A 42,472-nucleotide genomic window follows, 5' to 3' on the forward strand; every position below is an offset into this window, starting at 1 on the left:
GGGCACCGGCACGCTCGGCATGATCCGCGCCGGCACCCCGTACACCGAAGTGGCCGTCTACATGGCCCTGCTGGGGCTCGGCATCGGCATGATGATGCAGAACCTCGTACTCGCCGTGCAGAACCAGGTCTCGGCGGCCGACCTCGGCGCCGCCAGCTCGCTGGTGACCTTCTTCCGCTCGCTCGGCGGTGCGGTCGGCGTCACGGCGCTCGGCGCGGTGCTCGGCAACCGGGTCACCCACTTCGTCACCCAGGGCCTGACCGCCCTCCACGTCAGCGGCGCGGCGGGCACGGGCGGCGGCATCCCGGACGTGGCGACGCTGCCCGCGCCGGTGCGGGGTGTCGTCGAGAACGCCTACGGGCACGGCGTCGGGGACGTGTTCCTCTACGCGGCACCGTTCGCGCTGATCTCCTTCCTGCTCGTCCTCTTCGTCAAGGAAGTTGCCTTGAACAACCGAAGCGGTTTGCAGCAGGTCTCCTCGGGTACAGGCCGGACGTCCGGTGACGTCGCGGGCGCGGCGGCCCGCGAGAGGTGAGAATTCCCGGCCGCCGGCCTGTTCCCGCAGCGGAGAGGTCCAGGCGGGCGGTACGGGAGAAGGGTCCTGGCGGCGGCCACGGCAGGGGACGGCCGGCGGCCGTCCGCCGGGACCTGTTTACGTTCGGCGTCCGCTCCCGGGACGTAGGGTGCGGACATGGCTTCCAACATCGCCACGAACACGACGGTCTCCCTCGACGATCTGCTGGACTTCGTCCGGCCCCGGCACCGGGCGATCCTGCTCACCACCCGGGCGGACGGCCGGCCCCAGGGCTCCCCGCTGACGTGCGGGGTCGACGACTCCGGGCGCATCGTCGTCTCGACGTACCCCGAACGGGCCAAGACGAGGAACGCGCGGCGGGACCCGCGGGTCAGCGTCATCGTCCTGTCGGACGAGTGGAACGGGCCCTGGGTCCAGGTGGACGGCACCGCTGAGGTCCTGGACGTCCCCGAGGCGGTGGAACCGCTCGTGGAGTACTTCCGCAACATCTCGGGGGAGCACCCGGACTGGGCGGAGTATCGCGAGGCGATGCTGCGGCAGGGTAAGTCGTTGATCAGGATCACCCCCGAGAGGTGGGGGCCGGTTGCCACCGGCGGCTTCCCCGCTCATCTCGCCTGACCTCCCCCTCCCCTTCGGGGCTTGTCCTGCCCCTTGCGGTCCTTTGCCGTCTGCCGGTCGACCTGTGGTTGCTCGTCCGGGAGGTGCCCCCAGCGCGAACAACCACGACGAGGCAGCAGTCGGCAACGCACCCCCGCGGGGCAGCCCCGAAGCCGAACAGGGCGCGGGTAGGAAGAACCCGCATCCCTGTTCGGCGAACCCCGAAGGGCGGTCAAGACTTGGGCGACGTCAAGTCGTACACCGTGGTGGACCCCACCGTCTTGGCCGAGTAATGACCCTGCACCCAGGACGAAATCTGGGACGCCGCCCCGGACCCCCCCATCGACCCCCCGAATCCACCGCCTCCGATGAAGTAGTGGATCCGCCCCTCGGCCACGTACTCCTGGAACTGGGCCAACGTGGGCGACGGGTCACTCCCGTTGAACCCGCCGATCGCCATCACCGGCTTCTGCGTGGCGAGCTGATAACTCGCCTGGTTCTGCGAGCCGATCGCCGCCGCGACCCACGTGTACCTGCCGGCGTCCGCCCGCAGCAGCTCCGTCATCTGCGAACTGACCTTCGCGCCGTCGAGCAGGCCGCCCATGCCGCCGCCTCCGCCCATGCCGCCGCGCATGCCGCCGGTCCGGCCCTGACCGGCACCTCCGGTGGCGCCGTTCCCGCCCCCGGTCGTCCCGGGAAACCCGTTCTGGCCGCCCTGCGGCGGCTGCCCCTGCGGGAACTGGCCGCCCTGGCCCGTCGTCCCCCCGGCCGTCCCGCCAGGGAACTGCGGCATCCCCTGGCCGCCGTTCCCGACGCCACCGTTGCCGAAGCCGCGTCCGCCGAAACCACCGCGCCCCCCGCCGGGGCCCCCGCCGCCGGGGAATCCGCCCATGCCGCCCTGGACGGCCGGGCCGGCCGTGACGATCGACCCGGTGTGTCCCGTGCCGATGGTGTCCAGCGTGTAGGCGACCGGCCCGCCCAGGGCCGCCGCCAGTCCGGCGACCGCCCCGACCGTTCCGATGCGGGCTGGCACCCGGCCGGGCCACGCGGCGGCGAGCAGCGCGGCCGCCGCGGCCACACCGGCCACGACCACCGCGGTCCGCAGCCACGGGTGCCAGTCGGTGGACCGGCCGAGCAGGTCCGCCGACCACAGGCTCGTCCCCACGACGGCCACCGCCATGGTGACGGCCGCCGCCGGGTGGGTGCGCCGCTGCCACAGCATGCTCGCGGCCATGCCGACGAGCGCCGCGATGTAGGGCGCGAGGGCGATGTTGTAGTACTGGTGGAAGATCCCGGACATGAAGCTGAACGTCGTGAACGTCATCATCAGGGCGCCGCCCCACAGCAGGAACGCGGCCCGTGCGGTGTCCGCTCGGCGGGCCCGCCGGGTGAGGACCAGGCCGACGACCAGGCACAGGAAGGCCGCGGGCAGCAGCCAGGCGATCTGGCCGCCCATCTCGGAGTTGAAGAGCCGGCCGATACCCGTCGCGCCCCACTGGCCGCCGCCGCCCGGGCCACCGCCGCCGCCGACGCTGCCGGTCTCGTTGCCGGTGATGCGGCCGAAGCCGTTGTAGCCGAAGGTCAGCGACAGGAAGCTGTTGTCCTGCGAACCGCCGATGTACGGGCGGGAGGACGCCGGCCACAGCTCGACGATCGCCACCCACCAGCCGCCGGCCGGCACCATCGCCAGCCCGGCGTACAGCAGTTGGAGCAGGCGCCGGGGCAGCCGGGCCGGGGCGCACACCGCGTAGACCACGGCCAGCGGCGGCACGATCAGCCACGCCTGCAGGGTCTTGGTGAGGAACGCCAGGCCGAACACCGCGCCCGCCAGCACCAGCCACCGGGTCCTGGCCCCCTCCAGCGCGCGCAGCACGCAGTACACGGCCAGCACCATCAGCAGGGCCAGCAGCGCGTCGGGGTTGTTGAACCGGAACATCAGCGCGGCCACCGGGGTCACCGCGAGCACCGCGCCGGCCAGCAGTCCGGCGCCGGCGCTGAACCGGCGGCGGACCGCCGCGTACAGCACGCCCACGGTCGCGACGCCCATCAGCGCCTCGGGCACCAGGATCTGCCAGGAGCCGAGCCCGAACAGCCGTACCGACAGGGCCATCGGCCACAGCGCGGCCGGCGGCTTGTCCACGGTGATGGCGTTCGCCGCGTCGGAGGAACCGAAGAAGAACGCCTTCCAGCTCTGGCTGCCGGCCTGGACGGCCGCGGAGTAGAAGGAGTTGGCGTAGCCGGACGCGCTCAGGTCCCACAGGTAGAGCACGAGCGTGCCCAGCAGCAGGGCCAGGAACGCCGGCCGGGCCCACGCCGGGTCCTCCGGCCGTCCGCGCCACAGGCGCCCGGCGCGGGAGGCCGGCCGCTCGGGGAGGCCGGCGCCGGGGACACCCCTCTCCTGGAGCCCGGTCGCGGGAACGCCGTGCGGCGCCGCGGGCACGACCGGGCCTGCGCCGTCCCGCCCGGCCGCGTCCTGTCCGGGCACGGGTGCGTCCGGGGGCGGGGCCTGGAAGGCCTGGGCCGGAAGGTGCCCGGGGGGCGGGGTGTTGCTCGGCGCGGTCATCGCGCACTCCTCAGATCGGGGGCGGGTTCGCCGGGGGCCGCGGGCGTCCGGTCCGGAAAGACCCAGGCGCGGAAGAGCAGGAACCGCAGGACCGTCGCCGCCAGGTTCGCGGCGATCAGCGCGGCCAGTTCGGTGCCGTGCCCGGGCCGGGCGCTGGCCGTGTGGAGGGCGGCCAGCGAGCCGCTGGTCAGAGCCAGGCCGATGCCGAACACCACCAGACCCTGGGCCTGGTGGCGCACCGCGCGGTCCCGGCCGCGCACGCCGAAGGTCAGGCGGCGGTTGGCCGCGGTGTTGCCCAGCGCCGACAGCAGCAGCGCGAGGGCGTTGGCGGGCTGGGCGCCCATCCCGAGCCGGAACAGCACGTACAGGCCCAGGTAGACCAGGGTGCTCAGCGCGCCCACCACGCAGAAGCCGACGAGCTGCCGGGCCAGCCCCGGCGGGACGTCGGACAGGTCGCGGTCGCGCGGGTCGTCGCCGAACGGGCGGCGCAGCCGGTCCAGGGCCAGCCGGCCGGTGGCCAGCGCGCGGCCGACCCGCCACACGCCGCGCAGGTCGTCGGTGGCGGTGCGGACCAGGTCGACGCTGCTGTCGGGGTCGTCGACCCAGTCGACCGGCACCTCGTGGATGCGCAGGCCCGCACGTTCGGCGAGCACCAGCATCTCGGTGTCGAAGAACCAGCCGGTGTCCTCGACCATCGGCAGCAGGTGCTGCGCGACGTCGGCCCTGATGGCCTTGAAGCCGCACTGCGCGTCGGAGAAGCGGGCGGCCAGCGAGCCGCGCAGGATCAGGTTGTAGGCGCGGGAGATGAACTCCCGCTTGGCGCCGCGCACCACGCGCGAGGAGCGCGACAGCCGGGAGCCGATGGCCAGGTCGGAGTGGCCGGAGATCAGCGGCGCGACCAGCGGCAGCAGGGCGTTGAGGTCGGTGGACAGGTCCACGTCCATGTACGCCAGGACCGGCGCGTCGGACGCCGTCCACACCGTGCGCAGGGCGCGTCCGCGGCCCTTCTGCTCCAGGCGGAAGGACTCGACCTCCGGCAGCTCCGCGGCCAGCGCCTTGGCGACCGCGGGTGTCAGGTCGGTGCTGGCGTTGTCGGCGACGGTGATCCGGAACGGGTAGGGAAAGGTGCCCGACAGGTGTGCGTGCAGCCGGCGGACACACGGCTCGAGATCGTCCTCCTCGTTGAACACGGGGATGACGACGTCGAGCACGGGTGCGCCCGCCGCGTGGTCAGGGTCTGCGGCCATGACCGGCAGGTGCTGCCGGGCGGGCAGGGTGCCGAGTGGGGTTCGCATGCCACGACCCTCGGCAACCGCCCTGTCATGACGATGTGGTGAGGCTGGGGACGGGCTGTGAGAGTGCGGGCGGAAGGGTGACGCTGAACACGGTGCGTCCGGGGGCGCTGTCCACGGTCACCCGGCCGCCGTGCGCGGCCACCACCGACTGCACGATCGCCAGGCCCAGACCGGTGCTGCCGGCCGCCCTCGACCGCGAGGTGTCGCCGCGCGCGAACCGCTCGAACACGCGCCGTTCGAGGTCCTCGGGGATGCCCGGACCGTCGTCCTCGACCTGGAGCAGCACCTCGCCGCGGCGGGGCGTGGCCACGCGCGCGGTGACGGTCGTGCCCGGCGGTGTGTGGGTGCGGGCGTTGGCCAGCAGGTTGGCGAGGACCTGCTGGAGGCGCTGGGCGTCGCCGTGCACGCAGACCGGCCGGTCGGGCAGGTCGAGCCGCCAGTGGTGGTCGCGACCCGCCGCGCGGGCGTCGCTGACCGCGTCGACCACGAGCGGCGACAGATCGGTCTCGTCGAAGCTGAGGGGGCGGCCGGCATCGAGCCGGGCGAGCAGCAGCAGGTCCTCCACCAGCGTCGTCATCCGGTCCGCCTCGGACTCGATGCGGCCCAGCGCGTGCCGGGTGTCGGGACCGGCCGGCTCCCGCCCGCGGCGCGTGAGTTCGGCGTAGCCGCGGATGGACGCGAGCGGCGTGCGCAGCTCGTGACTGGCGTCGGCGACGAACTGCCGCACCCGCGTCTCGCTCTCCTGGCGGGCGTGCAGGGCCGAACCGACGTGCCCGAGCATGCGGTTGAGGGCCGCGCCGACCTCGCCGACCTCGGTCCGCGGATCGGCGTCCGCGTCCGGGACGCGTTCGTGCAGCGCCACCTCACCGCGGTGCAGGGGCAGTTCGGACACCCGGGTCGCGGTCGCGGCGAGCCGGCGCAGCGGCTCCAGCGCGATCCGCATGAGCGCGGCGCCCGCCAGCCCGGCGGCGACGAGTCCGGCGGCCGTGACCGACACCTCGACCCACATCAGGGTGGACAGGGTGTCCTCGACGCCCGCGGTGCTCATGCCGACGATCACGGTCGTGCCGTCGGACCCCGGCATCGCCGACTCCACCCGGTAGGTGCCCAGGCCCGGTATGGCCAGCGTGTGCGGGCTGCCGTCGCGCGGCACGTCCGCGAACGCCGCGGCCTGGGCGGAGGTCAGGTCCTTCGCCTCGAGCTGGCCGTCGGTGGAGTCGGCCGCGCTGACCGCGGCCTGGGTGACGGTTCCGGTCGCGCTGACGAGAGCGCCGACCGTCTCGCCTTCCTGGCCGCCCCCGGCGAGGAAGGGGAACGGCGGAAGATCCCTGTCGTGCGGCAGCGGGCCCCGCTCGGGGCCGTGCGGCCCGGAGGCGCGCACCGCGACGTCCTGCACCTTGGCGTCGAGCTGCCCGTACAGGAAGTCGTGCAGCGCGAATATCGTCACCGCCCCGATCACCGAGCACACCACGGCGACCAGGACGACACAGGACGCGACCAGGCGCCGGCGCAGCGACCAGCGGCGCCGCGGCGCAGGCCGCGTCCGCGTCACGCCGGCTCCCCCGGCTTGATCAGATACCCCGCGCCGCGCCGGGTGTGGATCATCGGGGAGCGGCCGGCGTCGATCTTCCGCCGCAGGTAGGAGATGTAGAGCTCGACGACGTTGGCCTGGCCGCCGAAGTCGTAGGACCAGACGCGGTCCAGTATCTGCGCCTTGCTGAGCACGCGGCGCGGATTGCGCATCAGGTAGCGCAGCAGCTCGAACTCGGTCGCGGTCAGGTGGATGTTGTCGCCGCCGCGGCTGACCTCGTGGCTGTCCTCGTTGAGCACCAGGTCGCCGACGACCAGCAGCGACTCGTTGCGCACCGCCGCCGCGCCGGAGCGCCGCAGCAGGCCGCGCAGGCGCGCCACGACCTCCTCCAGGCTGAACGGCTTCGTCACGTAGTCGTCACCGCCCGCGGTCAGGCCGGCGATGCGGTCCTCGACGGCGTCCTTGGCCGTCAGGAAGAGGACCGGCACGTCCGGGGTCTCCCGGCGCAGCCGGGCCAGCACCTCCAGGCCGTCCATGTCCGGCAGCATCACGTCGAGCACGACCGCGTCCGGCCGCGACTCGCGCGCCGCGCGCAGGGCGCTGGTGCCGTCGGACTCGGTGAGGACCTGCCAGCCCTCGTAGCGCAGGGCCATCGAGAGGAGGTCGGCGAGGGGGGCTTCGTCGTCGACGACGAGGACGCGGACGGGGGAGCCGTCGGGCCGGGCGAGTTCCGCTGCCGCGGTGGTCTGGGGGACCTGGGCCTGGGCCGCCGTCGCCTGGGCCTGGACGGCCGCGGGGTCGGCGGGGGCCGAGGGGTGGGGCGTGGTCATCGGGGAGGTGGTTGCCATGCGGCAAGCCTGTGGGGTGGCTATGAAAGGAGCATGGGGCGTTTCTGTGAATCGTCTGAGAATCAGGTCGGCTCGGCGGGGGTTGGCGCGCCCGGGGGTGGGGTCCGGGGTGACCCGGGGCGCCGTTGCCGTGTGACGGGCGTGGTTGTTCGCGCTGGGGACACCTCCCGGGCGGAGCCTGGGGGACCCCGCGTCCTCGGCGGCGCTTGCTCGGTTTCTGGTGGCGCGGCCACTCCGCCAGTCGCTCGGAAGGGGGCGGAAAAGAGGTGCGGGGCGGACAGGGGTGATCGGGGGTGGGCAAGGGCGGGGGAGAAGTGGTCGGCGGGGCGTGGGGGGTGTCACCCGGGCGTACGGTCGTGGCCATGGCTGGACGGGCCGGCGGTGCGCGGACCCCCCGGGCGGTCGCCGTCGAGCGCCTCGCACCGGGCGATCACGCCTGCCTGCCGTACGACGCTCCCGGGCAGCCCTGGGCGGTGCGGGCCGCCTTCGCCGCCGGGGGGCTGGCCCGCGGCGAACGCGTTCTGCTGTTCACCGGCCCGGACACCGACGTCCCGAAGGCCCTGGACGCGCTGGAGGCGTACGACCTGCCCGCCCGGCAGGCGGCGGCCGAGGGCCGTCTCGCGGTGGTGCGCGACTCCCCCGGATACGACACGGCCCGCGGCTTCGACGCCGCGGCCCGTGCCGGTCATTGGGTGCGGGCCGCGGACGACGCGCGGTCCCGCGGTTTCACCGGCCTGCGCGCGGCCGGTGAGATGGCCTGGGCGGCCGGCCCCGGGGTCGATCCCGAGGAGCTGCGCACGTACGAGCTGGGCCTGACAACGCTGTTCGCGGAACTCGGCTGCACCGCGCTGTGCGAGTACGACCACCGGGCCTTCCCGGCCGAGCAGTTGGAGCCACTGCTCGGCGTCCACCCGCTGTCCGTGGTGCCCGCAACCCCCGGCACGCTGCACGCGGTACGGGAGGGCGGTGTTCTGCGCCTGGCCGGGGACGCCGACCTGGCCACCCGCGGTGCGTTCGAACTCGCCGTACGCGAAACGGATCGGGGCGTGATCGATCTGACGGGCCTGGCCATCCTCGACGCCCACTGCGCACGGGAGTTGGCGCGGCTGGGGGGTACGGGCGGCCTGCCGGTGGTACTGGAGTGCACGGACGCGCAGGCCCGGCTCCTGCGCATCTGCGGGCTGCGGAATCCGCCGGCGGGCGTGACCCTGAGTATCCGGGTGCCCGGACGGGACGCCGGCGGGTCCGCGGGCTGACGCCCGGCCGCCCGTCAGGCCTGTTCGCGCTGCTCCTCGGCGAGGAGCTGGAAGGCGACGGCGCCGTCGAGCGATTCACGGATGATGTCCGCGTGCCCGGCGTGCCGGGCCTGCTCCTCGACCAGGTGCATCAGGATCCAACGGGCGCTGCGCTGGGCGCCCTTGGGGAACCAGGGGGCCTCGGGCAGCGGGACGACCATGTCCAGGTCCGGCAGGGCGGCGACGGCCTCGGTGGTCTGCCGGGCGACCTCCTCGAACTCGGCGAGGACGCCCGCGAGCGTCTCGTCGGGGAGCAGCCGGAACTCGTCCTCCCAGCCGGCGCTGCGGGTCGCGAGGTCGTCGTCGCCGCCGGGCTGCGGAACGCGCTGCATCAGGACTTCCTGGATCCAGTGGTGCTCGACGTGCGCCGCGTGCTTCACCAGGCCGCCGAGGGTCATCGCGCTGACGCTGGGCCGCGCGGCCGCCTGCTCGTCGGTCAGGCCGCGCACGGCCCGCCGCAGGCCACCGCGCTGCGCCTCCAGGAACGCCAGCAGGGACTCCCGCTCACCGGCTGCCGCCTCGACCAGACTCGGCATCACGCCACCTCTTCCTTTGCTCAGCGGGATCTTTCGCCCGCGCCGACATCACCCAAGCTATGAGGTCTTGCGGTCAGCTTCCGTCCGCATCGCCGACCTGTCTTCTCGGCTGGGGCCCGGCCCCGTGGATCAGTTCCGAGCCGCGGAACGGAGGTCCTGAACCGTGGACAGGGTCGCGCCCCCTTCGGCCTCCGGGGTGCCCCCGGGCCCGGCTTCCGGGGTGCCCCCGGGCCCCGTCGCCGTCCACCGGTTCGCTGTGGCTGTTCGCGCAGTTCCCCGCGCCCCTGATCACGTGCCGTACGTCCGCACGTTGGGGGCAGTACGGCGGTACCCCGGCACACCCTCTGGGGCCACTTATCACTGCCAGGGGGTGGGGAGGAAGCGCTCCCCGCAGGAATGTGCATCCGCCCGGGTCAACGGGCGGAAGAACCCGCCATGCACAGTCCGAGGAGACGCTTCCGGACTGCCCCCAACAGACGGACAACGGCACGTGATCAGGGGCGCGGGGTCCCCCAGACTTCGTCCGGGAGGTGCCCCCAACGCGACAAGCCACCCACCGGGCGGAGGGCGGCCAACAAGACCTCGGGGCACCCCGGAAGCCGTTCAGCGCAGCCGCAGGCCGATGTACGGCACGGTGCCGCCGGGCAGCACATAGCGTTCGGTCTCCACGAAGCCCTGGGCCAGGGCGAACCGCAACCCCTCGGGGTTGGACCCCAGCACCACCGTCTCGACCACGCCCGCGCCCAGCGCTTCCGCCTGCTCCAGCCCCCGCGCGTACAACGCCCCTCCGTACCCGCGCCCCCGGAACTCCGGCAGCACCCGGGCGATGACCACGACCATCGCCTCCTCCCCCTCCGGCGCCCGCACGGTCATGCACCCCACCAGCCGCTCCCCGGCGTACGCCACGTCGAGCAGGTTGCGCCGGCTGCGTTCACGGACGTCGTCCAGCGACAGCGGATCCGGCGGGACGATCAGGTTGTGGACGTACTGCCAGTCGCGCAACTGGTCGTCGCCGTGGGCGCGTTCGATGCGGAGGTCGGGCATCACCCCATCGAAGCGTTCGCCGCGCCGGGCGGTCAACGGGATAAGCCCGGCCGGCCCGCCGCCCGCCCCCACCGGAGTAACCTGCGCAGGCCGATCGTCCAGCGGGTACGAAGGGGGACCGCCCGTGCTGCGCTCCCGCGCGCGTTCCAGGACGCCGCTCCGCAAGCCGCGGAAGCCCTCGTGGGCACCCAGGTCCCGCAGGGGAGCCCTGGCGGCCGTGGTCCTGGTCGCCGTCGTCCTGCTCGGCGGCGGCGTCGACGCCCTCGTCACCGGCGGCGTGAACATGGCGTACGCGGCCCGCTGGCAGGGCACCCCGGGCCGGCTGACCGTCCTGCTCTGCACGGAGGAGGGCTTCGGCAAGACCCGGCACACCCGCTGCGAGGGAACGTTCCGCTCCGACGACGGGAAGGTCGTCGACCGCGACGCCGGGATGTCGCAGTCCCTGTCGCCGGGCTCGACGCTGCCCGTGCAGCGCAAGGCGTCCGGCGGCTACGACCGGGTCGGCTTCGCCGCGTTCAGCGGCTGGCTGGCGGTGGCGTTCCTCGGTCTGGCGATGGCCGGCACGGCCGTCCTGGGCGTGAGTTCCGCGACCGCCCGCGCCGCCTTCCGGCCCGCCTGGCTCACCGTCGGCGGCCTGCTCGCCGCCGCCCTCCTGACCGCTCTGGTCAGTGCCGTCGGCGGCGCCTTTCCGTAGCGCCGGCGACGACGGACGCACAGCTCCCCGAACGCGCCCCTTTCGACCCTTATCGTGGCCTTCGGTGGCGTGTCTCCGCGGATGAGAGGGAGTCGGGGCCGTGGCGTTCGCGGAGTCGGCCGGCGGGGGCGCGTCGAGGATCCCGCCCCGGGAGGGCCGGGCGCCCGGGGGACGGTCGTGGGCGCCGCTGCTGGCGGTGTGCGCCGGGTACTTCATGGTGATCCTGGACGTGACGATCATCAACGTCGCCGTCCCCGTCATCGGCCGGGACCTGTCGGCCTCCCTGACCGGCATCCAGTGGATCACCGACGGATACACCCTGGTCTTCGCCGGGCTCCTGCTGACCGGCGGCGCGCTGGGTGACCGGCTGGGCAACCGCCGCGTCTTCTGCTCGGGCGTCGCGGTGTTCACCGCGTCGTCGGCGGCCTGCGCGCTCGCGCCGAACGCCCCCTTCCTCGTCGTGGCCCGGCTGGTGGAGGGGCTCGGCGCGGCGCTGATCGTGCCCGGGTCGCTGGCCCTGCTCCAGCAGGCCTACCCCGCGCCGGCCGCCCGCTCGCGGGCCTTCGGCCTGTGGGGCTCGATGGCCGGCATCGCGGCGTCCGCCGGCCCGCTGCTGGGCGGCCTGCTCGTCTCCACCCTCGGCTGGCGCTGGGTGTTCCTCATCAACCTGCCCGTCGGCGCGGCCTGCCTGGCGCTGACCCTGCGTCACGTGGACCGTTCGCCCCGGCGCGCCGACCGGGCCCTGGACTGGCCCGCGCAGTGCACGGTCGTGCTGGCGGTCGCGCTGCTGACCGCGTCGCTCAACGAGGCCGGGCGGCGCGGCTGGTCGGACCCCGCCGTGCTCGCCGGGCTGGGCCTGGCGGTGGCGGCGGCAGCGGCCTTCGCCGTCCGCGAGCGGCTGGCCCGCTCGCCCGTCCTGCCGCCGAGCGTGCTGCGCTCCCGCGCGATGAGCGGCGGCGCCGTCATCGGTCTGCTCTTCAACTTCGGTTTCTACGGCATGGTGTTCACGGCCAGCCTGGAGTTCCAGCACCAGCGCGGCTTCAGCGCCCTGCGCACCGGTCTCGCCCTGTTCCCGGCGGTGGCGGTGACGATGTTCGCCTCCGTCCTGTCCGGACGGCTGGCCCGCCGCACCGGCGACCGCCCGCTGGTGGTCTCGGGCATGCTCGTCGCCGCGCTGGGACTGGCCGGGTGGGCCGCGGCGGGGGCGGACGCCGCGTATCCGCTGCTCGTGGCGCCCATGATGGCGGCGGGCTTCGGGACGTCCTTCGCCCTCACCGGTACCACGGCCACCGTGATGGGTGCGGCCCCGGCGGCGTACTCCGGCGCCGCCTCGGCGCTGTTCAACACCACGCGGCAGATCGGCAGCGCCACCGGCGTCGCGCTCGGCGGCAGTCTGCTCGCCACGGCGACCGACTTCTCCAGCGGGGTGCGCACCAGCATGGCCATCGGGGCGCTCGGGTACCTGGCCGCGGCGGGCCTGGCGTGGCGGTGTGTTCCCGCGCGGGGGCGGTGACGGGCTCACGCCCCCGCCATCAGGGCGGCTGCGCGGGCCTGGTGGTGGAACAGCCGCAGGGCTGGTGAGCCGCCAGCCCTGCGACCTGCCAGTTCCCACCACGGAAAGTCCGGGGCGGACCGCACATCCGCCCATGAACAGCGGCCCGTCCCGGCTCGCTTCTCTTCTGACCCCACGTCGCCTTCTCATGCACGGGAGTCGGCATCAACTCGGCTTTCGTGGGGCGGGGGTTGGCCCTCCCGCGGGATCGCGGTCACCGGCGCAGGAAGATCCATGCGGCGACGCGTCGGCCGAGGCTCCCGCGCACCGGACCGGCGGCGGGGGACGTCAATCCCCGCAGCCCCTCCCGGATGTCGGGATCGGCGAGGTCCACGGTGACGAGGGAGGCGGACGTCCAGACCGGCCGGCCCGCGCACCAGGGGACGACGAGGTCCGGCCGATCGGGGTCGCTGTGCAGTTCGGTCTCCCCCACGGGCACGGCGGGATACCCGTGCCGGCGGCCGGCGACCAGCCCCGAGGACAGGTGCAGCAGCGCCTCGGGGACGTCCTCTTGGCCGCAGTCCCGGGGGAACAGCGCCATGCACAGGCTGCCCGAACCCGCGTGCCACACGGTCACGTAGCGGCGGATCTCCGCGAAAGGTGACCGGGCGGCGCGGGCCAGCGCGGCGCCGTTGCGCACGCCCTGGAAGATCTCGTGCGCGATCCCGGTGGCGATCAGGACGGTCAGGGCCAGGCCCCACAGGCTCCGGCCGCTGCCCCAGTCGGCGAACGCACCGCCCGTGGACGCCGCGACGACGAAGAGGAAGGCGACCACGGACGCGGTCAGCGGAGCGGTCCTGAGACTGCGTACGCGCCACCACGGGACCTCGCGCACATCCCGCTCGGGCCGGACCTTCCGGGGGTCCCAGCCCGCGGCGGCCCACTGGGCCCCGGCGGCCGCGACGAGGTCGGCGTAGGAGGGCGCGGCCGGATCGTCCGTCAGGTCCTCGGCGCCGGACCCGTGCGCAGCGCTGTCCTTGCCGGAGTCGTCGGACTCGTCGGCCTCGCCGGACCCGTCGGACCCGTGAGGCCCGTCGGGTTCACCGGCTTCCCCGGCCGCTTCTCCTGACGGCACCCCACGCATGCCCCACCCCCTCGGCGCCGCGTCGAGAGACCCGGGCGCCTGCGGCCATCATGCTCGCGGCCGACTTCCCGGTGGAAGAGCCGAGCGTCAAGAGGAGCCGGCTCCTCCGGACCCCCGGCCCCTCCGCTCGACCTCCCTCGGCCTCCCGTGACCGCCGCCCGCCGGGAGCTCAGCCGGGGATGCCGAAGGCGGGGCCTTCGGCGTCGTCCGCCTCCTCGGGCTGGAGCGTCTCCTCCCAGCCGAAGTCCGGGGCCTGGAAGAGGTCGGTCTGCGGAGGCGGCGGGGCCGCGGAGGAACGGCGGGGTTGCCCTTCCAGCGCGGAGAACAGCGAGGTCGAGTCGATGGGAGGTCTCCTTCGTCACGGGACCCTGCGGGTGCCCGGTCTGCCGTGACCGGGCACGGTGGTCCTACAGCTTGGTCATCTTGGCGTACGGGCTCAGGATCCGCATGCGCGCCGAGCCGAAGTCCACGAGCGCGGCGACTCCGTCCTCGATGGCGATCACCCGGCCGAGGCCGTACACGTCGTGGGTGACCTGATCGCTCACGGCGAAGTCCTTGGGAGCCGGCGTGGCGGGGGCCTTGAAGGGGCTGGTAGGCAGATGACGTCTCGGTGCAGCGGGCTTTGTCATGACTCAGTATGAGCCCAGACCTCTCGCGTCCGGTGTGGCCGTCGGCACAGTCGACCGGGCGGGACCGCGGCCGCGGCACGGACCCGGGTCCGGAGAAGCCGGCCGCACAACGCGAGAGGCCCCCGGATCTCTCCGGGGGCCTCTCGGCTCTGTGCACTCGGCAGGATTCGAACCTGCAACCTTCTGATCCGTAGTCAGATGCTCTATCCGTTGAGCTACGAGTGCGGGGCTTGCGTTCCGGGTGGTGGGCCGGTCGGCGTTGCGTGGACAACATTACATGAGGTGGCGCGGGAGGCGAAATCCATATCGCACAGGCCGTATGACCTGCGGAAACGCCGAGATGAGGGGTGTCGGCGGCTCAATGGCAGGAGCCCCGCCGACGGGGTCGGCGGGGCTCCTGATGCTGGCGGAGGCGGAGGGATTTGAACCCTCGATGGACGGTAAAGCCCAAACCGCATTAGCAGTGCGGCGCCATAGACCGGACTAGGCGACGCCTCCTGGGTACGTGCCCGGGTGAGCGGGCGCGTAGGGAATGATGGCACAGCCGGGCGGGCTGCGACCAATCCGAGAATACGGTACAAGGCCGCGCCTGGGCAGGGCAAAGGGGTTCGCCTCCGGCGGCGCGTCCGCCGCGCCCACGAAGGGGTGAGTCCCGGGGGCCGGACCACCCCGGACGGTAGGGAAGCGGAATGACCCGTACCGTCTCAAGCGCCGTCCGCAGCCTCACCCAGAGCGCCGGCCACAGCGCTCCCCGACCCACTTCCCCGGGCGCCGGCGCCCCCGGAGACCCGCGCCACGCCCGGCACACCGTTTCTCCCCGCGCCCCGCACAAAACCCGCCGCCCCGCCGTCCGCCCCGCGCTGGTCCTCGCCTTCACCGCGGCGGCCACCGCCCTCGCCGCGGCCCTCTCCGTGACCCCGCTGGCCGCCCCGCCCGCCCACGCCATGGGCCTGCCCCGCATGGTCCCGGACCGGCTGGCCGTCTCCTACGACGACGGCGCGGGGCACACCCGCGTCTACCGTCTGACCTGCACGCGGTTCAGCGGCGGCCCGGCCTGCGCCCAGCTCGAGCGCATCGGCGGCCCCGTGCCGGCGGTGGCCGGCGACCAGGCCTGCCCGATGATCTACGGCGGCCCGGAGCAGGCCGAGGTGACGGGCAGCTGGGACGGGCGCGCGGTCGACGAGACCTACCGCCGGACCAACGGCTGCGAAGTCGCCCGCTGGAACCGCATGGTGCCGGCGCTTCCCGCCCCCGGACCTGCGGCGCAGCCCGGCCCGCTGGTCGGCTGAACGGCACTCGTGACGCACGCCACACCGGTCCCGTACAACCCTCAACCCCTGGGCCCACAACGCCACATGGGTATCCGAGCCACCCCCGGGAGACCCGACACGTACACTCGGTCTAGTGACACGACCCGGTGGCGACGGCAAGATGGGGCGCCCGTGACGACAGCCGACCGCGCCGCGTGAGTCGTTCACGAAGGACGCGCGCGGGGCAGCCCGGGCAGCGCGGTTGCAGCACATGCGGTTACAAGGAGGACGCGTCTCGTGAGCAGCAGGCCATCGAGAGGCGCTGCTCGCCTCGCCTCGATACTGGACGCGCTTCCGGACGCGCTGCTGATCGTCAACGCCAACGGCACCGTGGTCAACGCCAACGCGATCGCGCTGGAGACGTTCGAGACGCCGGGCACGGCGCTGGTGGGGCGGGGTCTGCTCGACCTCCTGCCGTCGTTCGATCCCAAGCGCATCCCCGGTTCCATGCGCAGCCCGAGCGAGGCGCAGGAGGACACCCGCACCAAGCCCACCCGGATGACCGCCCGCCGTACCGACGGCAGTGAGTTCCCGGTCCAGGTCACCAGCGCCAACCTCGAGGACGGCCGCACCCCGTTCGCCGACCACGGCAACGGGCTGCCGCACTACACGGGCGACGAGCTGCTCATGCTGGTGGTCCGCGACCTGTCCGGCACGGTCGACACCGAGGCCGAACTCGCCCGCCAGCAGCGGCAGACCGAGATGATCCTGCGGGCCGCGGCCGAGGGGGTCGTCGGCGTCGACACGACCGGCAGGATCGTGCTGGTCAACCCGTCGGCCGCGCAGATCCTCGGCCACCGCGCCACCGACCTGGGCGGCAAGGAGCTGCACCCGCTGGTGCACCACTCCCGCCCGGACGGCTCACCGCTGGCGTACGAGGAGACCCCGCTCGCCGACACCCTGCGCTCCGGGCGCAAGCACCGCGTCCGCGGGCAGGTGCTGTGGCGCAAGGACGGCCGGCCGGTGCCGGTCGACCTGACGACGGCGCCCGTCCGCGACGGCGACCAGCTTGTCGGCGCGGTGATGACGTTCACCGACCGCACCCAGTACGACGCCCTGGCGGCCCGCGCGGAACAGCTCCAGGCGGTCCTGGACACCTCGCTGCGCGGCCCGCTGGCCGAACTGCGCGGCGAGCTGACCGGGCTGGCCGCCGACCCCGCGGGGCAGTTGTGGCCCGAGGCCAACCAGATCCTGCACCACCTGGCGGCCGGCTACGCCCGGATCACCACCCTCATCGACAACGTGCTGGCCTTCCAGCGCCTGGACCGCGGCGAGGACAAGCTGCGGCGCGAGCCCGTCGGTCTCGACGACCTGGTGGGCGCGGGCGTCGAGGGCGCCGTCGAGCTCATCGGTCCGGGGCGCGCGCAGTACGCGGTGCACGCCCCGCCGGTCCGGGTGTCGGTGGACGGCGAGCGGATGGCGCAGGCGCTGGCGCACCTCGTGGCCGACGTGGCCGGGGTCGACGCGGCCGGCAACGCCATCCCGATGAGCGGCGACTCGACGATCGTGGTGGCCGCCGCGCAGCGCGGTGACCGCGTCCGCATCGACGTGCGAGGGCCGAGCGCCGGCGGCGACCCCGTCCATGTGCCGCTGGCCCGCGGGATCGTGGAACGGCACGGCGGTGTGCTGCAGACGCACGAGGTGCCCGGGCAGGGCAGCGCCTATGTACTGGAGGTGCCGGCCGGCACCGACGGCGACGCGGCCCGCGGCCCCGCGGCGGACGTCGCCGCGGCCGCGGCCCCGGGAGCAACTCCCGCGTCCGGTACGGGATCTCAGGCAGCCCAGGGCACTCAGGGATCTCAGGGTGCGCAGGGCCGCACCGGCGACGACGCCGGGCAGGGCGGCCCCGCGGCGGCACGCCACCGCACCGGCGGCGCGCACGGCCGGCGGGCGCACGGCGCACCCCAGCTCCCCGCAGCGCCTGCCGCGGCCCCCGGTCCGGCACCCGCCGAACCGGCCGACCCGCGTGCCGCCTCAGGCACGCCGGCCGGACCTGCCGCGCCCGCCGGGACCGACGCGGCGCCCGGCGCGCAGGACGCCGCACCGCGCCCCCCGCGGCCGCGCGCCACCGACGACGACACCGGCACGATCGTCGCCCCCGTCGCCCCCTGGGCGATCCCGGCGGCCGCCGACCAGAGCGAGGCCCCGACCGGGCGGCGGCGCGCCCTGCGCCGTCCCATCGGCCGGGACGAGCCGTCCGCGGCCCCGCAGCCCGCGGGCCCGAGCGAGACCGGCGCGTTCGGCCCCGCGGCACAGGGCGTCCCCGGCCAGGGCGCCCAGGGCGACCAGCCGCAGCCGACGGGACGGCGGGCCCGCCGCGCCGCCGCCGAGCAGCCGCAGGACGACGAGGGCCGTCGCGAACTGCCCGCACCGCCGATCCCGAACGCGCTGCCGCCGGCCGCCGCGGACGCCTCGCCCACCGGGCCGGAGGCACTGTCGCAGGTCGGCCCGCAGATGCCGCACGTCTCTCACGTCCCGCACCAGGCGCAGCACCACGCGGAACCGGCCGCGCCCGAGCGGCCCCAGCCGGTGCCGCCGGGCGGGATGCCCGCCACCGGGCAGAGCGAGCCCGCATGGCCGGACCCCAACCGGCCGGCGCTCCCCGCGGTGCCCGCGTGGCCATCGGCGCCGCAGCCCCCGCAGGCCCAGCCCGCGTCGCAGCCGGCCGAGCCGTCCGCCGCGCAGGACCAGGCGACGGGTCCGCAGCAGCACGGCCAGAACCGGACCGCGATCAGCGTGCGCACCCTGGGGCAGGGCGTGCCGTACGGCGTCGATCCGCGCACCCAGCCGCCCACCGGCCCGGCGGGTTCCGGTCGGCGGCGCCGCCTGGCACCGCAGCAGAGCACGGGCTCGATCCTGCCGCAGGTGCCGAGCCAGGTGCACGGCCCGGGCGGCGAGACCCAGGCCCGCCAGCACCCGGCGGCCGACCCCGACAGCGGCCAGCTGCCCGTCCGCACGGACGGCCCGGCGGCCCGGCCCGGGCCGGCGGCCGCACCAGGCAACGACCCGCAGACCGCGCCGCTGCGGCCCGTGCCGCCGGCGCCCCCCGCGCGCTCGGAAGGTGGCCGCTCGTACGCGATCGGGGCGCCCGCCGAAGGCGCCGACGAGGGGCCGGAACCGCTGGACGGCCCGAACGGCGCGGTGGACGTCACCGATGTGACCGACGCCGCCGACGACCGTCACGAAGGCCCGCTCGAGGAGCCGCGCCGCCTGCTGGTGTGGCCCGAGCCGGACGTGTCGACGCGGCAGGCGCTGACCGACCGCGGGTACCGGCCGGTGATCGTCCGGTCCCGCGAGGAGGTCGACGCGCAGGTCGCCGAGCCGCCGGCCGCGCTCTTCGTGGACCCGCTGACCGGTCCCATCACCCGGACCGCGCTGCAGTCGCTGCGGCAGGCCGCGGCCGCGGCGGACGTGCCCGTGCTCGTCACGGCCGGCCTCGGGCAGGCCACCCGCGAGGCCGCGTACGGCGCGGATCCCGCGGTCCTGCTCAAGGCGCTCGCCCCCCGCGACAGCGAGCAGCACCCCCCGCGGGTGCTGCTGGTGGAGAGCCACGAGCCGATCGCCCAGGCGTTCTCGGCGACCCTCGAACGGCGCGGGATGCAGGTCACGCACGCCGACTCCGAGGCCGACGCCATGACGCAGGCGGCCCAGATCCACCCCAACCTGGTGGTGATGGACCTGATGCTGATCCGCCGGCGCCGGCAGGGCATCGTCGACTGGCTGCGGGGGCACTCGCGCCTGAAGCGGACGCCGCTGGTCGTCTACACCTCGGCGGACATCGACCCGACGGAGCTGCCGAGGTTGGCGTCGGGGGAGACGGTGCTGTTTCTCGCGGAGCGGTCGACCAGTGGGGATGTGCAGGCGCGGATCGTGGATCTGCTGGGCAAGATCGGGGCGTGATCGCCTCCGGCTGAGGCCCCGCACCTCCCCGCACCCTCTCCCCGGCTCCCCCTCGGCCTCCGGGCTGCCCCCAGCGCGAGCAACCAGCCACCGGCGGACAGCCGGCAAGGCGCCCCAGGGGGCAGCCCGGAAGCCGAGGCCCCCGGGGGACCCGGGAGAAGGGTGCGGTGCGGGCGGCGTCAGAGGGTGGTGACGGTCAATTCCCCATCCGCATGCCGCCTCCGAATCACCTTCTTGTCGAACTTGCCGACCGACGTCTTCGGCACCTCCTCCAGCAGCGTCCACCGCTCAGGCAACTGCCACTTCGCCACCTTCCCGGCCAGGAACTCTCGCAACGCCGCGAAATCCGTGGTCGCGCCCTCGCGCAGAACGACGGTCGCCAGCGGCCGTTCCCCCCAGCGGGCGTCCGGCACCGCCACCACGGCCGCCTCCACCACGTCGGGGTGAGCCATCAGATGGCCTTCGAGGTCGACCGAAGAGATCCACTCTCCACCGGACTTGATGACGTCCTTGGCCCGGTCGGTGAGCGTGAGGAACCCGTCCTCCGAGATGACGCCGACGTCACCGGTCCGCAGCCAGCCGTCGGGGCTGAACTTGTCCTCGGGCCGCAGCGGCTCCTCGCCCGCCCCGCCGTAGTACGCCGCGGCGATCCACGGCCCGCGCACCTCGAGTTCGCCCGCGGACACGCCGTCCCACGGCATGACCGAGCCGTCGGGGCCGATGAGCCGGGCCTCGACGGAGGCGGGGAAGCGGCCCTGGGTGATGCGGTAGGCCCACTCCTCCTCGGGGGTGACGCCGGCCGGCGGCTGGGCGATCGTGCCCAGCGGGGACGTCTCCGTCATGCCCCAGGCGTGGCAGAGCCGCACGCCGAGCTGCTCGTCGAACGCCTTCATCAGGGACGGCGGGCAGGCCGAGCCGCCGATGGTGACCTGCTGGAGGCAGGTGATGTCCCGCGGCTTCTCGGTCAGTTCGGCGAGCAGCCCCTGCCAGATGGTGGGGACGGCGGCCGCGTGGGTGGGGCGTTCGCTCTCGATCATCTCGGCGAGCGGGCCGGGCTGCAGGAAGCGGTCGGGCATCAGCAGGTTGATGCCGGCCATGAAGGCGGCGTGCGGGATGCCCCAGGCGTTGACGTGGAACATCGGGACGACCGGCAGCGAGGTGTCGTGCGAAGTCAGCCCCATCGACTCGGCCGCGGCGACCTGCATGGAGTGCAGGTAGACCGAGCGGTGGGAGTAGACGACGCCCTTGGGGTCGCCGGTGGTGCCCGAGGTGTAGCACATGGCCGCGGCCTCGCGTTCGTCCAGCTCGGGCCAGTCGTAGGTGGTGGGCCGCCCGGCGATCAGCTCCTCGTACGCGTGCACCTGGGGCCGGCGGTCGGTGGGCACGGCGTCGAGCACGGAGCTGTCGCCGGCGCCGACGACGACCAGGTGCTCGACCGTCCCGAGCTGCGGCAGCAGCGGGGCGAGCAGCGGCAGCAGGGTGCCGTTGACGAGGATGACGCGGTCGGCGGCGTGGTTGACGATCCAGGTGAGCTGGTCGGCGGGCAGCCGCAGGTTGAGGGTGTGGAGGACCGCGCCCATCGACGGGATGGCGAGGTACGCCTCCAGGTGCTCGGCGTTGTTCCACATGAGCGTGGCCACCCGGTCGCCGCGGCCGATGCCGAGTTCGTCGCCCAGCGCGTGGGCCAGCTGGACGGCGCGCACACCGGTCTCACGGAAGGTCTGGCGGTGCGGCTCGCCGTCGCCGGTCCAGGTGGTGACGGTGGACTTGCCGTGCACCAGCGCGCCGTGCACGAGGATGCGGGTCACGGTCAGGGGGACATCCTGCATGGTGCTCAGCACGCGGGCCTCCGGCGACGTCGACGGGGTCGGTTCCGACCAGAGTCGGCTTCCCGCGATTCTGGTCGCATACCGCGTGGTATGTCACTACCCCGGGCCACGTCGTCCAGTCCTGGCCGGCGCCTTCCGGCCGCCTTCCGGTCGCCGTCCGGTCGCCGTCCGCCGCCGTCAGGCCACGCAGAGCTCCAGTTCGGGGTCGTCGCGGAGCTTGCCGAGGGCGCGGGAGACCGCGCTCTTGACGGTGCCGACCGAGACCCCCAGGGCCTCCGCGGTCTGCACCTCGCTCATGTCCTCGTAGTACCGGAGCACCACCATGGCCCGCTGGCGCGGGGGGAGGCGGGCTATGGCCCGCAGCAGGGCGTCGCGCTGGGCCTGCTGCTCGACCGGGTCGGGCTGGCCGGTGACCTGCGGCTCGGGCAGCTCGTCGGTGCTGAACTCGTCGACCTTGCGCTTGCGCCACTGCGAGGTGCGCGTGTTGACCAGGGTCCGGCGCACGTAGCCGTCGACGGCCCGGTGGTCGTCGATCCGGTCCCAGGCCAGGTACGTCTTGGTCAGCGCGGTCTGCAGCAGGTCCTCGGCGTCGGCGGGGTTGGGGGTCAGGGCGCGCGCGGTGCGCAGCAGCGTCGGCCCCTTGGTCCGGACGTAGGCCGTGAACTGCGTGGTGTTGGCGCTGGTGCACACAGGCGTGGTCATGGCTCCACGCTAGGAGCTCGCCCGGTCCTGGGGATCGGCCGCAAGTGCCGAAGCGGGATCACCCTCAGGTCGTAGGCCGGGGGTCTTCCCCACCTTCCGAGGGGGGACCCCGAGGGGTACGTCCCTCAGGGGATACACCTGAGGGACGACCCGAAGACCCCGGAAACCGGGGGCGTGGCGTACCGGGGACGCTCAGCCGACGACGGCGACGGGCGCGTCGACGGCGTTGCGGTCGATGTTCAGGCTCCGGCCGCCGTGGGTCTCGGTGACGAGCCCCTCGTACTGGTGGATGCGGGCGTGCGGCGTCCAGGCCGTGTCGGAGATCGCCGGGTCGGACGTCAGGTCGGGGGTGACGCCCCAGCGGCCGTACCAGAGCACGTCGGGCAGGTCGCCGTATCCGGCTGCGCGGGCCTGGTCCATGTGCTGCACGCCGGAGTCGGCGCTGCTGTAGAAGCCGGTGAGGTAGCCGCCAGCGTGCACCGCCTTGTCCCACGCCTGCACGTACGCCAGCGTCGTGGCCTTGCAGGAGGAGTCGTTGATGTCGTACGCCTCCATGTCCAGGTACAGGGGGCTGCCCGGCTGGAGGCCGAGGGCCTGCGCGGCCTCGATCGCGTCCTGGCCCTCGTGCGTGCCCTCCGAGGTGGGCGCGGAGCTGTCGATGCGGAACGGGTTCTTGTTGCTGCCCTCCACGCAGGGGGCCTGCGATCCGACGTAGATGGGCAGCAGGTTCCAGCCGTCCGCGGTGGTCTGCCGGACCCAGTCGGTGGTGAGGTTCCGCTGGGAGCTGCACGCGCGGGCGCGGCCGCCGAAGTAGACGCCGACCGCCCGGTAGCTGGAGTTCCGGCGCCAGGCGTCCATGGTGTCCAGGTCGGGGGCCTGGCAGGTGTCGAAGCCGTCGCCCTGGAAGAGGCGGGTCGCGGCGGTGCGGTGGTGCGCGGGCGCGCCGGACGCGAAGGAGGTGGCGGACGCGACGGATCCCCCGGACGCGCCGGACCCGGAGGATCGTTCCGGCACCGCGTGGCCGGGGGCGGCCGCGAGCGCCGACGGAGCGCCGAGCGCGGGGGAGAGCAGACCGGTCAGCGTGAGCGCCCCGGCGATCAGATAACGGGCGAATCTGTTCTTTTCGGTCATTGGGCGAGTCAACGATGGCGGACCCGGCGGACCGCGCAGACACGCCCACCACTGCTCCGTCAGGACGCACCCGCCTCGCCGGACCATGCAGACGGGCCCCGTCGCCGGACCGTCCGGCCCGACCGCCGCGCCGGATCAGGCCGATCGGCCCAGAAGTTTTCCACAGGCTGTGGACGACAGGTGGGCGCCGGACTCCTGCACGGCGGCGGCCCCCGCCCGAACCGCCCAGCCGACCGCGTCGGCCAAGCCGTCCCCCTCGGCCAGCCGCCAGGCCAGCGCGCCGGTGAAGGCGTCGCCCGCGCCCGTGGTGTCGACGGCCTCCACCTGCGGGGCCGCGACCGTCGCCGTCCCGCCGTCCGGGCAAACCACGACCGCGCCCGCCGCGCCGAGCGTCACCACGGCCGAGCGCACCCCGAGCCGCAGCAGGTCCGCCGGGTTCCCGGCTCCCCCGCCGCCGGGCGCGTCCAGCAGGACCCGCATCTCGTGCTCGTTGACCACCAGCGGATCGGCGTAGCCCAGCACTTCGGCCGCCTCTGGGGCGGCCGCGAGGGCTTCCGCCGGGGAGGCGTTGAGCACGAAGCGCGGGGCCCGGCGGGCCGCCGCGCACACCGCCCCGAGCGGCACCTCGCACTGCGCGGAGACCACCCGCACGTGCGGGGTGACGGCCGCCGCCGCCTCCTCCGCGGTCAGCCGGGCGTTGGCGCCCGGGGCGACCACGATGGTGTTCTCCCCGCCCGGTGCGACGGTGACCAGCGCGACACCGGTGGGCACGCCGGCCGCCACCGACAGCGCCGCGGTGTCCACCCCGGCCTCCGCCAGCGTCCGGGTGACGCGCTCGCCGTTCGGGTCGTCGCCGACCTTCCCGCAGAACCCGGCGCGGGCGCCGAGCCGGCCCGCGGCCACCGCCTGGTTGGCGCCCTTGCCGCCCGGATGGACCGCCAGGTCCGAGGCGCCGAGCACCGTCTCCCCGGGGCCCGGGTGCCGCGGCACCCGCACCACCAGGTCGGCGTTGGCCGAACCGACCACCAGCAACGTCATCCCGCTTCCCGCACTCGGCACACCCCCATCCTCCCGCGAACCACGACGTGCGACGCGCGGCGGCACCCCAGTGCCGCCGCGCGCCTCTCCCTTCCCCGGTGGCGCGTCAGCAGGAGCGCGTCACCGGAGTCGTGTCACCACAGACGGGTGAAGTGGATGCTGACGTTGTCCTGATGGATGGCGGTGAACCCCGAGCCGGCCACGCCGGCCGTGTTGTTCTGGTTCGAGGCGCCCGCTCCGGTGGCCGCCTGCTGAGTCGTCGTCACATTCCCGAAGTTGCCGCCGCCGACGTTGCCGCCGGAGTTGCTCACCACCGTCGCGTTCGAGTGGCCACCCGCGAAAGCGCCGTCGTCAGCCGCGGCTGTACCGGCGAACAGCACCGCCGCGACGGGCAGTGCCGCGACGGCGGCCAGGACACGGACGGTACGGATGCTTGCCATGGTGTTCCCTCCCAGGGGGACTGAGCTGTGCTGCGCGGTGAGGCGGCCGGCCGACCGCTCCTCCGCTGACTGCGGCGTCGCCACAGGCAGAACTGCCCAGGCCGCAACGGCGGAACGCGTCCGCATGATCCATTTCGCCCGCACGCGTGACGATCTGTCGATAAACCAGCGAAGTGACGGATCTGGGGGCATTCGGCGACGTACGGCCGCGCGGGAGCGTGACCGCCCGGCGCACGCACCCGCTGTTCGCGAGCACCGCCCGGGCGCCGGATGCCGCAGAACTCCCAGCCCCGAGACCGCACGTCCCGGCGAACAACGCGAACTTCCCATCCCCGCCTGTACATCGGTCACATGAGCCGGGCATACTCGGTCGCCTCCGGCCACAACACCGGAAGACCCCACACCACTTCGGCATCGAGACGCCTCACAGGCGGACGGGCCCAACCCCACGCATCCCGCGCACGCCGCGGAGTGTCGGCGTGTCCTGCCCCGCTGCCTGTTCCTGGCTGCCCGACCAGCATTCAGGGAGCACACCCCACGTGCCTGCAATCACCAAACGAGCCACCGGCCTCGCCATAGCCGTCGGCACCTTCACCGCCGCCATGTCCTTCGCCTGCCTGGGAACCGCGCAGGCCGACGACGGCTGCCCCGACATGGGCATCGAGCACTCGCTCGACGGCGGCCAGACCTGGCTCACCGACGGCCGGATGGACGGGGAGAAGATCCCCACCGTCGTGGACGTCCGGCTCGAAGACAGCCCCGTCGAGGGCTGCAAGTACCACGTCTCCCTCGCGTCCTACAGCGCCGAGGGCCCGGACTGGGGGAGCTCCGGCACGCAGGCCTTCCTCGGCTGGGACACCGTCACCCTGCAGACCGGCAAGACCCAGGCGACCCTGGACGTCAGCGACCACGCGCCCGACTGCTACGGGCAGATCGACCTGTACAACAGCAAGATCAAGTACGACGGCGGCACCGGCAAGGGCCACGGCCCGCTGCCGCACTACTACAACTCGCCCACGCCGTACAAGCTGATCACGGCGTGGAACGGCGGCCACAAGTGCGACACCACCACACCGCCGACCACCCCGACCGACACGCCGACGACGGACACGCCCACCCCGTCGGACACCCCGACCACGGACACGCCCACGCCGTCCGACACCCCCACCACGGACACGCCGACGCCGTCCGACACCCCGACCACGGACACGCCGACCCCGACGGCCACCACCACGGCTCCGGCCGTCGGTGACACCTCGTCGCCGGCCCCGTCCTCCGGCAGCACCGCCCCGCCCACAGGCACCGCCACGGTGGCGGCCGACGACTCGGGCAGCAACCTGGCCGAGACCGGTGGCAACGGCACCCAGACCACCGCGTTCGCGGTCGGCGGCGCCGTCCTGCTGCTCGGTGGCGGAGCCGCGGTGTACTTCACCCGCCGTCGCAACTCCGGCGCCCACTGACACGACCTGCCGTCACCGGCAGCCGTCGTCCGACGGCACGGCCGCTTCCCGCAGTCGGCGGGGAGCGGCCGTCGCCGCGTCAGGAGCCGGATCCGGCCGGACTAGGCTGCCGGTCATGCGGATCCTGGTGCTCGGCGGGACGTCCTTCGTAGGCCGCGCCATGGTGGAGGACGCCCTCCAACACGGCGCCGACATCACGCTGTTCGGGCGCGGACGGACGGGCCCTGACCTGTTCCCCGGCGTCGAGCGGCGCATCGGCGACCGCGACACCGGCGACTACTCCGCACTGGAGCGGGGCAGTTGGGACGCCGTCGTCGACGTCAGCGGATATGTGCCGCGTAATGTGAACCAGGCCATGGACGTGCTCGGCGACCGCGTCGGCCGCTATGTCTTCATCTCCAGCCACGCCGTCTACGTCCGCGAGGGCGTCGGCCCGGGCTCCGACGAGGACACCCCGCGCCGGGCGCCCGTGCGCCACACCGAAGAGCTCGACGAGGACACCTACGGCCCCTGCAAGGTGGCCTGCGAGGACGACGTCCTCGCCCGCTACGGCACGCGGGCCACCCTGGTCCGGCCGGGCAAGGTCGCCGGGCCGCACGACCCGTCGAACATGTTCACCTACTGGGTGCGGCGGGCGGCGCAGGGCGGCCGGATCGCGCTTCCCGCCGACCCCGACCAGCCCGTGCAGGTCGTGGACGTCCGCGATCTTGCGCGGCTCGTCGTGCAGTTGGTGGCCGACGACCGGCCGGGCGCCTTCCACGCGGTGGGGCCCGCCGAGCCGACGACGCTGGGCGGGTTGATCGAGACCTGTGCGGAGGTTGCGGGGGCGCGCGCGGAGGTGGTGCGGGTCGAGGTGCCGCCCTCCGAACTCCCGCTCTTCTTCCCACTGGTGCGGGCGGACTGGACGTCCCAGCAGCGGAGTGCGGCGCGGGCGAGGGCGGCGGGGCTGGGGGTGACGCCGCTTTCCGTGACGGCGGCGGATGTTCTTGCGTGGGACAGGGGGCGGGGCGTGCCGGCGCTCGGCGTCGGGTTCACTCCTGCGGAGGAGCGGGAGTTGTTGGCGGGGGCCGCGCAGGTTTGAGGGGTGCCGCTGTCCGTCGGTGCGGGCAGCCCGGGCCCGGCTTGTTTTTGCCCACCCACCCACCCCCGGACGAAGTCTGGGGGAGGGCGGGCGGGTGGGAAAACAAGCCCCGAGGCCGCCATGCCCGCACAGGCGAAAAGCGGCAAGGCGGGCGTCAACCGGGGAAGGCCCGAACGGCGCTCAGCCCTTGTCGGCGCGGACCGGCAGCTTCCAGCCGGGACGCGGGAAGTGGCAGGTGTAGCCGTCGGGGTAGCGCTCCAGGTAGTCCTGGTGCTCCGGCTCCGCCTCCCAGAAGGGACCCACCGGCACCACCTCGGTGACGACCTTGCCCGGCCACAGGCCCGACGCGTCGACGTCCTCGATGGTGTCCAGGGCGACGCGCTTCTGCTCCTCGTCGGTGTAGAAGATCGCGGACCGGTAGCTCAGGCCGATGTCGTTGCCCTGGCGGTTGAGCGTGCTCGGGTCGTGGATCTGGAAGAAGTACTCCAGGATCGTCCGGTAGTCCGTCACCTCGGGGTCGTACAGGATCTCGATCGCCTCGGCGTGGGTGCCGTGGTTGCGGTACGTGGCGTTCGGCACGTCGCCGCCGGTGTATCCGACACGGGTCCCCGTCACCCCGGGCTGCCTGCGGATCAGGTCCTGCATCCCCCAGAAGCACCCGCCGGCCAGGACGGCCTTCTGCGTCTGCGCGGCCATGTCAATCCTCCATGTCGTGGTCGGGTCGAGGTGGGTCGTCGTGTGCGGTGCACCCGTCCCATCGCAACGGTTCACTCGGCATGGCCAACCCTCGGACAGGCGGCAAAATTCCCGGTCGGGACCCCGCCGGGACAGTAGGGTCCGATCAAGGCCGGATGGTCTCGCATCGACGACAGGAGGACGCGTTGGCATCCACGCTCTTCCCCGCACCCGCACCCGCACCCGCCCCCGAGCCCGACCCCGCACCCGCGCGGGGCGCCGCGCCGGGAGACCCGCCCGGCCGCGGTCCCGGCCCGGTGCCGGGGCGGGTGGTCCCGGCCCCGCCCGCCGCGGACCGGCCGCCCGTGCCGCAGCCCGTGCTGTCGCCGCTGACCACCGCCGCGGTCTTCCTCGTCCTGACCGTCGACGAGGGCGGCGAGGAGACCGTCCGCGACCTGCTGGGCGACCTCAGCGGGCTCGGGCGGGCCCTCGGTTTCGGCGCCCCCGACGCCGGGCTGAGCTGCGTCGCCGGGATCGGCTCGGACGTCTGGGACCGGCTGCTCGACTATCCCCGCCCGCCCGGGCTGCACCCGTTCCAGCCGATCGAGGGCCCCCGGCACAGCGCCCCGGCCACCCCCGGTGACCTGCTGTTCCACCTGCGGGCCACCCGTTCGGACCTGTGCTTCGCGTTCGCCTCCGAGATCATGAAGCGGCTGCGCGGCGCGGTGACGCTGCAGGACGAGGTCCAGGGCTTCAAGTACCTGGACGTGCGCGACCTGCTCGGCTTCGTGGACGGCACCGAGAACCCGGTCGGCCCGGCCGCCCACGACGCGGTGCTGGTCGGCGACGAGGACCCGGAGCACGCCGGCGGCAGCTATGTGATCGTGCAGAAGTACCTGCACGACCTGGACGCCTGGAACGCGCTGCCGGTGGAGGCCCAGGAGCGGATCATCGGGCGCACGAAGGCCACGAACATCGAACTGGACGCGCCCGGCTCGCACGTCGACCTGAACACCGTCACCGGCGAGGACGGCGAGGAGCGGCAGATCCTGCGGGACAACATGCCGTTCGGCAGCCCCGGCCGCGGCGAGTTCGGCACCTATTTCATCGGCTACGCGCGCACCCCCGAGGTCACCGAGCTGATGCTGGACCGGATGTTCCTCGGTGTCCCGCCCAGCGGCCCCGACCGCATCCTGGACTTCTCCACCGCCGTCACCGGCACGCTCTTCTACACCCCGACCGCCGACTTCCTCGACGACCTGCCGCCGCTCCCCGCGGCCGCCGCCGGCAGCACGGCGACCGGCCCCGCCCCGGAGCCGGACCTGCCAGCGGTTCCGCCGCCGGCTCCCCAGCCCGAGCCGGCCCGCGCCGGCGACGGCAGCCTCGGCATCGGCAACCTGAACAGGAGCACGCTCCCGTGAACAACCTGCACCGCGAACTCGCGCCCGTCTCCGCCGCCGCCTGGGCCGACCTGGAGGCGGAGGCCCGGCGCACCTTCACCCGCAACGTCGCGGCCCGGCGCATGGTCGACGTCCCCGACCCGGCCGGGGCCGGGCTGGCGGCCGTGCCGACCGGGCACCTGGCCCCGGTCGACGCGCCGGCCGACGGCGTCAGCGCCCACCTGCGCCTCGCGCAGCCCGTGGTCGAGCTGCGCGTGCCCTTCACCGTCGACCGCCGGCAGGTCGACGACGTGGAACGCGGCGCGAAGGACGCGGACTGGCAGCCGGTGAAGGACGCCGCGCGCAAGCTGGCCTACGCCGAGGACCGCGCGGTCTTCGAGGGTTACCCGGCGGCCGGCATCACCGGCATCAGGGCGGCCTCCTCCAATCCCGAGCTGACGCTGCCCGCCGACCCGCGGGACTACCCCGACGCCATCAGCCACGCCATCACCGCGCTGCGGCTGGCCGGCGTGGACGGGAAGTACAGCCTGGCGCTGAGCGCCGACGCGTACACGGCGGTCAGCGAGACCTCGGACCACGGCTACCCGATCTTCTCGCACCTGGCCCGCCTGGTGGACGGCGAGATCGTGTGGGCGCCGGCGATCGACGGCGCGTTCCTGGTGGCGTGCAGGGGCGGCGACTTCGAGCTGGTCATCGGCCAGGACGTCTCCATCGGCTACCTGAGCCACGACGCCACCACCGTCCAGCTGTACTTCCAGGAGACGCTGACGTTCCTGGTCCACACCTCGGAGGCGGTCGTCGCCCTCCGGCCGGCAGCCGGGGCCTGAGCCTGTCGGGCCTGTCCTGCCCCGGGGCCTGCCCGCCCCGGGGCGCACAGCCCCGGAATCGGTGCGCCCGGCACTCTCACGTTTCCGGCCGCCGCCGCGTCTACCTGGTGTGGGCGCGCGGCGGAACCGGGCCGGGCGCCGCGAGAGGAGGGACGCGTATGCGTACGCACAGCGTCGTGGGCTCCCCGCTGGGCGACCTGGTCGTCATCGCCGACGACGGGACGGTGACCGGGCTGTACTTCGCCGACCGGCACCGGGGGCGGCCCGCGCGGGCGGAGTTCGGCGACCGTGACGACAACGGCTTCCTGGCCGTCCGCCAACAGCTCAGGGAGTACTTCGACGGCGACCGGCGGGACTTCGAGCTGCCGCTGGACGCCCGCGGCGACGACTTCCAGCGCCGCGTGTGGCAGCTCGTCGCCGCGATCCCCTACGGCGGCACCCGCAGCTACGGCGAGCTGGCCGACGATCTCGGCGACCGGTCGCTGGCCCAGCAGGTGGGCGCCGCGGTGGGCGCCAACCCGCTCTGCCTGCTCGTCGCCTGCCACCGGGTGGTCGGCGCGGACGGCCGGCTGACCGGCTACGCGGGCGGCCTGGACCGCAAGCGGTTCCTGCTGGAGCTGGAGGAGCCCGCCGAGCGGCGCGCCTCCCGGCTGTTCTGAGTGACGGGGACGCCGCGGATGGCCCGGGAACGGCCGCCGGTGCGGGCGCCCGAGGGGACCGCCCCGGCGCGGGAGGCCGCGGGCAAGCCGCCGTTCGAGCGGCTCGTGACGGCGCACGGTCCCATGGTGTTCCGCGTCGTGCGGGCCGTGCTCGGCCCGGCGGACGCCGACGACGCCTGGTCGGAGACGTTCCTGGCCGCGCTCCGCGCCTACCCCGGGCTTCCGGCGGACGCGAACACCGAGGCGTGGCTGGTGACGATCGCCCACCGCAAGGCGGTCGACGTCCTCCGTGGCAACGCCCGCCGGCCCACACCCGTCGACGCGGTGCCGGAACGCCCGGCGCGCACCGGCCGCCCCGACGACGGCGACCCCGACCTGTGGCGGGCGCTGGCCGCCCTGCCGGAACGCCAGCGGCAGGCCGTGGCGTACCACTACCTGGCCGGCCTGCCCTACCGGGAGATCGCCGCGCTGACCGGCGGCAGCACGGACGCCGCGCGCAGGGCGGCGTCCGACGGCATGAAGACCCTGCGCCGCACCTACCCGCCGCCCACGGAGGAACGATGATCACCCACGACCCCGACACCGCCCGCCTGGTGAGCGCGCTGGCCGCGTCCGGCGGCGCGGGCACGGACCCCGCCACGGCCGCCCGTCTGCACGCCAGGCTGGTCGCGGACGCGGGCGACGCGGGCCTCCTCGACGTCGCCTACCGCACGCTCGACACCCCCGCCGGGTCGCTGCTGCTCGCCGCCACCGAGCAGGGACTGGTGACGGTGGCCTACGCGGTGCAGGACCACGCGGCGGTGCTGCAGCGGCTGGCCGACCGGGTCAGCCCGCGCGTGCTGCGCGCACCCGGGCGGCTCGACACCGCGGCACGGCAGCTCGACGAGTACTTCGCGGGGCGCCGCCGCGCGTTCGACCTGCCGCTGGACTGGCGGCTGTCGAAGGGGTTCCGCCGCGAGGTGCTGGCCCATCTGCCGCGGATCGCCTACGGCAGCACGGAGAGCTACGCCCAGGTCGCGGAGGCGGCGGGCAGCCCGCGCGCGGTGCGGGCCGTCGGCACGGCGTGCGCCACCAACCCGCTGCCGGTGGTCGTGCCGTGCCACCGCGTGGTGCGCTCGGACGGCTCGCACGGGCAGTACGTGGGTGGCGTGGCGGTGAAGGACCTGCTGCTGGGGATGGAGGCGGCGGCGTAGGCGGCTGTGCGGTCGCCGGAGGGGTGGGGCCGGGGCGGGCCGGGCGCCGGGGCGGGCCTCAGCCGTGTACGTGTACGTGCGCGTGTCCGCGCGCGTGTCCGTGTCCGTGCGCGTCAGCCGCGGGGGCCCGGGCCGGGGTGCCGGCCGTCGGCGTCACGGTCGCCGAGCTCGTGCTCGCGGTTGCCGGGGTCGGGATCTTCGCCCTGACCGCCGTCCGGCCGCGGCCCCGGCTCCGGCTCCGGCTCCGGCGGTACGCACTCGCGGGCCAGCAGCGTCGCGCCGGCCACCGCCCCCGGCATCAGCAGCACCGCGACGAACGGGACGAGGAAGGCGAGCACGAGCGGCACGCCGAAGCCCAGGGCGAGCGGCAGGCGCCCCCGCAGCAGCCGGACCCGGGCCGGCATCGGCACGTCGCGCCGCTGGAAGGCGACCGACGACAGCTCCACGGCGAGGAAGAAGCCCGAGACGCAGAAGCCGATCACGGGCACCACGGTCTGCCCGACGACGGGCAGGAAGCCGGCGGCGAACAGCACGATCCCGAAGGCCGCCACCCGCACCAGGACGTACAGGCTGTCGACCGCGGAGATCCACAGTTCGCGCCACAGCGAGCGGTCCGGCGGCTCCGGCGCACCGCCCTCCGCCCGGTCCACCCGCTCGGCCAGCGCTTCGTAGAAGGGCTGCCCGACGAGCAGGGTGACCGCGGTGAAGGAGATGACCGCGACCAGCAGCCCGCCGCCGAAGAGCAGCGCGGTGAGCAGCCCGCGAAACAGGCCGGCCCACGGGGAGGCCCAGTGGTCGGCGAAGGGCGTGGCCCAGCCGACGAAGTCCACGCCCCACAGGGCCAGCACGACCAGGGCGGCCGCGTAGCCGACCAGGGTGAGCACCGCGGGGATCATCCCGAACCGCCAGTCGCGGCCGTGGCGTATCGCCCAGCGCTGCCCCTCGGCCAGCAGCCGCATTCCACGGATGAGATCACGCATGGCCGGATCGTACGGGCTGCGCGGCCGGTTGCCGACCTCCCCAACTCCGCTTTGGTCCAGACCTATTGACGGGTCCCGTGGCCTTTCCTACGATCCGGTCGGTCACCGCGCGGATGTCCCCACTGCACCAAGAGCCGGGCTTCAGGCCCCCCACACCAGCTCATGCCCGTGGCACGCGGCGCGAAGGGAGCACAGCATGTTCCGTCGGAGGTTGCGCACGTTACGTCTGATGGGCGCCGGTCTCGCACTGGCCGCCCTCGTCCAGATCCCGGCCGCCGCGGCGGCCCACCACGCGGCCGCGGCCGACACCTGCGCGACGAAGCCGCGGCCGTCGGGCAAGGTCCTCCAGGGGTACTGGGAGAACTGGGACGGCGCCGCCAACGGCGTCCACCCGGGCCTCGGCTGGATCCCCGTCACCGACAGCCGGATCGCCGCCCACGGCTACAACGTCGTCAACGCCGCCTTCCCGGTGATCCTCTCGGACGGCACCGTCGAGTGGCAGGACGGCATGGACAGCGGCGTGAAGGTCGCGACGCCCGCCGAGATGTGCCAGGCCAAGGCGGCCGGGGCGACGATCCTGATGTCCATCGGCGGCGCCGCCGCCGGGATCGACCTGAGTTCCAGCGCGGTCGCCGACCGGTTCGTGGCGACCGTCGTCCCGATCCTGAAGACGTACAACTTCGACGGGATCGACATCGACATCGAGACCGGGCTGGTCGGCAGCGGCAGCATCGGCACCCTGTCGGCGTCCCAGGCCAACCTGGAACGCATCATCGACGGCGTGCTGTCCCGGATGCCCGCGGGCTTCGGCCTGACGATGGCGCCCGAGACCGCGTACGTCACCGGCGGCAGCGTCGCCTACGGGTCGATCTGGGGCGCGTACCTGCCGATCGTGAAGAAGTACGCGGACAACGGCCGTCTGTGGTGGCTGAACATGCAGTACTACAACGGCAGCATGTACGGCTGCTCCGGCGACTCCTACGAGGCCGGCACGGTGGCCGGCTTCACCGCCCAGACCACCTGCCTGAACAACGGGCTGGTCGTCCAGGGCACCACGATCAGGGTGCCCTACGACAAGCAGGTGCCGGGTCTGCCGGCCCAACCGGGCGCGGGCGGCGGCTACATGACGCCCGGCCTCGTGAGCCAGTCCTGGAACGCCTTCCACGGCTCGCTCAAGGGCCTGATGACGTGGTCGGTCAACTGGGACGGCTCCAAGGGCTGGACCTTCGGCAGCAACGTCAAGACGCTGCAGGGGCGTTGAGCACACGGCCCGCACCCGCGCGGTGAACGGCACCGGCGCCCCGGCCCGTGGTGGTGGGCCGGGGCGCCGTGCCGTCCAGGTTCCCGCCCCGGCCGGCCCCGTACCGGCCGCCGAGCGTCCCGGGTCCGGGTGACGGGTTCCCCGGCGTGGGGGTCCCGGGGTCCACGCCACCCTTTCGCCGGGCGTCCCCACCGCTCCGACCTGCGGAAGTATGCCGGCGCGCCTAGGCTGCGCTCCAGGGGGACGCCCGTTTGAGGAAGGCCGCGCCATGCCCCCAGTCGCGCAGTTCACCCTCACGTTCGGCCTGGTCGCCATCCCCGTCCGCCTGCTGGCCGCGACCAGCAGTCACCGGATCGGCTTCCGGCAGATCCACCTCCAGGACCGCGGACGGGTGCGGTACACCAAGATCTGCGAGCTGGACGAGCACGAGCTGATGCCGGAGGACATCGTCCGGGCGTACGAGGTCGGCAAGGACCGGCTGGTGCCGATCACCGACGACGACCTGGACAACCTGCCGCTGCCCACCGCCAAGACCATCGAGGTCAACGGCTTCCTCGACCTCGCCGCCATCCCCGGCGAGATGTACGACAAGCCGTACTTCCTCGCCCCCCAGAACGCCGGGGCGAACAAGCCGTACGTGCTGATGCGGGAGGCCCTCGCGCGGTCCGGGAAGGCCGCCGTCGGCAAGTACGCGCTGCGCGGCTCCGAGAACCTCGGCATGATCCACGCCCAGGGCGACGTCCTGGTCCTGCAGCGGCTGCGCTGGCCCGACGAGGTGCGCTCGGCCGACGACGCCGCGCCCCGGCAGTCCGTCGAGATCACCGACGAGGAGCTGAACGGCGCGCTCGGCCTGATCGAGGCCCTCGGCGACGTCGACATGCAGCAGATGCACGACGAGTACTCGCGTGCGGTGCAGGAGCTGATCGAGGCGAAGATGGAGCACAAGGCGCCGCCGCGGGCTCGCGAGCCCGAGGAGGAGGCGGACGTCACCGACCTGATGACCGCGCTCCAGCGCGCCACCGAGCAGGCCCGCGCCGAGCGCGGCGAGGACGCCGAGGTCCATCACCTGGCCGGCCGTACCCCGGCGAAGAAGGCGGCGGCGGGGAAGAAGACCGCGGCCAAGAAGGCCACCGCGAAGAAGGCCGCCGCCAAGACGTCCGCGGCGGGGAAGGCGGCGACCGGGAAGTCGGCGGCCGGGAAGACCGCGGCGGCCAAGAAGGCCGCGGCCAAGAAGGGCGCCGCGAAGAAGAGCGCGGCCGGGCGCTCCGGGGGCAGCGGCAAGCGGGCGGGCTGACCGCCGGGTGCCGGTGACGGCCGGGGGCACCCGGCGGCCCGAACGGCGGACCGGAGACCGGCCCCGGGTGGCGGACCGGGGAGACGGCCCCCGGGTGGCGGCCCGGGGAGACCGGCTCCCGGCAGGGGTCAGCTCACCGTGAACCAGGTGGAGCGCGACTTCTGCCACTCGGGGTGCGTGAGGTCCTTGGCCTGCGTGCCGTCGCCGTACAGGTCGGCGTCACCGTCGTCGGTGATGAGCTGCACCCGGCCGCCGGGCACGGTCAGGTCGGGCACGGTGACCGCGGCCTCCCAGGCGCCCGCGTCGGTGGTCGGCAGGTCCAGCACCTTGACGGGCGCGTGTCCGGCGACGCCGTCCCACCGGTAGAGCGCCTCGGGGTCGCTGTTGTCGTCCGCGGCCCAGGAGCCGGCCACGATCAGGTACTGGTCCTGCGCGTTCTTGCGGAGGTCGCGGATCGACAGGCCGCCGAGGTCCAGCTCGATCGGCGTACCGAACACCGCCTTGGTGCCGGTCAGGACCTTGTCGAAGTTGGTCACGGGCACGATCAGCGCCTTGCCGCCGGGCACCGCGGGCGCCAGCGGCGCACGGAACCCGATGTACGCCGTCGTGGTGGAGCCGGGCGCGAACTCCAGGCCCTCCACGTTGAAGCCGTTGATCTCCTTGGGGATCTGGCCGCTGGCGGTGCCGGCCGCGAAGCCGTAGTGGTTGCCGTTCGCCTTGTCCCAGGCCACCAGGTCGTCGCGCAGCTTGTGGTACGCGCTGCCGTACGTCAGCGTGGTGGACGCGCCGCTGCCCGACACGGTCGTGGTGAACACGGTGTTCCGGTCGGACTTGTACTCGCCGTCCTTGTTGTTGCCCAGCGAGCCCAGCCAGTAGACGGTGTTGCCGACCCGGGTGGCGGACTCGATGTCCACCTCCTTGGTGGCGTTGAGCTTGGAATCGAAGTCCCAGGTCTTCACCGGGGCGCCGGAGACCGCGCCGTTGTACAGCCGGATCGTGTTGTCCTCGTCGTTGGCGACGACGACGTAGCCGCCGCCGACGTCCACGGCCGCCGAGGCGTCGCTCGCGCCGGTCAGGTACCGGGCGTCCGCCGAGTCCTGCACGGCGGGCGAGGCCGCGTAGTGCAGCGTCTTGGTGGCGGCCTTGCCGCCGAGGCCGGTGACCTTGACGGTCAGGTCGGTGTAGCCCTGGGCGTGCGCGGTGACGGCGAGGGTGCGGGTGCCGCCGGTGCCGGTGACCGCCACGTCGCCGGTGCCGGCCACCGACGTCCTGGTGCTCGCGGACGCCGCGACGGTCAGCGCCGAGGCGTCGGCGCCGCTCTGGGCGACGGTGACGGTCACCGTCGGGTCGCCGGTCGCGCCGACAGCGCCCGACAGGTACGACGCGGACAGCGCGATGGAGGGCGTGCCGTAGGTCACGGCGTAGGCGGGGCCGCCGATGCCTCCGGCGGCCAGGAGCAGTGCGGCACTTGCGGCGATACCGATCCCGCTTACGGACGGCGAGAGTTGAACGCGCACGGTGAATGCCCTTCGTCGGCTCGGCGCGTCCGGCCGGCGCGACCGGACACCGACGAGAAGGCTGCGGCCGCGGCGCCAACTCCCGGCACACGTGGGCCGTACGGACGACGAACGGCCGGAGTCCGGTAAAGATCGAACTCCGGCTGCTAGCAGGCGAGTTGCCACCGGGGCGGCTGAGCCCGGGTGTCCGTGCCGGTGCCGGTGCCGGTGCCGGTGCCGGTGCCGGTCAGCAGTAGAGGTAGCTGTGGCTCGTGCTGTGGTAGCTGCAGGTGTCGACGGTGGAGCCGGTCGAACGGCGCAGCGTCGCGGCGTCCTTGTCGTTGTTCCACACGTACCAGGAGCGGCCCTGGTAGCGGTTGGCCGCGGTGTTCCCGCCCTTGCCGGTGTGGATCCGCACGGACTTGCCCGCGCCGAGCGAGTAGCTGCCGAAGGTGTAGACGTGCGAGCTGGCGTCCCGGAGGGTCCAGCCGGTCAGACTGACCGCCTTCGAGGTGGAGTTGGTGATCTGCACCCACTCGTAGTTCAGGCTGGTGTTGCTCCCCGTGTCGCTGCCCGGCGAGTTGTAGTAGATCTCGCTCAGGTGCACCGAGCCGGCGGCCTGGGCCGGTGCCGCGACGGCCAGCCCGAGCGCCGTGGTGGCCGCGGCAAGGCAGGCGACGGCAGCGGTCTTGATGCGGTGGTTCACTATGCCCCCCTGGCATGTCCCGGCCCTGTTCGGCCGGCGAGATCCGTCATCATAAGCCCGACGTATCCCCCGCGTTGCCCAGATGTCACCTTCTCCCCTCTTCCCACCGGGAGCGGGGTGCGACGCCCGCAATGTCGGGCAGGCAGGAGTCCCCTTACGGCGGGTTGGTGGACGTCGGGGCGTCATTCGGTGCCGAACCAGGACTGGCCGGAGGACCAGTGGCGGAACCAGCCCGCGAAACCGGGGGCGGCGGTGGTGAAACCGAACTCCGCGCCGAAGGGGCCGGCGCCCTCACCCGTGACGAGCCAGACGTGGCCGCGGTCGGGTCCGGTGACCACCAGGTGCCAGTACATGCCACAGCCCTCGGCGCCCAGAACCACCGAGCCGTGGTCGAAGACCTCCTCGATGCGCGCGTCGAGTTCCGGGCACGGCCCGGCCTCCTCCTGCTCCCAGAACCAGGGCTCGGTGAGCGGAAACGGCCTGTCCAGGACCCGCTCAGGACGCCCCTGCCCCCAGCCCTCGGGGAGCGTCCCCAGCGGCACGAGCCCGTACGCCGGCGGCCCGACCGCCGACCCGTCCGCCATCTCGGCGACGAACGTCCGGTACGGCTCGGGCAGCACCACGCCGTGTGCCGCCTCGAACGCCCGGACCCCCTCCCAGCCGAGCCCCCCGGCTCCCCCTTCGCCGTCCCCCACAGCGCCGCGCAGGAACGCCAGATCCGCGGGTTCCGCGTACTCCGTCTCCATACCTCCAGAGGTACCACCACCCTCTGACAGCGCCCGCGTTCACACTTTGCCGCCCGGCCCTGTCAGACCCCGTTCGTAGCATCCCGCCTGCCTGATGCCTTCACCGTCCTGTGGACGCACGACACCTGCCGCGCCCTGCGCACAGCGGGCCGCACGGGCGAGCGTCCGCCCGTCGCGTTCAGCGGCGTGCACACCTCCCTGCCCGCCTGGTCCCGCGCGCAGGCGGGCGACGAGGTGTACGCGCTGCACGTCAACCGGTGCGTGGTGTACGTCGTGAGCCGGATGCGGGTGGTCGACCGGGAGCGCGGGGACTGCTGCGGACCCGTGCCCGCGAAGCGGCGGGACCCCGCGTTCCCCGGACACGGCGACTGGTCGATGCTGGGCGCCGGCGGCTGCGGCGCCGAGGCGGTCCACGTGGACGCGACGCCCGTCCGCTTCGACATGCCCGTCCCCGGTCATCTCCTCCCGAACCTCACCTGGCGCAACCGGCGCGGCCGGACGCGCACGCTGAAGCACGTCAACGAAGGCCGCCTCGAACGGTCCAACGGCCTGCAGGGCTTCTACCGGCTGACCCCGGAGTCGGGCGACGCGCTCGCGGGGCTCCTCGCGGGGGCCCTCATAGCGGCGAGGTGGTTCGGTGAGCCGCCAACCGGCCTTTGCGCTGGGCTCGTTCAGGTCTGTTCGCCTCTATTCGCCCAGGGGCAGGCGGAAGACGGTCGATTCCCGAGCCGCGAAGCCGAGGCGCTCGTAGAGGCGGTTCGCCGCCGCACGATCCGGCCGCGACGTCAGGTCCACCGTCCGGGCTCCGGCCTCACAGGCGAGCCGGACGGCCTCCCGGGTGAGGAGTCCCGCGATGCCCCGGCCGCGGGCCGCGTCGTCCACCACCACGTCCTCGATCCGCGCGCGCAGGCCGGACGGCAAAGGCAGCAGCACCAGGGTCAGGGTGCCGACGATCGTCCCCGACATCCGGGCCACGAGCACCGTGTTGGCCTCGCACGTCACCATCCGGTCGACGGCTGCGAGGTCGAGAGGCTCGGCGGTCCGGGACAGCTGCGGCAGCAACCGCCCGAACGCATCGACGAGTTCCCGGCCGGCTTCCTTGGCGATCTCCACGCGGACGTCCATGCACGGACCCTACTCACCGGGCCGGGATCGGCGCCGCGTCAGGCTCCTGTGCGTCCGCGCCGCCGAGGGGGGAGGTCCACCCGGGATCACGCCAGGGGCCGGTCCGCGCGTGGTCCAGCAGCTGCCGGGCGGTGCGGGAAGCGGTGCCGTGCGGGGCTCCGACGGCGACGAGGGCCGCTGCCACCGTCGGGATCGCCTCGTCCGGGACGTCGGGGTCGCTCAGCAGCGGAAGCAGCAGTAGGAGGCGGGACGCGTGCTCCTCGTCATCGTCGCCGGGAGGGCCCGAACCCTCGACGAACCCCGTCAGCTCGCTCCACGTGAGGCCGCCGCCTTCCAACTCCCCCTGCCAGGCGGCGATGTGCTCGGCGGCCTGCCCGCGAGGGTGAACGGCCAGGAAGTCGATTCCGCTGTCGCCGGGCAGGTTCCGGTAGACGACTGCGATCCCCTGTCCGTTCCCGCAGAGCACGCGGAACACCGGCCACCGCTCGGCATCCTCGAGGCTCTCGGAGAGGGCGTCGACGTCGGCCCCGTCATCGCCGAACCACGCCGGCTCGGCCCCGGCCGCGGAATCCACCAGCCCGAGCAAGTGGTGGGACCAGAACCCCGGGCTGCCCAGCAGCGGTTCCCCGTCGACCAGGAAACCGCCTGCCTCATACCCCTCGATGACCACGCCGCCGTTCCCTCAGATCCCGGCCGGGCCGGTCGGTGCGGCCAGGACCCTTCGGCACTTCGGGCAGGACGCGGTCCGCTCGACCCATTCGTTGAGGAAATCGGCGAACCAGGCGGTGCCCAGGGCCGCCAGCACCGCGGCGACGACGCCGAGTACGGCCGGGTGGATCGCCGCCGGCCAGCACGCGAGCCAGCGCCGGGGGCTCTTCCATGGGTCCACCGGGGTGAAGCAGGCGACGATCGACACGATCACGCCGAACACCTCCGCCGTCGCGACGAACCAGGCGGCCTTCGCCCAGTTCCTGCGCACGACGGGTTTCACCGCCTGGTCGCAGTGCCGGCAGAACGCGTCCCCGCCGGGGCGCATCACGCGGGCCGCCAGGGCCCTCAGTTCACGAAGTCGCACGGTCATCCCCCCACGTCCGTACAGCAGTCGGACGGACCATCACACCGTCCCCCTCCGAGCTGGTGAGAGCACGACGGTACGCCGGGCCCTCGCGGCTGGGAAGCCGGGGGCGCGTACGCTCCGCGCATGGCTCTCACCGTGCACGTCGCGGAGTACCTGGAGGACTGCGCGCTGGTGGCGGGCGAGGACCTCGCGCGTCAACCGGCCTTCTGGCTCGCCCATCTCCTGCTGACCGTGGGCGACCACAGCCCCCGTCGTATCCCCCTCGGCATCGCGCCGGCCCGGGCCCAAGCCCTGGCGGACGCCCTGCGCGCAAGCAGCGCGGAGTCGCCCGAGGAGGGGCGCGCCGCATCGGGCCGGCCGTCCTAGCCGTGCGGGCCGGGGTTCTGCTTCGGCTCGAAGGGGAAGTGGGGGTACCCCTCCATACAGGTGCCGTCCGGCTGGACGACCGGGGAGTGCATGCCTGCTCGGTAGAGGACGGTGAGCAGTACGGCGACGGCGACGGGCAGCACCCACTGCAGACACCGCAGGCCCGGCAGGGGGAGCGTCGCGCCCCACAGCGACAGCTGGCAGAGGAGCAGTGCGGCGGTCATGGCGAACCAGACGAGTGGGGTCGTGCCGATCACGAGATAGGTCTCGCCCGCCGCGTCGTTCCCCAAGGGGCAGTCGCTCCAGGCCCGGGCGGTCAGGCACATGCCGACGTAGGCGCCGACCGCCGCGAACACCGGCGAACGCGCCAGGAGCTGCCACGGAGGCAGCGTGAGACGCGGTTGCGTGCCCCGGCGAGAACGGATCGTCTGAGCCTTCACAGCCAGTACCACTCGCCCGTGTCCCGGAGCAGTTCCCTCCGGTGGCCGGGACTCGGGCAGACGCCCGGCCCTCAGGGCCTCGATCCCGGCCGGGGGTTGGCCCCGTACAGAGGGCCGTCAGCCGCCGATCGCGAGACAGGGTGAGACGCCTCATGCCAAGAGCGGGTGCCCCTCCGGGAGGGACACCCACTCTGACCTGCTCATACTTCTACCTGCGCGGAGGCTGTGGGATTTGAACCCACGGTGACATCGCTGCCACGACGGTTTTCAAGATCTCTCGGCGATCATGGACGCTGAATGCTTCGCCGCAGGTCAGCGCTTGGCCGGGACGCCTACGGAGCCGTCATCGTCGTCCCCGTGCCCTTCGCGTGCCCCATCGACACTTTCGTGCCCCGAAGCCCATACCTCCATAGCGTCGGCCACCTCGGCATCGCGGCCGGCAACGGGCCGGGCGTAGTGCCGAGTGGTCACACTGGCGTTCCCATGACCGAGCCGGTGAGCGGCGGTCATGACGCCGTGCCGGTCGGCCACCCACGTACCGTGCGACGCCCTCAGGTCGTGAGGCGTCACGTCGGTGAGGCCGACTGCCGCCACGGCCGGGTCGAAGTACGCCTTGCGCCACTGGTTGTAGCGCAGCGGGTCGCCCCTGACTGTTGGTGAACAGCAGGGCGTCCAAGTCGTCGGGCACGCCCGCGAGGTGTTCTCTTGCCCGCTGTACGAGCGAAGCGGGAAGAGACAAGACACGCTTCTGATGGCTCTTGGGGGTATCGAAGGTCAGGGTTCCGTCTGCCTCGGACAGATTCTCGTCGATGACAACGAGGCCCTTCGCTAGATCGAAGTCGCCGCGCCGAAGAGCGAAGGCTTCTCCGATGCGGAGGCCGGCGCCCTGCCCGACGCAGTGCAGGTCGCCGACCGGTGGCACCTGTGGCACAACCTGTGCGAAGCCGCCCTGAACGAGGTGAAAGCACACAGCACCTGCTGGGCCGCCGTGCTCGACGCCCCCATCTACGACGGGCCCCGCGCGCAGACCACCCTCGAACGCTGGCGCCAGGTCCACAACCTGCTCGAGAAGGGCGTCGGCCTGCTCGAATGCGCCCGCCGACCACAACTGTCCCTGAACACCGTCAAACGC

General features: G+C 73.7%; 38 protein-coding genes, 2 tRNA genes and 3 pseudogenes (1 of these 43 only partly in view). 18 read left to right on the forward strand and 25 right to left on the reverse strand.

From position 1 onward, the window contains the following. Together K7862_RS08145 and K7862_RS08150 are read left to right on the forward strand one after the other, a co-directional pair. Positions 1-487 (forward strand): annotated as a pseudogene (locus K7862_RS08145) (MDR family MFS transporter); its annotated part reaches 1,022 nt to the left of the window's first position; the annotation flags it as partial. Between the two features lie 204 nt (positions 488-691). Then, the gene (locus tag K7862_RS08150; protein WP_222961747.1) at positions 692-1,153 is read left to right on the forward strand and encodes a PPOX class F420-dependent oxidoreductase; all 462 of its coding nucleotides are present in this window, start codon (positions 692-694) and stop codon (positions 1,151-1,153) included. A gap of 211 nt (positions 1,154-1,364) precedes the next feature. Here K7862_RS08150 and K7862_RS08155 read toward each other — a convergent pair whose 3' ends face one another. Genes K7862_RS08155 through K7862_RS08170 form a run of 4 tightly spaced genes read right to left on the reverse strand, consistent with a single transcriptional unit; the run spans position 1,365 to position 7,369 of the window. Then, positions 1,365-3,695: a glycosyltransferase family 39 protein gene (locus K7862_RS08155; RefSeq protein ID WP_222961748.1), complete on the reverse strand. Its 2,331-nt coding sequence runs from the start codon at positions 3,693-3,695 to the stop codon at positions 1,365-1,367. Next, positions 3,692-4,990 carry a bifunctional glycosyltransferase family 2/GtrA family protein gene (locus K7862_RS08160; RefSeq protein WP_222961749.1) on the reverse strand — a complete coding sequence of 433 codons (1,299 nt, stop codon included), beginning with the start codon at positions 4,988-4,990 and terminating at the stop codon, positions 3,692-3,694. Before K7862_RS08160 ends, K7862_RS08155 begins: the two co-directional genes overlap by 4 nt. A 25-nt stretch (positions 4,991-5,015) precedes the next feature. Continuing rightward, positions 5,016-6,542 carry a HAMP domain-containing sensor histidine kinase gene (locus K7862_RS08165; protein WP_222961750.1) on the reverse strand — a complete coding sequence of 509 codons (1,527 nt, stop codon included), beginning with the start codon at positions 6,540-6,542 and terminating at the stop codon, positions 5,016-5,018. Then, the gene (locus tag K7862_RS08170; RefSeq protein WP_262412807.1) at positions 6,539-7,369 is read right to left on the reverse strand and encodes a response regulator transcription factor; all 831 of its coding nucleotides are present in this window, start codon (positions 7,367-7,369) and stop codon (positions 6,539-6,541) included. The genes K7862_RS08165 and K7862_RS08170 overlap by 4 nt, the downstream gene beginning before the upstream one ends. A gap of 362 nt (positions 7,370-7,731) precedes the next feature. Between K7862_RS08170 and K7862_RS08175 the strand changes: the two genes are divergently transcribed. Further along, positions 7,732-8,625: an MEDS and STAS domain-containing protein gene (locus K7862_RS08175; RefSeq protein WP_222961751.1), complete on the forward strand. Its 894-nt coding sequence runs from the start codon at positions 7,732-7,734 to the stop codon at positions 8,623-8,625. Between the two features lie 14 nt (positions 8,626-8,639). Here the strand turns inward: K7862_RS08175 and K7862_RS08180 are convergent, their stop codons facing one another. Then, positions 8,640-9,200, reverse strand: a complete 561-nt coding sequence (locus tag K7862_RS08180; protein ID WP_222961752.1) for a DinB family protein — start codon at positions 9,198-9,200, stop codon at positions 8,640-8,642. Between the two features lie 603 nt (positions 9,201-9,803). Further along, entirely contained in the window at positions 9,804-10,244 is a 441-nt protein-coding gene (locus tag K7862_RS08185) for a GNAT family N-acetyltransferase (RefSeq protein ID WP_222961753.1), read from the reverse strand. 217 nt (positions 10,245-10,461) lie between these two features. Here K7862_RS08185 and K7862_RS08190 point away from each other — a divergent pair, with 217 nt between their 5' ends. Together K7862_RS08190 and K7862_RS08195 are read left to right on the forward strand one after the other, a co-directional pair. Further along, positions 10,462-10,938, forward strand: coding sequence for a hypothetical protein (locus tag K7862_RS08190; RefSeq protein WP_222961754.1), 477 nt, complete (start codon positions 10,462-10,464; stop codon positions 10,936-10,938). A gap of 100 nt (positions 10,939-11,038) precedes the next feature. Next, positions 11,039-12,451 carry an MFS transporter gene (locus tag K7862_RS08195; RefSeq protein WP_222961755.1) on the forward strand — a complete coding sequence of 471 codons (1,413 nt, stop codon included), beginning with the start codon at positions 11,039-11,041 and terminating at the stop codon, positions 12,449-12,451. A 253-nt stretch (positions 12,452-12,704) separates the two neighbouring features. Here K7862_RS08195 and K7862_RS08200 read toward each other — a convergent pair whose 3' ends face one another. The 4 genes from K7862_RS08200 to K7862_RS08215 form a co-directional block, all read right to left on the reverse strand. Then, positions 12,705-13,574: a hypothetical protein gene (locus K7862_RS08200; RefSeq protein WP_222961756.1), complete on the reverse strand. Its 870-nt coding sequence runs from the start codon at positions 13,572-13,574 to the stop codon at positions 12,705-12,707. Between the two features lie 407 nt (positions 13,575-13,981). Then, the gene (locus K7862_RS08205) at positions 13,982-14,203 is read right to left on the reverse strand and encodes a hypothetical protein (protein ID WP_222961757.1); all 222 of its coding nucleotides are present in this window, start codon (positions 14,201-14,203) and stop codon (positions 13,982-13,984) included. A gap of 152 nt (positions 14,204-14,355) precedes the next feature. Then, a tRNA-Arg gene (locus tag K7862_RS08210) sits at positions 14,356-14,428 on the reverse strand. Between the two features lie 179 nt (positions 14,429-14,607). Beyond that, positions 14,608-14,701 (reverse strand) — tRNA-Ser (locus K7862_RS08215). Between the two features lie 191 nt (positions 14,702-14,892). Between K7862_RS08215 and K7862_RS08220 the strand changes: the two genes are divergently transcribed. Continuing rightward, on the forward strand, positions 14,893-15,492 hold the full coding sequence (locus K7862_RS08220) for a subtilase-type protease inhibitor (protein ID WP_262412808.1): 600 nt from the start codon (positions 14,893-14,895) through the stop codon (positions 15,490-15,492). 258 nt (positions 15,493-15,750) lie between these two features. Next, complete coding sequence (locus tag K7862_RS08225) at positions 15,751-19,413, forward strand: hybrid sensor histidine kinase/response regulator (protein WP_222961758.1); 3,663 nt, start codon at positions 15,751-15,753, stop codon at positions 19,411-19,413. A gap of 179 nt (positions 19,414-19,592) precedes the next feature. On the opposite strand, the gene K7862_RS08230 is transcribed toward K7862_RS08225, so the two are convergent. The 5 genes from K7862_RS08230 to K7862_RS08250 all read right to left on the reverse strand — a co-directional run bounded on the left by K7862_RS08230 (position 19,593) and on the right by K7862_RS08250 (position 24,553). After that, positions 19,593-21,254 (reverse strand): long-chain fatty acid--CoA ligase, encoded by a 1,662-nt coding sequence (locus tag K7862_RS08230; protein ID WP_222961759.1) that lies wholly within the window; start codon positions 21,252-21,254, stop codon positions 19,593-19,595. A gap of 165 nt (positions 21,255-21,419) precedes the next feature. Beyond that, the gene (locus K7862_RS08235) at positions 21,420-21,944 is read right to left on the reverse strand and encodes a SigE family RNA polymerase sigma factor (protein WP_222961760.1); all 525 of its coding nucleotides are present in this window, start codon (positions 21,942-21,944) and stop codon (positions 21,420-21,422) included. Between the two features lie 192 nt (positions 21,945-22,136). After that, complete coding sequence (locus tag K7862_RS08240; RefSeq protein ID WP_222961761.1) at positions 22,137-23,075, reverse strand: DUF1906 domain-containing protein; 939 nt, start codon at positions 23,073-23,075, stop codon at positions 22,137-22,139. A 135-nt stretch (positions 23,076-23,210) separates the two neighbouring features. Continuing rightward, positions 23,211-24,113 (reverse strand): ribokinase, encoded by a 903-nt coding sequence (locus K7862_RS08245; protein ID WP_222961807.1) that lies wholly within the window; start codon positions 24,111-24,113, stop codon positions 23,211-23,213. A 134-nt stretch (positions 24,114-24,247) separates the two neighbouring features. After that, positions 24,248-24,553, reverse strand: coding sequence for a hypothetical protein (locus K7862_RS08250; RefSeq protein ID WP_222961762.1), 306 nt, complete (start codon positions 24,551-24,553; stop codon positions 24,248-24,250). A 539-nt stretch (positions 24,554-25,092) separates the two neighbouring features. On the opposite strand from K7862_RS08250, the gene K7862_RS08255 reads away from it, so the two are divergent. Both K7862_RS08255 and K7862_RS08260 read left to right on the forward strand, forming a co-directional pair. Continuing rightward, positions 25,093-26,013, forward strand: a complete 921-nt coding sequence (locus K7862_RS08255) for an LAETG motif-containing sortase-dependent surface protein (protein WP_222961763.1) — start codon at positions 25,093-25,095, stop codon at positions 26,011-26,013. A gap of 115 nt (positions 26,014-26,128) precedes the next feature. Next, positions 26,129-27,094, forward strand: a complete 966-nt coding sequence (locus tag K7862_RS08260) for an NAD-dependent epimerase/dehydratase family protein (protein WP_222961764.1) — start codon at positions 26,129-26,131, stop codon at positions 27,092-27,094. 180 nt (positions 27,095-27,274) lie between these two features. Here K7862_RS08260 and msrA read toward each other — a convergent pair whose 3' ends face one another. Next, positions 27,275-27,790 (reverse strand): peptide-methionine (S)-S-oxide reductase MsrA, encoded by a 516-nt coding sequence (msrA, locus tag K7862_RS08265; RefSeq protein ID WP_222961765.1) that lies wholly within the window; start codon positions 27,788-27,790, stop codon positions 27,275-27,277. Between the two features lie 308 nt (positions 27,791-28,098). On the opposite strand from msrA, the gene K7862_RS08270 reads away from it, so the two are divergent. From K7862_RS08270 to K7862_RS08290, 5 genes are all read left to right on the forward strand, one after another. Then, positions 28,099-29,190: a Dyp-type peroxidase gene (locus K7862_RS08270; RefSeq protein ID WP_308011901.1), complete on the forward strand. Its 1,092-nt coding sequence runs from the start codon at positions 28,099-28,101 to the stop codon at positions 29,188-29,190. Then, positions 29,187-29,996 (forward strand): family 1 encapsulin nanocompartment shell protein, encoded by an 810-nt coding sequence (locus K7862_RS08275; protein ID WP_222961767.1) that lies wholly within the window; start codon positions 29,187-29,189, stop codon positions 29,994-29,996. Before K7862_RS08270 ends, K7862_RS08275 begins: the two co-directional genes overlap by 4 nt. A 158-nt stretch (positions 29,997-30,154) precedes the next feature. Then, entirely contained in the window at positions 30,155-30,655 is a 501-nt protein-coding gene (locus K7862_RS08280) for a methylated-DNA--[protein]-cysteine S-methyltransferase (protein WP_222961768.1), read from the forward strand. Positions 30,656-30,673: 18 nt separating this feature from the next. Next, complete coding sequence (locus K7862_RS08285) at positions 30,674-31,219, forward strand: RNA polymerase sigma factor (protein ID WP_222961769.1); 546 nt, start codon at positions 30,674-30,676, stop codon at positions 31,217-31,219. Beyond that, positions 31,216-31,848 carry a methylated-DNA--[protein]-cysteine S-methyltransferase gene (locus tag K7862_RS08290; protein ID WP_222961770.1) on the forward strand — a complete coding sequence of 211 codons (633 nt, stop codon included), beginning with the start codon at positions 31,216-31,218 and terminating at the stop codon, positions 31,846-31,848. The genes K7862_RS08285 and K7862_RS08290 overlap by 4 nt, the downstream gene beginning before the upstream one ends. 113 nt (positions 31,849-31,961) lie before the next feature. On the opposite strand, the gene K7862_RS08295 is transcribed toward K7862_RS08290, so the two are convergent. Next, a complete protein-coding gene (locus K7862_RS08295) occupies positions 31,962-32,828 on the reverse strand; it encodes an EI24 domain-containing protein (protein ID WP_222961771.1) in 867 nt (288 codons plus the stop codon). 196 nt (positions 32,829-33,024) lie between these two features. Here K7862_RS08295 and K7862_RS08300 point away from each other — a divergent pair, with 196 nt between their 5' ends. Both K7862_RS08300 and ku read left to right on the forward strand, forming a co-directional pair. Further along, on the forward strand, positions 33,025-34,089 hold the full coding sequence (locus K7862_RS08300) for a chitinase (protein WP_222961772.1): 1,065 nt from the start codon (positions 33,025-33,027) through the stop codon (positions 34,087-34,089). A gap of 268 nt (positions 34,090-34,357) precedes the next feature. Beyond that, a complete protein-coding gene (ku, locus tag K7862_RS08305; RefSeq protein WP_222961773.1) occupies positions 34,358-35,383 on the forward strand; it encodes a non-homologous end joining protein Ku in 1,026 nt (341 codons plus the stop codon). Positions 35,384-35,511: 128 nt separating this feature from the next. Here ku and K7862_RS08310 read toward each other — a convergent pair whose 3' ends face one another. The 6 genes from K7862_RS08310 to K7862_RS08335 form a co-directional block, all read right to left on the reverse strand. Continuing rightward, on the reverse strand, positions 35,512-36,861 hold the full coding sequence (locus tag K7862_RS08310) for a DUF3616 domain-containing protein (RefSeq protein ID WP_372461520.1): 1,350 nt from the start codon (positions 36,859-36,861) through the stop codon (positions 35,512-35,514). A gap of 265 nt (positions 36,862-37,126) precedes the next feature. Next, complete coding sequence (locus K7862_RS37410) at positions 37,127-37,585, reverse strand: lamin tail domain-containing protein (protein WP_308011897.1); 459 nt, start codon at positions 37,583-37,585, stop codon at positions 37,127-37,129. Between the two features lie 182 nt (positions 37,586-37,767). Beyond that, positions 37,768-38,331 carry an SMI1/KNR4 family protein gene (locus tag K7862_RS08320; protein ID WP_222961776.1) on the reverse strand — a complete coding sequence of 188 codons (564 nt, stop codon included), beginning with the start codon at positions 38,329-38,331 and terminating at the stop codon, positions 37,768-37,770. Positions 38,332-39,018: 687 nt separating this feature from the next. Continuing rightward, positions 39,019-39,456: a GNAT family N-acetyltransferase gene (locus tag K7862_RS08325; protein ID WP_222961777.1), complete on the reverse strand. Its 438-nt coding sequence runs from the start codon at positions 39,454-39,456 to the stop codon at positions 39,019-39,021. A 13-nt stretch (positions 39,457-39,469) separates the two neighbouring features. Then, positions 39,470-40,126, reverse strand: a complete 657-nt coding sequence (locus K7862_RS08330; protein ID WP_222961778.1) for a hypothetical protein — start codon at positions 40,124-40,126, stop codon at positions 39,470-39,472. 12 nt (positions 40,127-40,138) lie between these two features. Continuing rightward, complete coding sequence (locus K7862_RS08335) at positions 40,139-40,537, reverse strand: hypothetical protein (RefSeq protein ID WP_222961779.1); 399 nt, start codon at positions 40,535-40,537, stop codon at positions 40,139-40,141. A gap of 120 nt (positions 40,538-40,657) precedes the next feature. On the opposite strand from K7862_RS08335, the gene K7862_RS08340 reads away from it, so the two are divergent. Next, positions 40,658-40,900, forward strand: a complete 243-nt coding sequence (locus K7862_RS08340) for a hypothetical protein (protein ID WP_222961780.1) — start codon at positions 40,658-40,660, stop codon at positions 40,898-40,900. On the opposite strand, the gene K7862_RS08345 is transcribed toward K7862_RS08340, so the two are convergent. Both K7862_RS08345 and K7862_RS08350 read right to left on the reverse strand, forming a co-directional pair. Next, the gene (locus tag K7862_RS08345; protein ID WP_222961781.1) at positions 40,897-41,340 is read right to left on the reverse strand and encodes a hypothetical protein; all 444 of its coding nucleotides are present in this window, start codon (positions 41,338-41,340) and stop codon (positions 40,897-40,899) included. The genes K7862_RS08340 and K7862_RS08345 overlap by 4 nt on opposite strands. A gap of 312 nt (positions 41,341-41,652) precedes the next feature. Further along, positions 41,653-42,223 (reverse strand): annotated as a pseudogene (locus K7862_RS08350) (tyrosine-type recombinase/integrase); the annotation flags it as partial. On the opposite strand from K7862_RS08350, the pseudogene K7862_RS37415 reads away from it, so the two are divergent. Further along, positions 42,218-42,472: pseudogene (locus K7862_RS37415) on the forward strand (ISL3 family transposase); the annotation flags it as partial. The pseudogenes K7862_RS08350 and K7862_RS37415 sit on opposite strands and share 6 nt — an antisense overlap.

The organism is Actinacidiphila acidipaludis (assembly GCF_019890725.1).
Lineage (GTDB): Bacteria > Actinomycetota > Actinomycetes > Streptomycetales > Streptomycetaceae > Actinacidiphila > Actinacidiphila acidipaludis.

Excerpts from the sequence above, each read along its gene's own strand:
- K7862_RS08150 (WP_222961747.1), top strand. The coding sequence starts at position 692 with ATGGCTTCCAACATCGCCACGAACACGACGGTCTCCCTCGACGATCTG.
- K7862_RS08155 (WP_222961748.1), bottom strand. The coding sequence starts at position 3,695 with ATGACCGCGCCGAGCAACACCCCGCCCCCCGGGCACCTTCCGGCCCAG.
- K7862_RS08160 (WP_222961749.1), bottom strand. The coding sequence starts at position 4,990 with ATGCGAACCCCACTCGGCACCCTGCCCGCCCGGCAGCACCTGCCGGTC.
- K7862_RS08170 (WP_262412807.1), bottom strand. The coding sequence starts at position 7,369 with ATGGCAACCACCTCCCCGATGACCACGCCCCACCCCTCGGCCCCCGCC.
- K7862_RS08175 (WP_222961751.1), top strand. The coding sequence starts at position 7,732 with ATGGCTGGACGGGCCGGCGGTGCGCGGACCCCCCGGGCGGTCGCCGTC.
- K7862_RS08180 (WP_222961752.1), bottom strand. The coding sequence starts at position 9,200 with ATGCCGAGTCTGGTCGAGGCGGCAGCCGGTGAGCGGGAGTCCCTGCTG.
- K7862_RS08185 (WP_222961753.1), bottom strand. The coding sequence starts at position 10,244 with ATGCCCGACCTCCGCATCGAACGCGCCCACGGCGACGACCAGTTGCGC.
- K7862_RS08200 (WP_222961756.1), bottom strand. The coding sequence starts at position 13,574 with ATGCGTGGGGTGCCGTCAGGAGAAGCGGCCGGGGAAGCCGGTGAACCC.
- K7862_RS08205 (WP_222961757.1), bottom strand. The coding sequence starts at position 14,203 with ATGACAAAGCCCGCTGCACCGAGACGTCATCTGCCTACCAGCCCCTTC.
- K7862_RS08220 (WP_262412808.1), top strand. The coding sequence starts at position 14,893 with ATGACCCGTACCGTCTCAAGCGCCGTCCGCAGCCTCACCCAGAGCGCC.
- K7862_RS08235 (WP_222961760.1), bottom strand. The coding sequence starts at position 21,944 with ATGACCACGCCTGTGTGCACCAGCGCCAACACCACGCAGTTCACGGCC.
- K7862_RS08240 (WP_222961761.1), bottom strand. The coding sequence starts at position 23,075 with ATGACCGAAAAGAACAGATTCGCCCGTTATCTGATCGCCGGGGCGCTC.
- K7862_RS08245 (WP_222961807.1), bottom strand. The coding sequence starts at position 24,113 with ATGACGTTGCTGGTGGTCGGTTCGGCCAACGCCGACCTGGTGGTGCGG.
- K7862_RS08250 (WP_222961762.1), bottom strand. The coding sequence starts at position 24,553 with ATGGCAAGCATCCGTACCGTCCGTGTCCTGGCCGCCGTCGCGGCACTG.
- K7862_RS08260 (WP_222961764.1), top strand. The coding sequence starts at position 26,129 with ATGCGGATCCTGGTGCTCGGCGGGACGTCCTTCGTAGGCCGCGCCATG.
- msrA (WP_222961765.1), bottom strand. The coding sequence starts at position 27,790 with ATGGCCGCGCAGACGCAGAAGGCCGTCCTGGCCGGCGGGTGCTTCTGG.
- K7862_RS08280 (WP_222961768.1), top strand. The coding sequence starts at position 30,155 with ATGCGTACGCACAGCGTCGTGGGCTCCCCGCTGGGCGACCTGGTCGTC.
- K7862_RS08285 (WP_222961769.1), top strand. The coding sequence starts at position 30,674 with ATGGCCCGGGAACGGCCGCCGGTGCGGGCGCCCGAGGGGACCGCCCCG.
- K7862_RS08290 (WP_222961770.1), top strand. The coding sequence starts at position 31,216 with ATGATCACCCACGACCCCGACACCGCCCGCCTGGTGAGCGCGCTGGCC.
- K7862_RS08295 (WP_222961771.1), bottom strand. The coding sequence starts at position 32,828 with ATGCGTGATCTCATCCGTGGAATGCGGCTGCTGGCCGAGGGGCAGCGC.
- K7862_RS08300 (WP_222961772.1), top strand. The coding sequence starts at position 33,025 with ATGTTCCGTCGGAGGTTGCGCACGTTACGTCTGATGGGCGCCGGTCTC.
- ku (WP_222961773.1), top strand. The coding sequence starts at position 34,358 with ATGCCCCCAGTCGCGCAGTTCACCCTCACGTTCGGCCTGGTCGCCATC.
- K7862_RS08320 (WP_222961776.1), bottom strand. The coding sequence starts at position 38,331 with ATGGAGACGGAGTACGCGGAACCCGCGGATCTGGCGTTCCTGCGCGGC.
- K7862_RS08325 (WP_222961777.1), bottom strand. The coding sequence starts at position 39,456 with ATGGACGTCCGCGTGGAGATCGCCAAGGAAGCCGGCCGGGAACTCGTC.
- K7862_RS08335 (WP_222961779.1), bottom strand. The coding sequence starts at position 40,537 with ATGACCGTGCGACTTCGTGAACTGAGGGCCCTGGCGGCCCGCGTGATG.
- K7862_RS08340 (WP_222961780.1), top strand. The coding sequence starts at position 40,658 with ATGGCTCTCACCGTGCACGTCGCGGAGTACCTGGAGGACTGCGCGCTG.